The 57671-nt window shown below is 57.4% G+C and carries 53 protein-coding genes (2 of these 53 only partly in view); 29 read left to right on the top strand and 24 right to left on the bottom strand.

Going from position 1 to position 57671, the window contains the following annotated elements; all coding sequences use genetic code 11:
* The 7 genes from dksA to panD form a co-directional block, all read left to right on the top strand.
* Window positions 1-48, top strand: the 3' portion of a protein-coding gene (gene dksA, locus ACCW71_RS11860; protein ID WP_031375735.1) for an RNA polymerase-binding protein DksA. Its footprint begins 408 nt before the window's first position; 48 of the gene's 456 nt are visible here — the last part of the coding sequence; the start codon falls outside the window, past its left edge; it ends in the stop codon at window positions 46-48.
* 73 nt (window positions 49-121) lie between these two features.
* Window positions 122-1000, top strand: a complete 879-nt coding sequence (gluQRS, locus tag ACCW71_RS11855; RefSeq protein ID WP_436371552.1) for a tRNA glutamyl-Q(34) synthetase GluQRS — start codon at window positions 122-124, stop codon at window positions 998-1000.
* Between the two features lie 86 nt (window positions 1001-1086).
* Entirely contained in the window at window positions 1087-2505 is a 1419-nt protein-coding gene (gene pcnB, locus ACCW71_RS11850) for a polynucleotide adenylyltransferase PcnB (protein ID WP_436371657.1), read from the top strand.
* Window positions 2502-2987: a 2-amino-4-hydroxy-6-hydroxymethyldihydropteridine diphosphokinase gene (gene folK / locus ACCW71_RS11845; protein ID WP_436371550.1), complete on the top strand. Its 486-nt coding sequence runs from the start codon at window positions 2502-2504 to the stop codon at window positions 2985-2987. Before pcnB ends, folK begins: the two co-directional genes overlap by 4 nt.
* Before the next feature lie 82 nt (window positions 2988-3069).
* Window positions 3070-3864, top strand: a complete 795-nt coding sequence (gene panB / locus ACCW71_RS11840; protein WP_436371548.1) for a 3-methyl-2-oxobutanoate hydroxymethyltransferase — start codon at window positions 3070-3072, stop codon at window positions 3862-3864.
* A 15-nt stretch (window positions 3865-3879) separates the two neighbouring features.
* Window positions 3880-4734: a pantoate--beta-alanine ligase gene (gene panC / locus ACCW71_RS11835; RefSeq protein WP_436371546.1), complete on the top strand. Its 855-nt coding sequence runs from the start codon at window positions 3880-3882 to the stop codon at window positions 4732-4734.
* 47 nt (window positions 4735-4781) lie between these two features.
* Window positions 4782-5162 carry an aspartate 1-decarboxylase gene (gene panD, locus ACCW71_RS11830; RefSeq protein WP_090964354.1) on the top strand — a complete coding sequence of 127 codons (381 nt, stop codon included), beginning with the start codon at window positions 4782-4784 and terminating at the stop codon, window positions 5160-5162.
* A gap of 69 nt (window positions 5163-5231) precedes the next feature.
* Here panD and ACCW71_RS11825 read toward each other — a convergent pair whose 3' ends face one another.
* The 3 genes from ACCW71_RS11825 to ACCW71_RS11815 all read right to left on the bottom strand — a co-directional run bounded on the left by ACCW71_RS11825 (window position 5232) and on the right by ACCW71_RS11815 (window position 8378).
* A complete protein-coding gene (locus ACCW71_RS11825; protein ID WP_436371544.1) occupies window positions 5232-6245 on the bottom strand; it encodes an acyltransferase family protein in 1014 nt (337 codons plus the stop codon).
* A 436-nt stretch (window positions 6246-6681) separates the two neighbouring features.
* A complete protein-coding gene (locus ACCW71_RS11820) occupies window positions 6682-7452 on the bottom strand; it encodes an ABC transporter permease (RefSeq protein ID WP_436371542.1) in 771 nt (256 codons plus the stop codon).
* Window positions 7449-8378 (bottom strand): ABC transporter ATP-binding protein, encoded by a 930-nt coding sequence (locus ACCW71_RS11815; protein WP_436371540.1) that lies wholly within the window; start codon window positions 8376-8378, stop codon window positions 7449-7451. Before ACCW71_RS11815 ends, ACCW71_RS11820 begins: the two co-directional genes overlap by 4 nt.
* A 108-nt stretch (window positions 8379-8486) precedes the next feature.
* On the opposite strand from ACCW71_RS11815, the gene can reads away from it, so the two are divergent.
* Complete coding sequence (gene can, locus ACCW71_RS11810; RefSeq protein WP_436371538.1) at window positions 8487-9149, top strand: carbonate dehydratase; 663 nt, start codon at window positions 8487-8489, stop codon at window positions 9147-9149.
* A gap of 74 nt (window positions 9150-9223) precedes the next feature.
* Here can and hpt read toward each other — a convergent pair whose 3' ends face one another.
* Entirely contained in the window at window positions 9224-9760 is a 537-nt protein-coding gene (hpt, locus tag ACCW71_RS11805) for a hypoxanthine phosphoribosyltransferase (protein WP_436371536.1), read from the bottom strand.
* 237 nt (window positions 9761-9997) lie between these two features.
* Between hpt and ACCW71_RS11800 the strand changes: the two genes are divergently transcribed.
* On the top strand, window positions 9998-11281 hold the full coding sequence (locus tag ACCW71_RS11800) for a cystathionine gamma-synthase family protein (protein ID WP_436371534.1): 1284 nt from the start codon (window positions 9998-10000) through the stop codon (window positions 11279-11281).
* Here the strand turns inward: ACCW71_RS11800 and cueO are convergent, their stop codons facing one another.
* The gene (gene cueO / locus ACCW71_RS11795; protein ID WP_436371532.1) at window positions 11282-12892 is read right to left on the bottom strand and encodes a multicopper oxidase CueO; all 1611 of its coding nucleotides are present in this window, start codon (window positions 12890-12892) and stop codon (window positions 11282-11284) included.
* A gap of 181 nt (window positions 12893-13073) precedes the next feature.
* Between cueO and ACCW71_RS11790 the strand changes: the two genes are divergently transcribed.
* The 4 genes from ACCW71_RS11790 to ACCW71_RS11775 all read left to right on the top strand — a co-directional run bounded on the left by ACCW71_RS11790 (window position 13074) and on the right by ACCW71_RS11775 (window position 16682).
* The gene (locus ACCW71_RS11790) at window positions 13074-13421 is read left to right on the top strand and encodes a YacC family pilotin-like protein (protein ID WP_009092068.1); all 348 of its coding nucleotides are present in this window, start codon (window positions 13074-13076) and stop codon (window positions 13419-13421) included.
* A gap of 106 nt (window positions 13422-13527) precedes the next feature.
* Complete coding sequence (gene speE / locus ACCW71_RS11785; RefSeq protein WP_436371530.1) at window positions 13528-14394, top strand: polyamine aminopropyltransferase; 867 nt, start codon at window positions 13528-13530, stop codon at window positions 14392-14394.
* 25 nt (window positions 14395-14419) lie between these two features.
* A complete protein-coding gene (gene speD, locus ACCW71_RS11780) occupies window positions 14420-15229 on the top strand; it encodes an adenosylmethionine decarboxylase (RefSeq protein ID WP_436371528.1) in 810 nt (269 codons plus the stop codon).
* A gap of 160 nt (window positions 15230-15389) precedes the next feature.
* Entirely contained in the window at window positions 15390-16682 is a 1293-nt protein-coding gene (locus tag ACCW71_RS11775) for a glycoside hydrolase family 28 protein (protein ID WP_436371526.1), read from the top strand.
* Between the two features lie 43 nt (window positions 16683-16725).
* Here ACCW71_RS11775 and ACCW71_RS11770 read toward each other — a convergent pair whose 3' ends face one another.
* The 3 genes from ACCW71_RS11770 to dtnK are packed head-to-tail and all read right to left on the bottom strand — an operon-like array spanning window position 16726 to window position 19729.
* Window positions 16726-17490 (bottom strand): DeoR/GlpR family DNA-binding transcription regulator, encoded by a 765-nt coding sequence (locus ACCW71_RS11770; RefSeq protein WP_436371524.1) that lies wholly within the window; start codon window positions 17488-17490, stop codon window positions 16726-16728.
* A 6-nt stretch (window positions 17491-17496) separates the two neighbouring features.
* Complete coding sequence (locus ACCW71_RS11765) at window positions 17497-18477, bottom strand: D-threonate 4-phosphate dehydrogenase (RefSeq protein ID WP_436371523.1); 981 nt, start codon at window positions 18475-18477, stop codon at window positions 17497-17499.
* Window positions 18470-19729, bottom strand: a complete 1260-nt coding sequence (gene dtnK / locus ACCW71_RS11760; protein WP_436371521.1) for a D-threonate kinase — start codon at window positions 19727-19729, stop codon at window positions 18470-18472. The genes ACCW71_RS11765 and dtnK overlap by 8 nt, the downstream gene beginning before the upstream one ends.
* Window positions 19730-19916: 187 nt before the next feature.
* Here dtnK and ACCW71_RS11755 point away from each other — a divergent pair, with 187 nt between their 5' ends.
* The 5 genes from ACCW71_RS11755 (at window position 19917) to ACCW71_RS11735 (ending at window position 25328) form a co-directional block, all read left to right on the top strand.
* A complete protein-coding gene (locus ACCW71_RS11755; protein WP_436371519.1) occupies window positions 19917-21080 on the top strand; it encodes an iron-containing alcohol dehydrogenase in 1164 nt (387 codons plus the stop codon).
* Complete coding sequence (locus ACCW71_RS11750; protein ID WP_436371517.1) at window positions 21073-21957, top strand: dihydrodipicolinate synthase family protein; 885 nt, start codon at window positions 21073-21075, stop codon at window positions 21955-21957. Before ACCW71_RS11755 ends, ACCW71_RS11750 begins: the two co-directional genes overlap by 8 nt.
* A 79-nt stretch (window positions 21958-22036) precedes the next feature.
* Window positions 22037-23452 carry a sodium:solute symporter family protein gene (locus ACCW71_RS11745; RefSeq protein ID WP_436371515.1) on the top strand — a complete coding sequence of 472 codons (1416 nt, stop codon included), beginning with the start codon at window positions 22037-22039 and terminating at the stop codon, window positions 23450-23452.
* Between the two features lie 2 nt (window positions 23453-23454).
* The gene (locus ACCW71_RS11740; protein ID WP_436371513.1) at window positions 23455-24648 is read left to right on the top strand and encodes a sialidase family protein; all 1194 of its coding nucleotides are present in this window, start codon (window positions 23455-23457) and stop codon (window positions 24646-24648) included.
* Complete coding sequence (locus tag ACCW71_RS11735) at window positions 24645-25328, top strand: SDR family NAD(P)-dependent oxidoreductase (protein ID WP_436371511.1); 684 nt, start codon at window positions 24645-24647, stop codon at window positions 25326-25328. Before ACCW71_RS11740 ends, ACCW71_RS11735 begins: the two co-directional genes overlap by 4 nt.
* 32 nt (window positions 25329-25360) lie before the next feature.
* Here the strand turns inward: ACCW71_RS11735 and yacL are convergent, their stop codons facing one another.
* The 4 genes from yacL to ACCW71_RS11715 all read right to left on the bottom strand — a co-directional run bounded on the left by yacL (window position 25361) and on the right by ACCW71_RS11715 (window position 30384).
* Window positions 25361-25741: a protein YacL gene (yacL, locus tag ACCW71_RS11730; protein ID WP_436371509.1), complete on the bottom strand. Its 381-nt coding sequence runs from the start codon at window positions 25739-25741 to the stop codon at window positions 25361-25363.
* 187 nt (window positions 25742-25928) lie between these two features.
* On the bottom strand, window positions 25929-28526 hold the full coding sequence (gene acnB / locus ACCW71_RS11725) for a bifunctional aconitate hydratase 2/2-methylisocitrate dehydratase (RefSeq protein ID WP_436371507.1): 2598 nt from the start codon (window positions 28524-28526) through the stop codon (window positions 25929-25931).
* A 407-nt stretch (window positions 28527-28933) separates the two neighbouring features.
* On the bottom strand, window positions 28934-29791 hold the full coding sequence (locus ACCW71_RS11720) for an MBL fold metallo-hydrolase (RefSeq protein ID WP_436371505.1): 858 nt from the start codon (window positions 29789-29791) through the stop codon (window positions 28934-28936).
* An 83-nt stretch (window positions 29792-29874) separates the two neighbouring features.
* Complete coding sequence (locus ACCW71_RS11715) at window positions 29875-30384, bottom strand: phenolic acid decarboxylase (protein ID WP_436371503.1); 510 nt, start codon at window positions 30382-30384, stop codon at window positions 29875-29877.
* A 105-nt stretch (window positions 30385-30489) separates the two neighbouring features.
* On the opposite strand from ACCW71_RS11715, the gene ACCW71_RS11710 reads away from it, so the two are divergent.
* Window positions 30490-31383, top strand: coding sequence for a LysR family transcriptional regulator (locus tag ACCW71_RS11710; RefSeq protein WP_436371501.1), 894 nt, complete (start codon window positions 30490-30492; stop codon window positions 31381-31383).
* Between the two features lie 315 nt (window positions 31384-31698).
* Here the strand turns inward: ACCW71_RS11710 and lpdA are convergent, their stop codons facing one another.
* The 4 genes from lpdA to pdhR form a co-directional block, all read right to left on the bottom strand.
* Window positions 31699-33123: a dihydrolipoyl dehydrogenase gene (gene lpdA, locus ACCW71_RS11705; protein ID WP_436371499.1), complete on the bottom strand. Its 1425-nt coding sequence runs from the start codon at window positions 33121-33123 to the stop codon at window positions 31699-31701.
* Between the two features lie 161 nt (window positions 33124-33284).
* Window positions 33285-35189: a pyruvate dehydrogenase complex dihydrolipoyllysine-residue acetyltransferase gene (aceF, locus tag ACCW71_RS11700; RefSeq protein WP_436371497.1), complete on the bottom strand. Its 1905-nt coding sequence runs from the start codon at window positions 35187-35189 to the stop codon at window positions 33285-33287.
* A 14-nt stretch (window positions 35190-35203) separates the two neighbouring features.
* Entirely contained in the window at window positions 35204-37870 is a 2667-nt protein-coding gene (gene aceE, locus ACCW71_RS11695; RefSeq protein ID WP_436371495.1) for a pyruvate dehydrogenase (acetyl-transferring), homodimeric type, read from the bottom strand.
* Window positions 37871-37971: 101 nt separating this feature from the next.
* Window positions 37972-38736 (bottom strand): pyruvate dehydrogenase complex transcriptional repressor PdhR, encoded by a 765-nt coding sequence (gene pdhR, locus ACCW71_RS11690; RefSeq protein WP_436371493.1) that lies wholly within the window; start codon window positions 38734-38736, stop codon window positions 37972-37974.
* 515 nt (window positions 38737-39251) lie between these two features.
* On the opposite strand from pdhR, the gene aroP reads away from it, so the two are divergent.
* The 3 genes from aroP (at window position 39252) to ACCW71_RS11675 (ending at window position 43164) form a co-directional block, all read left to right on the top strand.
* A complete protein-coding gene (gene aroP, locus ACCW71_RS11685; RefSeq protein ID WP_436371491.1) occupies window positions 39252-40607 on the top strand; it encodes an aromatic amino acid transporter AroP in 1356 nt (451 codons plus the stop codon).
* A gap of 188 nt (window positions 40608-40795) precedes the next feature.
* Window positions 40796-42208, top strand: coding sequence for a glycoside-pentoside-hexuronide (GPH):cation symporter (locus tag ACCW71_RS11680; RefSeq protein ID WP_436371489.1), 1413 nt, complete (start codon window positions 40796-40798; stop codon window positions 42206-42208).
* Window positions 42205-43164 (top strand): glycoside hydrolase family 43 protein, encoded by a 960-nt coding sequence (locus ACCW71_RS11675; RefSeq protein ID WP_436371487.1) that lies wholly within the window; start codon window positions 42205-42207, stop codon window positions 43162-43164. The genes ACCW71_RS11680 and ACCW71_RS11675 overlap by 4 nt, the downstream gene beginning before the upstream one ends.
* Here the strand turns inward: ACCW71_RS11675 and ampE are convergent.
* The gene (ampE, locus tag ACCW71_RS11670) at window positions 43146-44000 is read right to left on the bottom strand and encodes a beta-lactamase regulator AmpE (RefSeq protein WP_436371485.1); all 855 of its coding nucleotides are present in this window, start codon (window positions 43998-44000) and stop codon (window positions 43146-43148) included. The two genes, ACCW71_RS11675 and ampE, sit on opposite strands and share 19 nt — an antisense overlap.
* Window positions 44001-44016: 16 nt before the next feature.
* Complete coding sequence (ampD, locus tag ACCW71_RS11665) at window positions 44017-44568, bottom strand: 1,6-anhydro-N-acetylmuramyl-L-alanine amidase AmpD (RefSeq protein WP_436371483.1); 552 nt, start codon at window positions 44566-44568, stop codon at window positions 44017-44019.
* 198 nt (window positions 44569-44766) lie between these two features.
* Here ampD and nadC point away from each other — a divergent pair, with 198 nt between their 5' ends.
* The 4 genes from nadC to hofC all read left to right on the top strand — a co-directional run bounded on the left by nadC (window position 44767) and on the right by hofC (window position 48859).
* Window positions 44767-45663 carry a carboxylating nicotinate-nucleotide diphosphorylase gene (gene nadC, locus ACCW71_RS11660; protein WP_436371481.1) on the top strand — a complete coding sequence of 299 codons (897 nt, stop codon included), beginning with the start codon at window positions 44767-44769 and terminating at the stop codon, window positions 45661-45663.
* Window positions 45664-45839: 176 nt separating this feature from the next.
* A complete protein-coding gene (gene ppdD, locus ACCW71_RS11655; RefSeq protein ID WP_436371479.1) occupies window positions 45840-46295 on the top strand; it encodes a prepilin peptidase-dependent pilin in 456 nt (151 codons plus the stop codon).
* On the top strand, window positions 46282-47667 hold the full coding sequence (gene gspE / locus ACCW71_RS11650; RefSeq protein WP_436371477.1) for a type II secretion system protein GspE: 1386 nt from the start codon (window positions 46282-46284) through the stop codon (window positions 47665-47667). Before ppdD ends, gspE begins: the two co-directional genes overlap by 14 nt.
* The gene (hofC, locus tag ACCW71_RS11645; RefSeq protein WP_436371475.1) at window positions 47660-48859 is read left to right on the top strand and encodes a protein transport protein HofC; all 1200 of its coding nucleotides are present in this window, start codon (window positions 47660-47662) and stop codon (window positions 48857-48859) included. The genes gspE and hofC overlap by 8 nt, the downstream gene beginning before the upstream one ends.
* A 25-nt stretch (window positions 48860-48884) precedes the next feature.
* On the opposite strand, the gene ACCW71_RS11640 is transcribed toward hofC, so the two are convergent.
* Window positions 48885-49925, bottom strand: coding sequence for a GMP reductase (locus tag ACCW71_RS11640; protein WP_436371473.1), 1041 nt, complete (start codon window positions 49923-49925; stop codon window positions 48885-48887).
* 233 nt (window positions 49926-50158) lie between these two features.
* Between ACCW71_RS11640 and coaE the strand changes: the two genes are divergently transcribed.
* Genes coaE through yacG form a run of 3 tightly spaced genes read left to right on the top strand, consistent with a single transcriptional unit; the run spans window position 50159 to window position 51721 of the window.
* Window positions 50159-50767, top strand: a complete 609-nt coding sequence (coaE, locus tag ACCW71_RS11635; protein ID WP_436371471.1) for a dephospho-CoA kinase — start codon at window positions 50159-50161, stop codon at window positions 50765-50767.
* Between the two features lie 4 nt (window positions 50768-50771).
* Window positions 50772-51515, top strand: a complete 744-nt coding sequence (zapD, locus tag ACCW71_RS11630; RefSeq protein ID WP_436371469.1) for a cell division protein ZapD — start codon at window positions 50772-50774, stop codon at window positions 51513-51515.
* An 8-nt stretch (window positions 51516-51523) separates the two neighbouring features.
* Window positions 51524-51721: a DNA gyrase inhibitor YacG gene (gene yacG, locus ACCW71_RS11625; RefSeq protein ID WP_436371467.1), complete on the top strand. Its 198-nt coding sequence runs from the start codon at window positions 51524-51526 to the stop codon at window positions 51719-51721.
* Window positions 51722-51751: 30 nt separating this feature from the next.
* Here the strand turns inward: yacG and mutT are convergent, their stop codons facing one another.
* From mutT to ftsZ, 5 genes are all read right to left on the bottom strand, one after another.
* A complete protein-coding gene (gene mutT, locus ACCW71_RS11620; protein WP_436371465.1) occupies window positions 51752-52147 on the bottom strand; it encodes an 8-oxo-dGTP diphosphatase MutT in 396 nt (131 codons plus the stop codon).
* 160 nt (window positions 52148-52307) lie between these two features.
* Window positions 52308-55013 carry a preprotein translocase subunit SecA gene (secA, locus tag ACCW71_RS11615; protein WP_436371463.1) on the bottom strand — a complete coding sequence of 902 codons (2706 nt, stop codon included), beginning with the start codon at window positions 55011-55013 and terminating at the stop codon, window positions 52308-52310.
* Between the two features lie 74 nt (window positions 55014-55087).
* Window positions 55088-55594 carry a secA translation cis-regulator SecM gene (gene secM / locus ACCW71_RS11610; protein ID WP_436371461.1) on the bottom strand — a complete coding sequence of 169 codons (507 nt, stop codon included), beginning with the start codon at window positions 55592-55594 and terminating at the stop codon, window positions 55088-55090.
* A 299-nt stretch (window positions 55595-55893) separates the two neighbouring features.
* Window positions 55894-56811 carry a UDP-3-O-acyl-N-acetylglucosamine deacetylase gene (lpxC, locus tag ACCW71_RS11605; RefSeq protein ID WP_436371655.1) on the bottom strand — a complete coding sequence of 306 codons (918 nt, stop codon included), beginning with the start codon at window positions 56809-56811 and terminating at the stop codon, window positions 55894-55896.
* A gap of 101 nt (window positions 56812-56912) precedes the next feature.
* Window positions 56913-57671, bottom strand: partial view of a cell division protein FtsZ gene (gene ftsZ / locus ACCW71_RS11600; RefSeq protein ID WP_009092127.1) — the 3' portion only. 396 nt of this gene lie beyond the right edge of the window; the window shows 759 of its 1155 coding nt (coding positions 397-1155); the start codon falls outside the window, past its right edge; it ends in the stop codon at window positions 56913-56915.

Below are 57671 nucleotides of genomic sequence, written 5' to 3'. Positions count from 1 at the left end.
GACTGTAAGACGTTAGCAGAAATTCGTGAGAAACAAATGGCCGGCTGATGCCGCGTCCAGCCTGTTACCACGCAGTGGAACACTCCCTGTTGTGTCCGCTGCGTGGTCACTTCTGAATCCTATGTCATCCTCCTGCATCGGTCGTTTCGCCCCTTCCCCCTCTGGTGAACTCCATTTTGGCTCGCTGATTGCCGCATTAGGCAGCTACCTGAGCGCGCGCGCGCAAAACGGCCTGTGGCGGGTACGGATAGAAGATATTGATCCGCCGCGTGAAGTGCCGGGCGCGGCCAGCCGCATCCTGCGTCAGCTGGAGCATTACGGATTAGAGTGGGATGGCGAGGTGCTGTGGCAGTCACAGCGTCATGAAGCCTACCGCGAGGCGCTCGCCTGGTTACAGCAGCATCGTCAGAGCTATTTCTGCACCTGCCCGCGGCGGCGCATTCAGCAGATTGGCGGCTTCTATGATGGTTACTGCCGCGATCGGCAACGCGGACCGGAAAATGCCGCGCTGCGGTTACGACAGCACGCGCCGGTGCTTGCGTTTGACGACCGTTTACGCGGTCGCGTGGAAGCGGACAGGCGACTGGCGCAGGAAGATTTTATTATTCACCGCCGGGATGGGCTGTTCGCCTATAACCTGGCGGTGGTGGTCGATGACCATTTTCAGGGCATTACCGAAGTGGTGCGCGGCGCCGACCTGATTGAGCCGACGGTGCGGCAGATTGCGCTCTATCAGCAATTTGGCTGGCCGGTGCCCGCCTGGCTGCATCTGCCGCTGGCGCTGAATCACGACGGCAATAAGCTGTCGAAGCAGAATCATGCGCCCGCCCTGCCGGAAGGCGATGCCAGACCGCTGTTAGTGGCGGCGTTACGCTTCCTCGGACAGCCGGTTTCCAGCGGCTGGCAGGAGTTAACGCAGGAGAAACTGCTGTCTGATGCGGTGTCGCAGTGGAATATCGCTTTGATGCCGCAACAGAACGCCCTGAAACCGGATGCATAGACAACAGCATTCTCAAACGGTTCTCAACAGGCTATGATTAGCCGCTGATTTTACCTACACCCTAATTGCCACTGTCGAGGTGTCCCATTTTTACCCGAGTAGCTAATTTTTGCCGGAAAGTCCTGAAGCGTGATGAAGAGGAAGCCCCAGCAGAGGTTGAACCAGAGCGTCTTATGACCATCATCCCTCGTGAAAGCCACACCATCTCACGCAAAGACATCAGCGAAAATGCCCTCAAAGTGCTCTATCGCCTGAATAAAGCCGGTTATGAAGCCTATCTGGTAGGCGGTGGCGTTCGCGATTTGCTACTGGGGCAAAAACCGAAAGATTTCGACGTGACCACCAACGCCACCCCTGAGCAGATGCGTAAGCTGTTTCGCAACTGCCGGCTGGTTGGCCGCCGTTTCCGGCTGGCGCATGTGATGTTCGGTCCTGAAGTGATCGAAGTCGCCACCTTCCGTGGCCACCATCAGGCGGAAGAGCCGGAAGAGGATCGCAACAGTTCTCAGCGCGCCCAGAGCGGCATGCTGCTGCGTGACAATATCTTTGGCTCTATCGAAGATGACGCGCAGCGCCGCGATCTCACTATCAACAGCCTCTACTACAGCGTCGCCGATTTCAGCGTCCGTGATTACGTGGGTGGCATCAGCGATCTGGAACAGGGCATTATTCGTCTGATTGGCGACCCGGAAACCCGCTACCGCGAAGATCCGGTCCGTATGCTGCGCGTCGCGCGCTTTGCCGCCAAACTGAATATGCGCATTGCCCCGGAAACCGCCGAGCCGATTCCGCGTCTCGCCTCGCTGCTGCGTGATATTCCGCCTGCCCGCCTGTTTGAAGAGTCGCTGAAGCTGTTACAGGCTGGCTACGGCTACAGTACCTATCTCAAGCTGTGTGAATATCAGCTGTTCCAGCCGCTGTTCCCGACCCTGGCACGTAACTTCACGGAAAACAGTGACAGCCACATGGAGCGGATGGTGGCGCAGGTGTTGAAGAACACCGACAACCGCATTCACAATGAGATGCGCGTCAATCCGGCGTTTCTGTTTGCCGCCATGTTCTGGTATCCGCAGCTGGAAACCGCAGAACGTATCGCGCAGGAGAGTGGCCTGACCTACTTCGAAGCCTTTGCGATGGCGATGAACGATACGCTGGATGAAGCCTGCCGCGCGCTGGCGATCCCGAAACGTATCACCTCGCTGATCCGGGACATCTGGCTGTTGCAGCTGCGCATGTCGCGTCGCCACGGGAAACGCGCCTGGAAACTGATGGAGCACCCGAAATTCCGCGCCGCTTACGACTTGCTGGCGCTGCGGGCTGAAGTGGAAAATAACCCGGAACTGCTGCGTCTGAGCCAGTGGTGGGGAGAATTCCAGGTGGCTGCGCCGCCGCAGCAGAAAAACATGCTGAATAACCTGGGCGACGATCCGGTGCCACGCAATCGCTCGCGCCGTCCGCGCCGTCGTTCTTCCGCGCCGCGTCGTGACAACCAGAACGCTTCATGACCCGGGTTTACCTCGCGTTAGGCAGTAACCTTGCCGATCCGCTGCATCAGGTTGATGCAGCGCTGACCGCACTCGACGCGCTGCCGCAGACGCAGCGCATCGCCACCTCCCCCTTCTACCGCACGCCGCCCTATGGCCCGCCCGATCAGCCCGATTTCCTCAACGCCGCCGTGGCGCTGGAGACCGAACTCAGTGCCGAAGCGCTGCTCGATCACACCCAGCGCATTGAGCTGGAGCATGGCCGGGTGCGTAAGGCAGAACGCTGGGGTCCGCGCACGCTGGATATTGATCTGATGCTGTTTGGCGACGCGGTGATCCGCACCGAACGGCTGATTGTGCCGCACTACGACCTGCTGAATCGCGCCTTTATGCTGCTGCCGCTGCTGGCGATTGCCCCGCAAGCGCGCCTGCCGGATGGCCGTGCGCTCAGCGCGATTCTGGCTACCCTCGACAGCAGCAGTATCACGCTGTGGCAGCGCTGACCGACAAACCTCACTCTCTGATTCCGCTCTTTCACGCTATCCAGTAAACTGCGCCCATCAGAATTCCTGAGTTGAGAGCGCCATGAAACCCACCACGATTTCACATCTGCGTCAGGCGAAAGCCAGCGGTAAAAAATTCGCGACGCTGACCGCCTACGATTTCAGTTTTGCCCGCCTGTTTGCCGATGAAGGTATTCAGGTGATGCTGGTTGGTGACTCCCTGGGTATGACCATACAGGGCCATGATTCGACGCTGCCGGTGACGGTCAGCGACATCGCCTATCACACCGCCGCCGTTCGCCGTGGCGCGCCTCAGGCGCTGCTGCTCGCCGACCTGCCGTTTATGAGTTATGGCACGCCACAGCAGACCTTTGACAGTGCCGCGCAGCTGATGCGCGCCGGGGCCAATATGGTCAAGCTGGAGGGCGGCAGCTGGCTGGCGGAGACGGTGCGGATGCTGACCGAACGGGCGGTGCCGGTGTGCGGTCATCTCGGCCTGACGCCGCAATCGGTCAATATCTTTGGCGGTTATAAAGTGCAGGGTCGCGACGAAGCCGGGGCCGAGCAGCTGCTGGCCGACGCGCTGGCGCTGGAAGCCGCGGGCGCGCAGCTGATGGTGCTGGAGTGCGTGCCGGTTGCGCTGGCGCAGCGGGTCACCGCCGCGCTCGCTATCCCGGTGATCGGCATCGGAGCCGGTAATGTCACCGACGGGCAGATTCTGGTGATGCACGATGCGCTGGGCGTAACCGGCGGCCATATTCCCAAATTTGCTAAAAACTTTCTGGCGGAGAGCGGCGATATTCGCGCGGCGATTCGCCACTATATCGCCGAAGTCGAAGCCGGAACTTACCCGGCGGCAGAGCACAGTTTCCAGTAATCCAGGAGAGTCACCGTGTTGATCATTGAAACGCTGTTGATGCTGCGCCAGGAAGTGCGTCGCTGGCGTCAGCAGGGAAAACGCATTGCGCTGGTGCCCACCATGGGCAATCTGCATGAAGGGCATCTGACGCTGGTGGATGAGGCGCGGGCGCGTGGCGACATTGTCATCGTCTCGATCTTTGTCAATCCGATGCAGTTCGATCGCGCCGACGATCTGGCGCGCTATCCGCGCACCCTCCAGGAAGATTGCGAAAAGCTGAACCGCCACCAGGTTGATGTGGTGTTTGCCCCCTCCCCGGCCGAGGTCTATCCGCAGGGCGCGCAGAATCAGACCTTTGTTGAGGTGCCGGTGCTCTCCTCTCTGCTGGAAGGCGCTACCCGTCCGGGCCATTTTCGCGGCGTAGCCACCATCGTCAGCAAGCTGTTTAATCTGGTGCAGCCCGACATTGCCTGTTTCGGTGAAAAGGATTTTCAGCAGCTGGCTATCATTCGTAAGATGGTGGCCGATATGGGATTCGATATTGAGATTGTTGGCGTGCCAACCGTGCGGGCCAAAGATGGGCTGGCGCTGAGTTCACGTAACGGCTATCTCACCGCTGAAGAGCGTAAGCTGGCGCCGGTGCTGAGCCAGGTGATGCAGCAGATGGCGACGCGGCTGGCGAATGGTGAGCGTCACATTGATGAGATCGTCGAGGCCGCCAGTCAGGCCCTGCTGGAGCAGGGATTACGCCCCGATGGTCTGGCGATCTGTGATGCGGAAACGCTACAGCCGCTGACGGTGGAGAGCCAGCGTGCCGTGGTGCTGATGGCCGCCTGGCTGGGTAACGCCCGCCTGATCGATAATCAAACCGTGGATCTGACGCAGTAATTGCGAGCGCAGGTCATTTTATTACTCGTCTGACAAGGTTTCTGGCTATGATTCGCACTGTTTTACAAGGCAAATTGCACCGCGTGAAAGTGACGCAGGCGGACCTCAACTATGAAGGTTCCTGCGCTATCGATCAGGACTTCCTCGATGCCTCCGGCATTCTGCAATATGAAGCGATCGATATTTATAACGTCACCAACGGTCAGCGTTTTTCCACCTACGCGATCGCCGCGGAGCGTGGCTCGAAAATCATCTCGGTGAACGGTGCCGCCGCCCGCTGCGCCTGCGAAGGGGATATTTTAATTATCTGCTCCTACGTGCAGGTCGAAGATGCGGAAGCGCGCCAGTGGCAGCCGAAGGTCGCCTATTTCGAAGGCGACAATCAGATGAAGCGTCTGGCGAAAGCGCTGCCGGTGCAGATCGCCTGATTAACTGTTCATCTGACAAAAAAAGGGCCACCGCTAAAACGGTGGCCCTTTTCAGTTCCGCTGCCGCCATTAAACCGCTTTGGTTGTCATGGGCTTCGATGACTTTTTCATGGTGAAGAGGAAATTAAACCAGCCGCGTTTTCTCATCAGACATAATGTCCACGGCAACGCCAGCGCCACCAGAAACGCCGAAATAAACTTCAGATCGTTAACCCAGGCTGACGGGCTTTCAAACTTCACAATCTTACTGAAGAACTGAATCGCCAGATAATGGGAGAGATAAAAGACGATGGAGTTCACGCCAATATAGTAGACCAGTTCAGACTTCAGCTTCAGCGCAATCCAGACAAAGAATGGCACCGACAACAGTGCCAGCGGGGATAATAACGCCTGAGAATGACGCTCCAGCACAAAGATATTCAGGCAGGAGAGCAGTACAAAACTGACCAGCGAAATCAGCAGCGTCGGACCATGCTGCACTTTCTCCGCAATATCGACCTGCTTTCTCACCACATAGTCGCCCAGATAGAAGAAGACAAACAGATAGAGCGATTTGTTGATATGGGTATTGTCGAAGCTGGCAAACACGCCGTCGGCCTCAATCGCCGGCAGCGCCCAGCTGAGCGTCATACAGACGGCAAACACCACCAGAAACGGCAACTGACGGGCAAAGATAATCACAATAAAGAAGATAAACAGCGAATGCAGGAACCAGGTCATATCACCCCCACCGGTCAGGTGAGAGAGAATAATATTCATCGGGGATTGCGGGGTATTGGCCATCGAGCTGAACAGAATTTTTAACCCGCCGTAAACCGCGACCCAGACCACAAACGGATAGAGGATACTGCGCACTTTGTTATTAAAAAAAGGCCCCAGACCTTTTCTTAAACCGGCATCGACAAATAAGCCGGAAACAAAGAACATCAACCCCAGTCTCACCGGTGCCAGCATCTCATTTAACAGGCTGCTGAAGGCGGTGAAGTGACCGGCGTTATTATGTACAGCGATGGTACTATGCAAAAAAATGATTGCGAGAATACTTAACCCCCGCAGATTATCGATCCACGTAATACGATTCATCTTTTCCTGCCTTTGATTAAAAACTGGCCCTGTTTCGATGCCATTTTTCTTATTAAAAAACGCCCCATTCCCGCATTTTCATCCATGATCAGAGGAATAACCTTAATCTGGCGATATTTTGATAACTCAGCCGGAAATAAACAACAGCCAGCGTTTAAGGCTATTCTTAAAAAAGATTTAACAGTTGAGAATCATTAAGATAGAAATAATCGCCCGATTATTATCAGATAATACTTAGGGTATTTTTTTGCCACATATAAACAGAGTGAGGCATGCAGCGGCGGACTGGGGACAAAAACGGCGGGCAGACAGGCATGGTGGTTATTAAAAAGTTAAATGGTTAGTGACTCCCTTTTCAGGCGTAACGAACTTTTCGCCGGGCAAAAAAAAAGCCACGCCTTTATCGCGGCGTGGCTTTTAATCATCCGGCTTTCCGTCAGGTGCGTAATCCGCGCCCGCGCTGAATCAGCGAATAGACCAGCGCATAAAACACCAGAATAAAGGCCAGCAGTACCGAGAGTGTAAACACCAGCGGCACGTCATTAATGCCGAGGAAGCCATAGCGGAAACCGCTGATCATATAGACGATAGGGTTCAGCTTAGAGACCGCCTGCCAGACCGGCGGCAGCAGGCTCAGCGAATAGAATACGCCGCCGAGGTAGGTTAAGGGCGTCAGCACAAAGGTCGGGATCAGGCTGATGTCGTCAAAGGTGCGGGCAAACACCGCGTTCAGCAAACCGGCCAGCGAAAAGAGGATCGCCGTCAGCAGCAGCGTGATAGCGACCATCGACCAGGAGTGGACGTGAAACGGCACAAAGAACAGCGAAATCGCCGTCACCAGAATGCCGACGCAGATGCCGCGCGCCACGCCGCCGCCGACATAGCCAGCAATAATAATGTGGGTGGGCACCGGAGCGACCAGCAGCTCTTCGATATTGCGCTGGAACTTGGCGCTAAAGAACGACGACGCCACGTTGGCGTAGGCATTGGTGATCACCGCCATCATGATCAATCCCGGCACGATGAACTGCATATAGCTGAAGCCGTGCATCTCCCCGATACGTGACCCGATAAGATTCCCGAAGATGATGAAGTAGAGGGTCATGGTGATCACCGGCGGCACCAGGGTCTGGATCCAGATACGGGCAAACCGGTTAATCTCTTTGGCCCAGATACTCTTCAGCGCCACCCAGTACAAATGTGTCATGCTTTTGCTCCTGTTTTTCCCTGCGTCGTCAGGCCGACAAACAGCTCTTCCAGACGGTTGGCTTTATTACGCATGCTCAGCACCTGCACGCCCTGCGCACTCAGCTGACTGAAGACGCTGTTCAGCCCCTGCTCGCGCAGCACTTCAACTTCCAGCGTGGCGGTATCGGTCAGCCGGTACTGGAACCCTTCCAGCGTCGGCAGCGGACTGCGCGGCGCCAGGTCGAGGATAAAGGTCTCCGACTTGAGCTTAGAGAGCAGCCCTTTCATCGAGGTGTTCTCGACCAGCTCCCCGCTCTGAATAATGCCGATATTGCGGCACAGCATCTCCGCCTCTTCCAGATAGTGGGTGGTGAGAATAATGGTGGTGCCTTTGGCGTTGAGATCTTTCAGGAACACCCACATGGAGCGACGCAGTTCAATGTCGACCCCGGCGGTTGGCTCATCGAGGATCAGCAGCTTCGGCTCATGCATCAGCGCCCGGGCGATCATCAGACGGCGCTTCATGCCGCCGGAGAGCATCCGCGCGCGTTCACTGCGCTTGCCCCAGAGATCGAGCTGTTTCAGATATTTTTCCGCCCGCGCGACCGCGTCGCGGCGCTCGACGCCGTAGTAACCCGCCTGGTTAACCACGATCTGCATCACCGTTTCAAACGGGTTGAAGTTGAACTCCTGCGGTACCAGGCCGAGCTGGCGTTTGGCATTAACCACATCTTTTTCCAGATCGTAGCCAAACACCCGTACGCTGCCCTCGGATTTGTTAACCAGCGAGCTGATAATGCCGATGGTGGTCGATTTACCGGCCCCGTTAGGCCCCAGCAGCGCATAAAAATCACCCGCTTCAACGTTAAGATCAATGCCCTTCAGCGCCTGTACGCCGCCGGGATAGGTCTTGGTCAGCCGGGAAAGTTCCAGTGCATAAGTCATTCCGAATCCATACCCTGTTTTGATGGCATTGCAATGCCGTTTAAATTTATCAAGCCTTCGCCTATAGTACAGCCGCGCACTTTGCGCAGTAACCGGTCGCCCCCGCCCATGACAGACATCGACACCCTGATCAGTAATAACCGCGAATGGTCCAGACACCTGATTGAAGAAGATCCCGGCTTTTTTGAGCGGCTCGCCCAGACGCAAAAACCGCGTTTCCTGTGGATTGGCTGCTCTGACAGTCGTGTCCCCGCCGAACGTCTGACCGGACTGGAACCGGGCGAACTCTTTGTCCACCGCAACGTCGCCAACCTGGTGATTCACACCGATCTGAACTGTCTCTCCGTGGTGCAGTACGCCATCGAAGTGCTGGAAGTTGAACACGTTATCGTATGCGGCCACTACGGCTGCGGCGGCGTGCAGGCGGCGATGGATAACCCGGAGTTAGGGTTGATCGACAACTGGCTGCTGCACATCCGCGACCTCTGGTACAAGCATAGCGTGTTGCTGGGGGAACTCCCGCCGGATAAGCGCCTGGACAAACTGTGCGAAATCAACGTGATTGAACAGGTCTATAACCTGGGGCACTCCACCGTGCTGCAATCGGCCTGGAAACGCGGGCAGGATGTCTCACTGCACGGCTGGGTATACGGCATTCAGGATGGCTGCCTGCGTAACCTGGATGTGACGGCCAACAGCCGGGAGATCCTCGAACAGCGTTACCGTCACGGCATCGCCAATCTGTTGATGAATCGCGAAAACCTGAGTTGATCATAGCCTAAGGCGCGACACAGCCTACACGAAGCAGAGGGTGCCGGCCTTGGAAGAATGTGCGGTGCTGGGGATCAGGCTTCCAGCGGCACCACTTTGCCGATATAGGGCAGGTGACGATAGTGCTGAGCATAGTCGATACCAAAGCCCACCACGAACTCATCCGGGATCGCAAAACCGACATACTCGACGTTCACTTCCACTTCACGGCGCTCCGGCTTATCCAGCAGGGTGCAGATCGCCAGGGATTTCGGCTGACGCAGTTGCAGGATTTCGCGCACTTTGCTCAGGGTGTTGCCGGAGTCGATAATATCCTCGACGATCAGCACATCTTTGCCACGAATATCTTCATCCAGATCTTTCAGGATTTTCACATCGCGGCTGCTGGACATGCCGCTGCCGTAGCTGGAGGCGGTCATAAAGTCGACTTCATGCGGGACCTCAATGGCGCGACAGAGGTCAGCCATAAACATAAAGGAGCCGCGCAGCAATCCCACCAGCACCATATCGCTGCCGCTGTCGCGGTAGTGGTCGTTAATCTCTTTGCCCAGTTCAGCGATGCGCGTGGCGATTGCCTGTTCAGGGATCATCACTTCAACAGTGTGTTTCATTGCGTTCAGCCCGGTTACGTCAGAAAAGCTCCGAAGTCTACCACAGACGCAGCCACGGCGGCGGGGCCGCACGCCAGGCAAACGATTACGTGGCGAAAATTCTTCCCGGCCTGCGGCGGGTCGCTGTGATCTGCATGACCTTAGAACATTCTGGCATTTACCGGCGGGATCCGCTGCGTGATAGCCTTTATTAAACCCTGGCGTTCCCCTGCCCGCCCCCGCTGACCGGAGATTTCAATGACCTCATCATCAGGCAAAAAAACGCATGTCGGCGATCGTCCGCTGCACCCCGAAACCCAGATGCTGAACTATGGCTACGATCCGCGCCTCTCTGAAGGCGCGGTCAAACCGCCGGTGTTTCTGACCTCAACCTTTGTGTTTAACAGCGCCGAGGAGGGTCGCGATTTCTTTGACTACGTCTCGGGCCGCCGCGAGCCGCCGGAAGGGAAATCGGGCGGCCTGGTCTATTCCCGTTTTAACCATCCCAACAGCGAGATTGTTGAAGATCGGCTGGCGGTTTATGAGCAGGCGGAGAGCTGTTCGCTCTTCTCATCCGGCATGGCGGCCATCGCCACCACCCTGCTGGCGTTCGCCCGGCCCGGTGAGGTGATCCTGCACTCCCAGCCGCTGTATGGCGGCACCGAAACGCTGCTCAGCAGAACGCTGCACGACCTGAAGATCAAGGCGACGGGCTTCAGCGATGGCAATGATGAGGCCAGAGTGCGGGAGGCGGCGCAGCAGGCGATGGCGCTGGGCCGGGTGGCGGTGATCCTGATTGAAACGCCCGCCAACCCGACCAACAGCCTGGTCAATATTCGCCTGATGGCGCGCATCGCTGATGAGATTGAACAGCGGCAGGGCTCACGGCCGGTGATCGCCTGTGACAATACCCTGCTCGGCCCGCTGTTTCAGCAGCCGCTGACGCTGGGCGCTGACCTGTCACTCTACTCGCTGACCAAGTATGTCGGCGGCCACTCTGACCTGATTGCGGGCGCGGCGATGGGCAGCAAAGCGCTGATGGCGAAAGTGCGCGCCCTGCGCAGCGCAATCGGTACGCAGCTGGACCCGCACTCCAGCTGGATGCTGAGTCGCTCGCTGGAGACGCTGTCACTGCGGATGGAGAAAGCCTGGCACAACGCGGAAGCGGTGGCGGCGTTTCTGCGCGATCACCCGAAAGTGGCGAAGCTGCACTGGCTGCCCTATCTGGACGCGGAGAGTGCGGAGGGGAAAACCTACCGTGAGCAGTGCAGCGGAGCCGGTTCGACCTTTTCGTTCGATATTGTCGGCGGCCAGCCCGCCGCCTTCCGCTTTCTGAATGCGCTGTCGCTGTTTAAGCAGGCGGTGAGCCTCGGCGGCACCGAGTCGCTCGCCAGCCATCCCGGCACCACCACTCACTCCGGCGTGCCGCAGGCGGTGCGTCAGCGGATTGGGATCACTGACGCCACGGTGCGGCTGTCGATCGGCATCGAGAACGCGGGCGACCTGACTGAAGATATAAAGCTGGCGCTGGATCAGGCGTGATCAGCTGACGGTGAAGCCCAGCATCATGCCGGTATCTTCATGCTCCAGCAGATGACAGTGCGCCATGTAAGCCTGTTCGGCGGCGGCGACATAGTTGAAGCGCACCAGCACTTCACTGCGCCAGCCGTCGACATTCACCATATCTTTCCAGCCCTGGCGGTGCGGGGCGGGCGGTTTGCCATTCTCCGACAGAATACGGAACTGGGTGCCGTGAATATGGAACGGATGAAGCATGGCGTCACCTTCGCCGGAGATGGTCCACTTCTCATCGTCGCCCAGCTTCACCGCAAATGCGGGCTTGGTCATATCAAAGGCCTGACCGTTGATCTTGTTGCCGTTATGGAAATCGTAGCCCGCCGGTTGCGCCATGCCGTGCATACTGTGATCCATTGAGCCTGCCATATCGTGCATCCCGTGATCCATCGGCTGCGCTGTCGCTTTCGGCTGCGGCTTTGACATCGCGTGATGACCGCCCTTGCCCATCGCTTTGCTGCCATAGCGCTGCATCAGCGCCTGCATCCCCAGCTGGTCGAGCTGCGGGTCCATCATCAGTTGCAGCCAGCGGCTGTTCAGCCCGTCCGTAGCCGGCAGCGCAGGCAGGGTCGCCAGCCGATCGGGCAGCGTGGCGCTGGCCATGATCCGCAGCGGCAGGATCTGCACCAGCGGCAGCGGCTGATCGAACGGAGCCAGCGTCATACCCATCTGCTCTGTCGGCAGCGTCAGCAGATCAAAGGCCTTGCCGTCAGAGGTATCGACCATCACCTCAAAACGCTCACCCGGCAGGATCGGCAGCGCGTCGAGTTTCACCGGCTCCGCCAGCAGGCCGCCGTCGCTGCCAATCACATAGAGCGGGCGGCCATCGCTGGCGGCGAGATGCAGGGAGCGGGCGTTGCAGCCGTTCAGCAGACGTAAACGCAGCCAGCCGCGCGGCACCGCATGCTGCGGATAGGGCACGCCGTTGGTCAGCATCATGTCGCCAAACCAGCCGACAGCCGCACGCATTACGTCGAGCTGGTAGTCGATGCGGCTGCCATCTTTGGTCAGCTGCTTATCCTGAAAAATCAGCGGCACATCATCCACGCCCCACTGGGTCGGCAGCCGCAGTGTGCCGCTCTCTTTATCTTCCAGCACGATCAGCCCCGCCAGCCCCTGCGCCACCTGATGGCCGGTTTTGCCATGCAGATGCGGGTGATACCAGCAGGTCGCCGCGGGTTGATCCGGGGTAAAGGAGACCTGACGCGAGCCGCCGGGCGCAATCGTCGCCTGCGGGCCGCCATCCACCGCGCCAGGGATTTCCAGCCCGTGCCAGTGCAGGGTCGTCGCCTCGCTGAGCCGGTTATGGATGTTCACCGTCACCGGTTTACCGCTCTGTAACTTCAGCACCGGCCCCAGCAGGCTGCCGTTGTAGCCCCAGGTCGGCACCGCTTTGCCGTTCCACTGGGTGGTGCCCTGCATCGCGGTGAGGCTGTAGCTGCCGCGGGCATCGGGGGTTAATAAAGAGGGAATGGGTAACAGTGGGCGGCTGGCCGCCATCAGTGAACGGCTCCAGAGCGGCAGGGCTCCGGCTGCACTCAGTGCGGCGGTGAGTTTCAGAAAATGGCGACGTTGCATGGTGTTCATCCTTGTAGCATCAGAGCGAACAGCCTAAACCCTGACCTTATGGGAAGGTCAAGCGTTACCCGCCAGAATCTGACGAAAAAAAGCGGTCGTGCGGCCCGCATCGGCAAATTAATCGAAAAGCAGAGAATAACTGTGCTAACGTCATCCCCAATATCCATTGAAGAGAACGATTATGAAGCAAAGCATTAAGATCCTGCTGTTGACGGGACTCCTTGGCTTCTCCTCCACCAGTTTTGCCCTGAGCGAATCGGAAGCGGAAGATCTGGCCGATCTCACGGCGGTTTTTGTCTACCTGAAAAACGATTGCGGCTATCAGGATCTGCCGGATGCGCAGATTCGCAAAGCACTGGTCTTTTTTGCCCAGCAGAACCGCTGGGATTTAAGCAACTACAGCAATTACAACATGAAGGCGCTGGGCGAAGAGAGCTATCGCGATCTCAGCGGCATCGCCATCACCAACGACAAAAAATGTAAGTCACTGGCGCGTGATTCCCTGAGCCTGCTGGCCTACGTCCGGTAACGCCATCGCTCTCTGCTGCTGGAGATTTGACCGTGCAACCCCGGTCAGAGTTAGCTATGATGTGCCGCCCATTTTCATGGCGATGTCATCAGAGGAGAGCCCCACCATGGCCCAAAATGAAATGTGGTATGAAACGCTTCATGCCGGTTTTGGCCAGTATTTCACGGTTGATAAAGAGCTGTACCGTGAGAAGACTGCGCATCAGGATTTAATCATTTTCGAAAATGCCGCGATGGGTCGCGTTATGGCGCTGGACGGCGTGGTGCAGACCACCGAGCGCGACGAATTTATCTATCATGAAATGATGACCCACGTTCCGCTGCTGGCGCACGGCGCGGCGCGCAGCGTCCTGATCATTGGCGGCGGCGACGGCGCGATGCTGCGCGAAGTGTCACGGCATCCAGAGATTGAGAAGATCACGATGGTGGAGATCGATGCGGGTGTGGTGACGTTCTGCCGCCAGTATCTGCCGAACCACAGCGCCGGTGCCTATGACGATCCACGCTTTACGCTGGTGATTGATGACGGGGTTAACTTCGTTAATCAGACCCAGGAAAAATTTGACGTCATCATCTCTGACTGCACCGATCCGATTGGGCCAGGCGAGAGTCTCTTTACCTCAGAATTCTATGCCGGCTGCAAAGCGGCGCTTAATAAAAATGGCATCTTTGTGGCGCAGAATGGCGTCTGCTTCCTGCAACAGGATGAGGCGGTCAACAGCCATCGCAAGCTGGGTCACTATTTTGCCGATGTCAGCTTCTATCAGGCGGCGATCCCGACCTATTATGGCGGCATCATGACCTTTGCCTGGGCGAGTGACAACCCGGCGCTGCGTCAGATCGACAGTGCGACTTTACAGGCGCGCTTCGAAGCCGCGGGCCTGACCTGCCGCTACTACACACCGGCGATTCATACTGGCAGCTTTGCCCTGCCGCAATATCTGTTGAATGCGTTATCCGCCGCGCGCGGATAGCCCATCTCTAAGGGGGTGAACGAAATTGCAAAAGCTAAAACTACATGGCTTCAACAACCTGACAAAAAGCCTGAGTTTTTGTATTTACGATATTTGCTATGCGAATACTGAAGCTGAACGCGATGGCTACATCGCCTACATTGATGAACAATACAACGCCAACCGCCTGACCGAAATTCTGACCGAGACCTGCTCGATCATTGGTGCCAACGTGCTGAACATTGCGCGCCAGGATTATGAGCCGCAGGGTGCCAGCGTCACCATTCTGGTCAGCGAAGAGCCGATCGATCCGAAAGATATTGATACCTCAGAACACCCAGGCCCGCTGCCCAACTCGGTAGTGGCCCATCTCGATAAAAGTCACATCTGCGTGCACACCTACCCGGAGAGCCATCCCGAAGGCGGGCTTTGCACCTTCCGCGCCGACATTGAAGTCTCCACCTGTGGCGTTATCTCGCCGCTGAAAGCGCTGAACTATCTGATCCACCAGCTGGAGTCAGACATTGTGACCGTCGACTACCGGGTGCGCGGCTTTACCCGTGACGTGAAAGGGATGAAGCACTTTATCGACCATGAGATCAACTCGATTCAGAACTTCATGTCGGAAGATATGAAAGCGATGTATGACATGGTGGATGTGAACGTCTATCAGGAAAATATCTTTCATACCAAGATGTTGCTGAAAGAGTTCGACCTGAAGCACTACCTGTTCAATACCCGCCCGGAAGATCTCAGCCCACAGGAGCACAAGCGGATTACCGACCTGCTGTGGAAAGAGATGCGTGAAATCTATTACGGCAGAAATATCCCCTCCGTGGGGCTGAAAACGCTGTAATTATCCGACGCGCAGCCATGACAGACCCTGCGCTGCGCGTCTTTTCTGCCTGCTCCTCCCTGCATAACCTCTCTGCCATAGCCTGATCGCAAACAACACGCCGCCATTCCCGGAGTGCTATTTTCAGCGCTCAATGTTCATCCCTCAACAGGCAAAAACAATGGCAAAGATTAATATTCTTGATTTCAATGCCGTCCCGGACGCCACTACCCTCTCCACCCAGGCTATTCAGCGTGCGATCGACAGCGCCGCCGCGGGCGACACCGTGCTGATCCCGGCGGGCCGATTTCTGACCGGCGCGCTGTTTTTAAAAAGCGAGATGACGCTGGAGCTGGCAAAAGATGCCGTGCTGCTCGGCAGTGAGCGGCTGGAGGATTATCCCCTCATCGACAGCCGCGTGGCCGGGATCGATATGGTCTGGCCTGCGGCGCTGCTTAACCTCAATCAGTGTTGCAACGTCAGGGTCTGCGGCAGCGGTACCCTCGACGGGCAGGGCGCTGTCTGGTGGCATAAATTCTGGGGTGCAGATGAAAACGGCGGGATGCTGGCGGACTACAGCCGGCGCGGTCTGCGCTGGGTGGTCGATTACGATTGCCAGCGCCCGCGCAACCTGGTGGTTTATCAGAGTGAAAACATCAGGCTGGAGGGGTTTACCTCACGGGATTCCGGCTTCTGGAACCTGCACATCTGTTATTCGAATCAGGTCAGCGTGCAGGGACTTCAGGTGATCAATGGCGCTGGCCCCAGCACCGACGGCATCGATATTGATTCCAGCCAGCGGGTTCGCGTCGAGGGCTGTACCGTTTCCTGCAATGACGACAATATCTGCGTGAAGTCGGGCCGTGGCGCTGAGGCGCAACAGCTGGCCCGAACCGCGCGGGATATTATCATCCACGACTGTACCCTGCTGAACGGCTCCGGCATTACGCTGGGCAGCGAGACCTCCGGCGGCATTGAAAACGTCATCATTGAGCATAACCGCTTCTCAGGCACCGGCGTCGGCTTCCGCATCAAGTCAGCCCGCAACCGCGGCGGCTGGATCAAAAATATTATCGTCCGCCACCTGACGCTGGAGGATGTCAGCTACCCCTTTATGCTCCAGCTTAACTGGTTCCCGCAGTACAGCTACAGCGAACAGCCTGCCGACACAGAGCAGCCAGCGCACTGGCGCAAGCTGGCGTCAGGCGTGGAGGGTGCGGCGGGGTTGACCCATGTGGAGAATATCCACATCAGCCATATTTGCAGCCGCCTGACTCAGCCTGCGGCGTTTTCGCGCGCGTTCTTTATTGAAGGCGCGGCGGAACATCCGATTGCGCAGCTCCATTTCAGCGATGTCCGGCTTCAGGCGCAGGAGTTTGGCAAAATAGCCGGGGTCAGGGATCTCAGGTTTGAGCGGGTCACGGTTGACGCCCCTGCCGCCACACAGAGTGAAAATGATGAGTATGCGCGCTAGCGGCGCGTGAGGATAATGCCCGCTGAGCAATAGCGGGCGGGCGTTACGCGGGAGTGAGCGTCAGCGCAATGGTGCGCTCACGCAGCGTGCGGCAGACCGCTTCATCCAGCCGGCTGTCAGTGACCACATCGGTCAGCTGATCCAGCGGCGCGGCGCAGAACAGTGACCAGGAGCCATATTTGCTGCTGTCCGCCAGCAGCACCCGGCGCGTCGCATTGGCCAGCAGATCCTGTTTCAGCCCCGCTTTCTCTTCGGTTGGCGTGGTAATGCCGCGCTCCAGGCTCCAGGAGTTACAGCTGACAAAGGCAATATCGGGATTGATGCTGCGCAGCAGCCGACGCCCATGTTCACCAATACAGGACTGGCTGGAGTCGTCGATACGACCGCCAATAATGGTCACTTCGATCTGCCTGAACTCAGAGAGAAACAGCGCAATGTGCAGATCGGCGGTGATCACCCGCAACGGCAGATGGGTCAGCTGTCGCGCCAGCTCCAGCATGGTGGTGCCCGCGTCCAGCACTATCGCGTCACCCGCCCGGACGAAGCTGGCGGCGCATCCCGCGATCGCCTGCTTCTCGGCCAGGTTGCGCTGCATCTTCTCCAGCGTGGTCGGCTGGGCAGGAATGAAGCGGTTCAGGGTGACGCCGCCATGACTGCGACTGATCACCCCCTCTTTATCCAGCTTGATCAGATCGCGACGGATGGTGGCGGGTGAAGCGGAGATAGCGCTTACCAGTTGCTCAACAGTCACCAGATTATGGCTTTTCAGGTAGTCCATAATCTGGTCAAGACGGCTCTGTCCCTTCATATTTCCCTATGCGAGCTGCATTGCGAGTTTGATTGAGATCGCCATGCTCTCAGACTTCGCTTTACCTGTCCAGGCGATATCAAACGCGGTGCCGTGGTCGGCCGAGGTGCGGATAAAGGGCAGGCCGGCGGTGATGTTTACCCCATCATAGAAGCCCAGCAGTTTCAGCGGAATATGCCCCTGATCGTGGTACATCGCCACCACCATGTCATACAGCCCCTCCTGGCATTGCAGGAACACGGTGTCGGGTGGACAGGGGCCGGAGACATCGATCCCCTGCGCTTTCATCGCCTGAATTGCGGGCGTCACGGTGGTGATCTCCTCATCGCCAAACAGCCCGTTTTCACCGGCGTGCGGGTTGACGCCCGCCACCGCGATACGGGGTGCGTGATAGCCGACGCGACGCAGGAAGGTGTCCGCCATGCCAATCACCGTTTTGATGCGCGTCTGATTCAGCGTGTCGAGGAATTTGCGCAGCGCGATATGGGTGGTGACATGGATTACTTTAAGCTTATCGGTGTAGAGCACCATGGCGTAATCTTTGGTGCCGGTCAGGTGCGCCAGCAGTTCGGTATGACCCGGATAGAGATGGCCTGCCGCATGCATCGCCTCTTTGTTCAGCGGCGCGGTCGCGATGGCGTGCACCTCGCCCGCCAGCGCCAGTTCGGTGGCGCGCTTAACGCAGCGCCACGCCAGATCGCCCGCCTCTTTCTGCACCACGCCCGGCTTCAGCGCCTCGGGATCGGCTAAAGGCTCATCGATCACATTGATGATGCCAGGAGCGAACCGGGCCTGCGCGACCCGATCAAGTACCCGTAATTCCGCCTGCGGCGTGATGTTCATCGCCATAATGCGGCGCAGCGTGCTGGCACAGCCAATCACCACGGCAGGTACGCCGTTCAGCTCACCCGCGGAGAGCGATTTGATGATGATTTCCGGGCTGATGCCCGCCGGATCGCCCATGGTGATCGCAATAATTTTACTCACTCGACTTCTCCTCAATAAAATCAATGGCTGCTACCAGGGTGTTTTTGTCGCCAAAGCCACCCGCTTTGGTCATCACCGGCAGGGTAAATTCACTGTTAAGCAGAACCCCGTGCGGCACACAGCCCGCCACCAGGCCCTGAATGCTGAAGCCGCTGGCGCCCAACGCCTGCGCGACGGCAATCGCCACATCGCCACCGGAGAGATAGAGCGCATGGGGCAGCCGCGCACGGCAGAGACTCTGCGTTATCTCGCCCAGCAACCGGCAGATCCCCTCGCCCAGTTGCTGGCGTGTCAGGCCGGACTGCTGGCAGAGACGATCGATCTCATGCCGCTGGGCAGCGTGCTGGCAGGTGCGGATCAGCGTATGGCGACCGGCGCGCAGCGCGGCGGCGCACTGCTCGATCCACTGCTCCCGATCAGGCCAGGCGGGCTGCTGAAACAGCTGCGTAATGTCAATATCCACGAGGGTGACTGCCCGCTGGTGCATCAGCGTGTCGATCTGCTGCTGTGCGCTGCCGCTCATCGATCCCACCACCGCCAGCACCGGCCGGCGCGGCCGGACCGAGAGAAAGGCTCCCAGCGCATCACTTAATCCGGCCGCCCCTACCAGCAGCGGTTTCTCAGGCAGCCGCGCCGCCGCTGCCACCAGCCGAGCCAGGTCAGCATCATTCTCCGCGTCCACCACTACCACACCGCGTGCCGCCGCTAACACTGCGTCAAGCGCATCGCTGCGCAGCGTCGTGAGATCGATTTCGCTGCCGTCGAGCTGCATCTGCTGCAACACGCTGGCGCTGCGGATCGGGGTTTTGGGATCGCTGGCGAATTCGGTGTCAGTGAGTAAGCGCTGATCGATCCACACCTTACCGTCGCGGGTGGTGCGGCTCAGTCGTGGAACCGCCGGAGCAACCAGCGCCAGCGTTTTGCCACTGGCACGCAGTGCCGCCTCAGTTTCTGCACCGACGTTGCCGCGCAGAGTGGAGTCGATCTTTTTAAACAGCCAGCCCTGATGCATCTGCTCCGCATAGTGTTGCACTACGCCGGTGACGCGCCCGGCGGCCTGTTCCGCGCTGATGGCGCGGCTGTCGGTGCTGATAACCAGCACATCCGCCGCCTCACCCTGCCATTGCCGCTGTGCGCCAAACAGTACATGCACTCCGGCACCCGCCTGTGCCAGTCCGCTACCGGCATCATTGGCGCCGGTAAAATCATCGGCAATGACCAGCACCGGGGTTTTCCACAATGATGAGCCCATCCTCTCTCCTGTCTGGCTGTTGCCTCTGCAATTGATTATATTCAATCATGATTGATTATATGTGAGCAAGATCAAATTAATCGAAATCGATATGTCCTATAAAATTAGCCACAGAGAGTGATTAACCCTGCCTTCAATTGAGCAAAATTAATCATTCGCTCAGCAATGACAGCAATAAGGGCAACAGATGAATATCAATAGCACGGTGATCAGCGGCTATCAGGCGCTAAACGACATGCGCTATCTGCTGAATGGAATATCGACAGCGTTAGTGGTAACGGATAAGAACATTGAAGCCATTCCGGCGGTGCAGGCGCTGATAAAGCAGCTTCACACGCTGATCCCGCAGCTCAGCGTGGTAAACAGCGTGCCGCCCGAGCCACGGCAGCATGATGTGGCGGCGATTGTCACGGCGCTGCCACAGCGTCAGGTCGATATGGTGATTGGCATCGGCGGCGGCAGCGTGCTGGATGTAGCCAAACTGCTCTCGGTGCTGTGCGCTGACACCGCGCCGTCGCTGGAAGCGCTGCTGGCGGGCGAGAAGCCGCGGCACCGCACCCGCTCAATACTGATCCCCACCACCGCCGGCACCGGATCCGAAGCAACGCCTAACGCGATTCTGGCGATCCCGGAGAAAGAGACCAAAGTCGGCATCATCTCACCGGTGATGCTGCCCGACGTGGTGGCGCTGGTGCCGGAACTGACCACCAGCATGCCGGCTCATATCGCCTCTTCAACCGGTATTGACGCGCTCTGCCACCTGATTGAATGCTTCACCGCCAGCGTCGCCAATCCGGTCAGCGACAACTATGCGCTGACCGGCATGAAGAAGCTGTTCGCTCACCTCGAAACAACGCTGCGTGAACCGGATAACCTGCTGGCGCGGCTGGAGATGCTGTGGGCCTCCTATTACGGCGGCGCGTCGATTGCCCATGCCGGTACGCATCTGGTGCACGCCATGTCCTACCCGCTCGGCGGCAGATATCATCTGCCGCACGGCGTCGCCAACGCCATCCTGCTCGCCCCCTGTATGCGCTTCGTCCGTCCGGCGGCGGTGAGCAAATTCGCCCAGGCGTACGATCTGCTGCCGAAAGCCGACGCCCGCTTAAGCGACGAGCAGAAATCCCACGCGCTGGTCGATTACTTCACCGCGCTGGTGGCGCGTCTGCAACTGCCAGCCAGTCTGGAAGCACTGGGCATCAGCCCGGATCACCTGCCCTGGTTAGTGGAAGCGGCGCTCGACGTTCAGCGGCTGATGAAAAACGTGCCGATGGCCGTCACCGCCGACGATGTTCGCGCGATCTATCTGACGCTGTTTCCCTCCTGCCAGGCGGAGAAAAGTTATGCATAACAAGATAAGCGGCGTACTGACCGCCATCGTCACCACCTTTGATCAGGAAGGTGCCTTTAATCCGGTGGCGCAGCGTGAGCAGGTGAGACGGCAGATCGACGCCGGTAACGGCATTTTTTGCGGTGGCACCAACGGAGAGTTTTTCGTGCTGAACGAGCAGGAGAAGATCGCGGTAACAGCCACCTGCGTCGAGGAGGTCAACGGCAGAGCGCCGGTAGTGGCGCACATTGGCGAGATCTCGACCCGCGAAACCCTGCGGCTCGGCCAGCAGATCGCCCGCCTCGGCGTCGATGCCGTCTCCGCCATTACGCCCTGGTTTGTGCCACTGAAGCAGCAGGAGCTGATCGACCACTATCAGCGCGTGGCCGATGCCCTTAGCGTGCCGCTGTTCCTCTATAACATCCCGGCGCGCACCGGCAATACGCTCCAGCCGGAAACCGTGCGCACGCTGGCGGCGCACCCGAACATCATTGGCATCAAAGATTCAGCGGGCAGCTATGAAAGCCTGAGTGGATTCCTGCAAGCCACCGCCGACTGCGACGGCTTTGATGTGCTGAACGGTCCCGACTCGCTGATCCATCAGGGATTTGTCGATGGCTGCTCCGCCGCCATTTCCGGGCTGGCCAACGTGGCGCCCGAGGCGATCAACGCGATCTGGGCCCGCTTTAACGCCGGAGATATTGCCGGTTCACGCGAGGCGCAGGAGAGCGTGACCGGGCTGCGCAGCGCGCTCTACAGCATCGGCTTCTCGCCTGCCGCCGTGAAAACAGCGGTCAGGCTCCAGGGCTTTGCGGTCGGCGAAAGCCGCTACGCGGTGCGGTTCAGCGCCGACGAGCAGCAGCAGATCCGCCAAATCCTGAACCGCTGTTTATCTTAACGTCCATTGCCTTTGTCCCCTATTGGTCAGATGAGAAAGAACCTGACGGTCGCCATCTGCCAGCACAATCGAGGTCATGATGAAATCATTTTCAACTGAGAGCACCTTACTGATCGTCGGCATGGTGGTCGCCTATATCCTGTTCACCACCTGGCTGACCTGGCGGCTGCGCAGTAAAACCAGCGGCGACTTTATGGAAGGCTCGCGCGCCATGCCTGCTTTTATCGTCGGCATTATGCTGATGTCTGAATATATCGGCGCGAAATCGACCATCGGCACCGCCCAGGCGGCGTTTGAGGATGGCTTTGCCGCGTCCTGGTCGGTGATCGGCGCGGCGATTGGCTTCCCGCTGTTTGGCCTGATCCTGGTCAAACGCATCTATAACACCGGGAAAATCACCATTTCTGGCGCGATCGCTGAGAAATATGGCAACTCGACCAAAAACATTATCTCGCTGATCATGATCTATGCGCTGCTGCTGGTGAACGTCGGTAACTACATCAGCGGCGCGGCAGCCATCTCCACCGTGCTGAAAATCGACCTGACCCAGGCGGCGTTTATCACCGCGGTGGTCAGTACCTTCTACTTTGCGTTTGGCGGTATGAAAGGCGTGGCCTGGGTCACGCTGCTGCACAGCGCACTGAAGTATGCCGGAATCCTCATCATCCTCTTTGTGGCGCTGAAGATGACCGGTGGCGTGGCGCCGATGATGGAGAAAATGCCTGCCTTCTACTGGACCTGGGATGGTCATATCGGGGCCAGCACCATTGTCGCCTGGCTGATTGGGACCATCGGTTCGATCTTCTGTACCCAGTTTGTTATCCAGGCGATCTCCTCCACCAAAGATGTGAAATCAGCGAAGCGCGCCACCTGGGTCGCTTTCTTCTTCTGCCTGCCTATCGGCCTGGCGATGGCGCTGATTGGCGTGGCGGCGAAGTTTGCCCATCCCGACATCAAGAGCCTCTATGCACTGCCGGTGTTTTTGCAGGATATGTCCCCCTGGCTGGCGGGCATAGTCACCACCTCGCTGGTCGCCTCGATCTTTGTCAGCGTCGGGACGGTGGCCCTGGCGATCGCCTCGCTGGTGGTGAAAGATTTTTACGTGCCCTATCGCAACCCGACGCCGGAGCGTGAATTCAGGATGACGCGATGGATCTCGATTGCCATCGGCTTTTTCCCGCTGCTGTTCGTGCTCTTCTTCCCGGAAGTGCTGAAGCTCTCCTTCTTCACCCGTGCGATTCGCCTGTCGATTACCGTGGTGGCGATCATGGCGTTCTATCTGCCGTGGTTTAAGAGCACGCGCGGCGCTAACGCCGGGCTGATTGGGGCCTGCCTGGTCACTTCGGTCTGGTTCCTGATGGGTAACCCGTTTGGTATCGATAATATGTATGTGGCCCTGGCGACCCCGGCGATCATTATGGTGATTGACCGCTGTATCCCGTCACGTCAGTCTCAGTCCAACCCGCAACGCAATGTACAAAAGAGTGGAGCCTAAACATGTCTCAGGAAAGTGCCACCGCAGAACGCACCGGCCAGCTTGCGCCACACCCGCAGGACAGCGCGCAGCAGGTCGCAATGCTGCCCTCCTCCTGCCCGCAGAACCATGCGGCTAATCTGCTGCCGCTGCCGAATGGCGACCTGCTGTGCGTCTGGTTTGGCGGAACCCAGGAAGGGATTGCGGATATTTCCGTCTGGTGTTCCCGACTGGTCAGCGGCGGCGATCGCTGGAGTGACGCGCAACAGCTCTCAGAAGATCCGGGCCGATCCGAACAGAACCCGGTGCTGTTCCTCGATCCCGATCAGAAACTGTGGCTGCTCTGGACCGCGCAGAAGTCGGGCAACCAGGATACCGCCATTGTGCGTTATCGCCAGTCGGACGATCTGGGCCACAGCTGGGGCGAAATTAAAACCCTGCTGGATAAACCCGGCACCTTTATCCGCCAGCCGATTGTGGTGCTGCCCAACGGCAACTGGCTGCTGCCGGTCTTTTACTGCCTGACCCGGCCCGGCGAGAAGTGGGTCGGCAGCTATGACATCAGCGCGGTGAAAATCTCTGAAGATAAAGGGCAGAGCTGGCGCGACGTCAGCGTGCCTGACAGCACCGGCTGCGTCCATATGAACGTTACCCTGCTGGAGGATGGTTCACTGCTGGCGCTCTACCGCAGCCGCTGGGCCGACCATATTTACCAGAGCCGTTCGTTTGATCAGGGTGAAAGCTGGAGCGCGCCACAGCCGCTGTCGCTGCCGAACAATAATTCTTCGATTCAGGTCACCACCCTGCGCAATGGCCATCTGGCGCTGGTGTTCAATAACATGAGCGCCGAAGGAGCCAGCGAACGTCGCCTGTCGCTCTATGACGAAATTGAAGATGATGAGGAGGGAGAGGTTGCCGTAGCTGCTGAACCCCTGGTGCAGAGCGGTCGCACCGCCTTCTGGGGCGCGCCGCGTGCCCCTATGACGCTGGCCATCTCAATGGATGGTGGCAAAAGCTGGCCGCTCCAGCGCAATCTGGATGAGGGCGATGGCTACTGTATGACCAACAACTCACAGCAGAAACTGAACCGTGAGTTCTCCTATCCCAGCATCAAACAGGGCATTCATGGCGAGCTGCATATTGCCTACACCTGGTATCGCCAGGCGATCAAATATGTCCGGGTGGAGGAGTCCTGGGTCGCAGGAGGTGACGCATGATGGATCGGATGGCGCTGGTAACCGGCGCCAGCTCCGGCATCGGCCAGGCGATTGCTGATCGCTTACTGGGCGCAGGCTGGCAGGTCATTGGCCTGAGCCGCTCGGCGATAGCTCGGACTGAGCCAGGCTGGCAGAGCCATCAGATCGACATCAGCGACAGCGCCGCATTGCAGGCTTTACTTGTGACGCTGCCGGTGCCGCAGGCGGTGGTCCATGCAGCCGGTATGATGCAGGCCGCTCCGCTGGGGGAACTGGATCTGCACGCCAGCGCACGCCTGTGGCAGCTGCATATTGCCGCCGCTGAGCAGCTGGCGAATCATTTTGCGCCCCGGATGGGGGCGGGTGGCAGAATTGTGCTGCTGGGAAGCCGTACTTCAGGCGGTGCGGCGGGTCGCAGCCAGTATGTGGCGACCAAATCGGCGATGATCGGTATGGTGCGCAGCTGGGCGGCGGAACTGGCACCGCGCGGCATTACCGCCAATATTGTGGCACCCGGTGCCACCGAAACGCCGATGCTGCAACAGCCAGGTCGGGCCAGCTCACCGCCACGACTGCCGCCGATAGGCCGCTATATTCAGCCGCAGGAAGTGGCCGGGCTGGTCGATTTCCTGCTGTCGCCTGCGGCAGCGGCGATCACGGGTCAGCAACTGGTGATGTGTGGAGGCGCGTCGCTGAGTTAATCACCTGACCGGGCGACACGGGTCGCCCGGTTTTACTCTCTGACGGGCTTGCCGTACTGGTTCACAAACTGGCGATAAGCGGCGATCACCAGCAGAAAATCTTCAATGCCGCAGAACGAGAGGCTCTCTTCGTCGTAGTAGTTCATCCCCTCTTCCATGCCGTCATCTTCCAGCGCCAGCAGGTTAGCGCGGATCATCACCTCTTCCTCATCCAGCAGGATGGTGTATTCACTGCCGACGCGCTGCCATTGCCGCACGCTGCCTTTCACATCTTCGATGGCGGCTTCCACTTCATCCAGCAAGCCCGGATCGTTGCTGACCTCTTCATTAAACCAGTGGCCGACCGCTTCATGATCCATCGACATACGAACCCTGATCTGTCCGGTCACATCGCGTAAAAATTCATATTCCATCGCCCGCTCCTCTCAACATCGTCGCGTCACCTTGTGAGTGTCAGTGCTGCTCTCACGGTAAAGTGTGACAAGCCGCGCATTATTACAGGCTGCGCCGGGAAATCCAGCGTTTGATCGTTCCGGTACTCAAGGCTGAGGCGTAAAAAAGGGGCGAATCATCGCCCCTTCTGTCGCTACCGGGTAAAAATCAGACCGCGGTCTGGAAAATCACGCCGTCAGCTTTCTCGGTGTACTGCGTCAGCTGGTCGAAGTTGAGATAGCGATAGGTGTCGCTGGCGGTTTTATCAACCTGCGCCATAAATTGCTGATACTCATCCGGGGTAGGCAGACGGCCCAACAGCGAGGCCACCGCGGCCAGCTCGGCGGACGCCAGGTAGACGTTCGCACCGGTTCCCAGACGGTTCGGGAAGTTACGGGTCGAGGTAGACACCACCGTCGAACCGTCCGCCACGCGCGCCTGGTTACCCATGCAGAGTGAACAGCCTGGGATTTCGATACGCGCACCGCTCTTACCGAACACGCTGTAGTAGCCCTCTTCGGTCAGCTGTGCCGCATCCATCTTGGTTGGCGGCGCCACCCACAGACGGGTCGGCAGCTGGCCTTTGTGGCTGTCCAGCAGTTTACCGGCGGCACGGAAGTGACCAATGTTGGTCATGCACGAACCGATGAACACCTCATCGATCTTCTCGCCCTGCACGTCAGAGAGCAGACGCGCGTCGTCCGGGTCGTTTGGCGCACAGAGGATCGGCTCTTTGATGTCAGCCAGATCGATCTCGATCACCGCGGCATATTCCGCATCGGCGTCCGCTTCCAGCAGCTGAGGATCGGCCAGCCACTTCTCCATACCTTCAATGCGACGCTCCAGCGTACGACGATCGCCGTAACCTTCGGAGATCATCCACTTCAGCAGCACGATGTTGGAGTTGAGGTATTCAATGATCGGCGCTTTATCCAGCTTGATGGTACAGCCCGCCGCGGAACGTTCAGCTGACGCATCGGACAGCTCAAACGCCTGCTCGACTTTCAGATCCGGCAGACCTTCAATCTCCAGGATGCGGCCAGAGAAGATGTTTTTCTTACCTTTCTTCTCAACGGTCAGCAGACCCTGTTTGATGGCATAGAGCGGAATGGCGTGAACCAGATCGCGCAGGGTAATGCCCGGTTCCATCTTACCTTTGAAGCGCACCAGCACCGATTCCGGCATGTCGAGCGGCATGACGCCGGTCGCGGCGGCAAACGCCACCAGGCCTGAACCCGCCGGGAAAGAGATGCCGATCGGGAAACGGGTGTGCGAGTCACCGCCGGTGCCCACGGTATCCGGCAGCAGCATACGGTTCAGCCAGCTGTGGATAATGCCGTCACCCGGACGCAGCGAGACGCCGCCACGGTTCATGATGAAGTCTGGCAGCGTATGGTGCGTGTTCACATCCACCGGCTTAGGATAGGCCGCGGTGTGGCAGAAGGACTGCATCACCAGATCGGTTGAGAAGCCCAGGCAAGCCAGATCTTTCAGCTCATCACGGGTCATCGGGCCGGTGGTATCCTGCGAGCCAACCGAGGTCATCTTCGGTTCACAATAGGCACCCGGACGCACGCCGGTTACGCCGCAGGCGCGACCAACCATTTTCTGCGCCAGCGAGAAGCCACGGCTGCTCTCGGCCACATCTTTCGCCTGACGGAAGACGGTGCTGTGCGGCAGACCCAGCGACTCGCGCGCTTTGGTGGTCAGACCGCGACCGATGATCAGCGGAATACGGCCACCGGCGCGTACTTCGTCAATCAGCACATCGGTTTTAAGTGCGAAGCTGGCCAGCAGCTCATTGGTTTCGTGGTTACGCACTTCGCCTTTAAATGGATAGATGTCGATGACATCGCCCATGTTCAGGTTGTTGACGTCCACTTCAATCGGCAGTGCGCCCGCATCTTCCATGGTGTTGAAGAAGATTGGCGCAATTTTGCTGCCCAGCACCACGCCGCCGCCTTTTTTATTCGGCACGTTCGGGATGTCGTCGCCCATAAACCACAGCACCGAGTTGGTGGCGGATTTACGTGAAGAACCGGTTCCGACCACGTCACCGACGTAAGCCAGCGGGAAGCCTTTGGTCTTCAGCGCTTCAATTTGTTTGATCGGGCCGATATTGCCGGCTTCGTCTGGCTCAATACCTTCACGGGCATTTTTCAGCATCGCCAGGGCGTGCAGTGGGATGTCAGGACGTGACCAGGCATCCGGGGCCGGAGAGAGGTCGTCGGTGTTGGTTTCGCCAGTGACTTTGAACACGGTGACGGTGATCTTCTCAGCCAGTTCAGGACGTGACAGATACCACTCCGCATCCGCCCAGGATTGCATCACCTGCTTCGCGTACTCATTGCCCGCTTTCGCTTTCTCTTCGACATCATAGAAGTTGTCGAACATCAGCAAGGTGTGAGAGAGCGCTTTCGCCGCGATGGGGGCCAGTTTGCTGTCGTCCAGCGCCTCAATCAGCGGATGAATATTGTAACCGCCCTGCATGGTGCCAAGCAGTTCAACCGCTTTTTCAGGAGAGATCAGAGGAGAGGTTGCTTCGCCTTTGGCGACTGCCGCCAGGAAACCGGCTTTGACATACGCCGCTTCATCGACGCCAGGTGGGACTCGGTTGACCAACAGATCGGTCAGAAATTCTTCTTCACCCGCAGGTGGATTTTTTAGCAGTTCAACCAGCGCGGCCATCTGGGAAGCCTCTAAAGGCTTAGGTACAATTCCCTGGGCAGCACGCTCGGCAACGTGCTTACGGTATTCTTCTAGCACGACGTTATCCTCGCTCTCATTATGTAGGGCTTTCCGACCACCTTGCTCACTTATGGAGAACAACCTTCCCTTTCTTGTCCAGGTTGAGGTGCCCGGTTTCGCGGAGGGCAGAATAGCAGGATTTCGTGCGTTTGTTAATCTGTTTACAAAAATACAACATTATCGACATCGCCTCTTCTGCCGTCTGATCTCAGCGTGTAAGCCCGGTGGGTTAACTGAAAGGGTCCGTACTCAGAGTACCGCAAGTCGCAGAAAAACACGCGCGATTACCTCAGATTACAGCGTTTATCGCAAAGTGATTCAGCAGGATAGATAACTGGCAGGAATGGAAAGTGAATGACGGGCTGAGGCACTGTTATTCCCATCAGGCCAGTGGCCGGCCTGATGGGTCGCCGCTTACTGCAACATTACAGGGTGGTTTTCATCGCCCGCAGCGATTCAGGCCAGTCACCGGGCCAGACATAATGATCTTTTAAGATCCGGGCGCTGTAGTCGAGGCAGATCTTCACGGGCAGATTGGGATAGATTCGCTCCATCTCCTCCACCAGTTCGGCGCTGTTATTCACCTTGTGCAGCGTTTTGATGAAATCCTGAATGTAGGTTCGGGTGAAGCCAATCGCCGAAGGGCTCAGCGTTGGGGTGGTGTTTGAGTGACCGGGAACCAGCACTTTCGGTTCCAGCGCTTCGAGTCTGTCCAGGCTCTCCATCCACTTTGCCATGCGTTCCGGCGTGCGCATATCGGCGATCCAGACGTGGGCGTCGGCAAACACTATATCGGAAGCGATCAGCGTTTTTGTTGAGGGGATCCAGAGCGGAGTCACGCGGATACAGTCACCGCTGAGCATCCCCAGAATTTTGATCGGCTGCCCTTCAAGGTAGATCGTATCCTCTTCCAGTTCGGTAATCGGAAAGGTAGTGCGCGCGCCGTTCTCTTTTAATACCTGCTTGCCCCAGTAATCCACTTTGAAGTCAAAGGCATCATTCACATCTTCGGCGACCTGCTTGTAAGAAAGGATTTCCGCCTCGGGAAAGACCGATTTAATCACTTCCAGGCCGAGAAAATGATCGGGATGCAGATGGGTAATAAAAATGCGCTTCAGGTCGAGGCCGGTTTCAATAATGTCAGCCACTAAGCGATGCGCGTTGGCCAGCGTAAACTGGGCGTCCACCAACAACGCCTCTTTCTCACCCATTATAAGCGTGGAGCTGACCCCGAAGCCGTCATGTAAATCACTGCTGATAAAAACTTTTGTCGATAAGTCCATTTTTCGTCCTCACACCTGAAGGCAGAGCAATGCGTCAGAGGGAATGATACAGAAGAGGTCGTCATGACCTCTTCTGATCCACTTTAGTTTTTCAGATTGGCAGGAAAGTTGGCTGGCAGTTCACTGGCCGGGCAATCGATCACGCTGTCGTTATTCTGACCCGCGTCGCGGATAAAGGTCAGGGTTGCGAACTCATCAATGATTTCAGTGGGATAAGCCGGACCCGCTTCGCGATAGCTTTCCATCTCCGCCAGATGATCGTTCTGGAAGCAGACGGTTTTTTCGGGATTATTCATTACCCAGCGCGGGAAGAAGATGGTGCCGTGGAAGATTTTATCGGCCATGTTCACCGCCAGGCTGACATCCGTGCCGGTAGGCTCGGTCCAGGAGACTTTGTAGACATCCTCTGCCAGCCGGACAATGTAAGCATGCTGGTTTTTAACCCAGCGATTACCAACCATACCGCTGTGAATACGGTAATCAACGGTGTCACTGTTTTTGATGTAAAGCTCGTAGTTCCAGCCGTTGTCATAGGTGTAAACCAGATGTTTGCCGACCAGACCAGAAAGATTGTGTTTGTCGAAAGTGCTCATCGTTATTTCCTCATTCGTTTTTGTTGAAGCCATTATTGCGCGTTACAAAAGCGATGAATAACGCTAATTTTAGCGATGAATGATTCAATTTTTAGATGAGTGGTTATGTATAAGACAACATTGGAGCAGTGGTTTTTACTCGACTCAGTGGTGAATGAGGGGAGCTTTGCGCTGGCGGCGGAGAAGAACAATCGCAGCCAGTCTTCACTCAGCTATCAGCTTGGCCTGCTGCAACAGCGGCTGGGCGTGACGCTGTTGCAGCAGGAGGGACGTCGTGCCGTGCTGAGCGCGGAGGGACATCAACTGCTGGCTCAGGCTCGTCCGCTGCTGGAAGGTTTTAGCGCGCTTGAAGCGCAGGCTAACGCGCTGCGGCGCGGCGAACGCTCCCGCATCGATCTGATGGTGGATGCGACCCTGCCTAAACCGCTGCTGTTTGATGTGCTGCACACTTTTCAGCAGCGCTATCCACATGTTCGGATCTGGTTCAGTGAAATTGTCCGCAGCGAAACGCCGCACAGGCTGGCGGAACAGCAGGCCGATCTCTGGCTGGTGGCCCAGTACGGGGATGACACCCTGGCGGGCGAAAGCCTGATGAGCGTCGATTTCGTGGCTGTCGCCCATCGCGATCATCCGCTACACCGTGAACCCGCCCCGCTCAGCGCGGCGACGCTGGCGCGCTGGCCCTGCATTACCATTCTTGATCGCCAGCAACAGCAGCAGTCTGAGGTTAATGGCGATCAGGCGGAAAACTGGTCATTCACGACGCTGTCAGCGGCGATTGAGGCGGTTCAGCATCAGTTAGGTTATGGCTGGCTGCCCGAAACCAATATCCAGCCGCTCTTAGAGAGCGGTGAACTGCGTCCGCTGCCGCTGCTCCAGGGACGGCGACGCAGCAGCACGCTGGTGCTGTGTATTAATGAGGAGAGATTACCCGGCAACAGCGCGATTGCCGCGCTGGCGCAGCTGTTTATTGAGCGGGTGGCGCAGGGGATGCGGTAAGGTGCTAGGGGGTTGGTTCGGGAGAGACATATCAATCAGGCTGTCGTCAGCTATGACGCCCGCGGTTTATCCCCGCTCGCGCGGGGAACACCAATGTACCCAAGAGATACATAATGAACCCGACGGTTTATCCCCGCTCGCGCGGGGAACACTCTAAATCCATCCACCTGATTCCTCTGAACTTTTTCACCGCAGAAAATTCCACCAGATTTTACACCCTGACTTAACCCAGATGAACACTTAATATCCCGTACAGAATTCAGGCGAAAAAAAAGCCCCCGTAACGGGAGCTTTCTCTTTCACAGCAACAGAAACTTATTTCTTCTTCGCTTTGGCGTTAGGCAGATCGGTGATGCTGCCTTCGAAGATTTCTGCCGCCAGACCCACTGACTCATGCAGCGTCGGGTGAGCATGGATGGTCAGCGCAATATCTTCCGCGTCACAACCCATCTCGATCGCCAGACCGATTTCGCCCAGCAGCTCGCCGCCGTTGGTGCCGACAATCGCGCCACCGATCACCCGGTGCGTCTCTTTGTCGAAAATCAGCTTGGTCATGCCGTCTGCACAGTCAGAAGCGATAGCACGGCCTGAGGCTGCCCACGGGAAGGTGGAGGTCTCGTAGCTGATGCCTTTCTCTTTCGCTTCTTTCTCGGTCAGGCCGACCCAGGCAACTTCTGGCTCGGTATAGGCGATAGATGGGATCACTTTTGGATCGAAGTAGTGCTTCAGACCCGAGATCACCTCTGCCGCTACGTGGCCTTCATGCACGCCTTTGTGCGCCAGCATTGGCTGACCCACGATGTCGCCGATCGCATAGATGTGCGGCACGTTGGTACGCATCTGCTTGTCGACGCGGATGAAACCGCGATCGTCCACTTCCACGCCCGCTTTGCCGGCATCCAGACCTTTACCGTTTGGTACACGGCCGATGGCCACCAGCACCGCGTCGTAACGCTGCGCTTCGCCAGGCGCTTTTTTACCTTCCATGGAAACGTAAACGCCATCGTCTTTCGCTTCAACGGCGGTCACTTTGGTTTCCAGCATCAGGTTGAATTTCTTGCTGATCTTCTTGGTGAAGACTTTCACCACATCTTTATCAGCTGCCGGGATCACCTGGTCGAACATCTCGACCACATCGATCTCTGAACCCAGCGCATGATAAACGGTCGCCATTTCCAGACCGATGATGCCGCCGCCCATAACCAGCATGCGCTTCGGTACTTCTTTCAGTTCCAGCGCATCGGTTGAATCCCAGACGCGAGGATCTTCATGAGGAATAAATGGCAGTTCGATAGGACGTGAACCCGCAGCGATGATGGCGTTGTCGAAGTTGATGGTGGTCGCGCCGCCCTCTCCTTCAACCACCAGCGTATTGGCACCGGTGAATTTGCCGAGGCCGTTAACCACTTTGACTTTACGACCTTTTGCCATTCCTGACAGGCCGCCGGTCAACTGGTTAATCACTTTCTCTTTCCAGCTACGGATCTTGTTAATATCGGTAGAGGGCTGACCGAACACAATGCCGTGCTCTTCAAGGGCTTTCGCCTCTTCAATCACTTTGGCAACGTGCAGCAGCGCTTTAGAGGGGATACAACCGACGTTCAGACAGACACCGCCGAGGGTGCTGTAACGCTCTACCAGTACGGTTTCCAGACCTAAATCCGCACAACGGAAGGCTGCAGAGTAACCTGCAGGACCTGCCCCAAGTACCACGACCTGGGTTTTAATCTCTGTACTCATCATGACCTCTTATTTGATATCCGGCGGGTCAGACGTTCTGATAATGCCCTTGTTCCACCGGGACTTTCACCGCAAGAGTTTACAGAATTGTTAACAAACTGCCAACCACGGCGCGACGAATCGTGACAGGAAGGCCGGCATTCGCCGGCCTTTCTTCACATTTACATAACTAAACGACGTATGTCGGACAGCATATTGCCAATGATGGTGATGAATCGCGCACCATCAGCACCGTCGATCACGCGGTGGTCGAAGGAGAGAGAAATCGGCATCATCAGACGCGGAGTAAACTCTTTACCGTTCCACACCGGCTCCATCGCCGACTTAGAAACACCCAGGATAGCCACTTCCGGCGCGTTAACGATCGGCGCGAAGTGAGTGGTTCCCAGGCCGCCCAGGCTGGAGATGGTGAAACAGCCGCCCTGCATGTCGCCCGCGGTCAGTTTACCGTCACGCGCTTTCTTCGAAATCGCCATCAGTTCACGCGACAGCTCGGTGATGCCCTTCTTGTTCACGTCTTTAAAGACCGGAACCACCAGGCCATTTGGCGTATCAACCGCCACACCGATGTTGATATATTTCTTCAGCGTCAGCTTCTGCGCATCTTCAGAGAGCGAGCTGTTGAAGCGTGGCATCTGCTCAAGCGCCGCGGCGACCGCTTTCATGATGAACACCACCGGGGTGTACTTCACATCCAGCTTACGCTTCTCAGCTTCCGCATTCTGCTGCTTACGGAACGCTTCCAGATCGGTAATATCGGTTTTGTCGAAATGGGTAACGTGCGGGATCATCACCCAGTTACGGCTCAGGTTCGCGCCAGAAATTTTCTGGATGCGACCCAGTTCGACTTCTTCGATTTCGCCAAACTTGCTGAAATCTACTTTCGGCCACGGCAGCATGCCAGGCAGACCACCACCGCTTGCCGCAGCCGGTGCCGCTTCAGCGCGTTTCACCGCCTCTTTGACGTAAGTCTGCACGTCTTCTTTCAGAATGCGACCTTTACGGCCGGTGCCTTTGACTTTCGCCAGGTTCACACCGAACTCGCGCGCCAGGCGACGGATCACCGGGGTAGCGTGAACGTAAGCATCGTTCTCGGCGAACTCACCTTTGCTCTCTGCTTTCGCTGCCGCCGGAGCCGCTGCCGGTTTAGCGTCAGACTTCGCCGCTGGCGCCGGTGTCGCTTCCTGTTTTGCCGCCGCAGGCGCGGCCGGAGCGGCACCTTCGACTTCAAACACCATGATCAGTGAGCCGGTGCTGACTTTATCGCCGGTCGCGACTTTCAGCTCTTTGACGGTGCCCGCAAATGGCGCAGGCACTTCCATTGAGGCTTTGTCACCTTCGACCACGATCAGGGACTGTTCAGCGTCAACTTTGTCGCCCACCTTCACCAGAATCTCGGTAACTTCAACTTCATCACCGCCGATGTCCGGGACGTTAACCTCTTTTGCGCCCGCTGCCGCAGCCGGAGCCGTGGCCGCTTCTTCTTTCACTTCTGGCTTCGCATCAGAGGCCGGTGCGGCACCTTCCGCTTCAAACACCATGATGGCTGAACCGGTGCTGACTTTGTCGCCGGTGGCGATGGTGATCTCTTTGACCACACCTGCGAACGGTGCCGGTACTTCCATTGAAGCTTTATCGCCTTCCACCACGATCAGTGACTGTTCGGCTTCCACTTTGTCGCCGACTTTCACCAGAATCTCAGTGACTTCCACTTCGTCACCGCCAATATCCGGTACAGCCACTTCTTTGCTGGCGGTGGCCGCAGCGGCGGCTGGCGCAGGGGCCGCGTCCGCTTTTTTCTCTTCGGCTGGCGCTGGTGCCGTTTCGGCGGCACCTTCTGCGTCAAACACCATGATCAGCGAACCGGTCTCAACTTTGTCACCGGTGGCGATTTTGATCTCTTTGACCACGCCTGCCTGCGGTGAAGGCACTTCCATTGAGGCTTTGTCGCCTTCCACGGTGATCAGCGACTGCTCGGCTTCCACCTTGTCGCCAACTTTCACCAGAATCTCGGTGACTTCAACTTCGTCAGACCCGATATCCGGTACCTTAATTTCGATAGCCATTACTCTCTTACCTCTTAAGCCAGACGCGGGTTAACTTTATCGGCGTCGATGCTGAATTTGGTGATCGCGTCAGCCACCACTTTCTTCTCAATCTCGCCACGTTTAGCCAGCTCACCCAGTGCGGCAACCACCACATAAGATGCGTCCACTTCGAAGTGATGACGCAGATTTTCGCGGCTGTCAGAGCGACCAAAGCCATCGGTACCCAGCACGCGATAGTCGCTGGCTGGCACGTAGCTACGAACCTGCTCAGCGAACAGCTTCATGTAGTCGGTCGAGGCGACAGCCGGCGCGTCGTTCATCACCTGAGCGATGTAAGGCACGCGCGGTTCTTCGGTCGGATGCAGCATGTTCCAGCGCTCACAATCCTGGCCATCGCGCGCCAGTTCGGTGAACGAGGTAACGCTGTAGACATCAGAGCCGATACCGTAATCTTTCGCCAGGATCTGTGCCGCTTCACGTACGTGACGCAGGATAGAGCCTGAACCCAGCAGCTGAACTTTGCCTTTGCTGCCGTCCACGGTTTCCAGCTTGTAGATACCCTTACGGATACCCTCTTCCGCACCCTGCGGCATCGCTGGCATGTGGTAGTTTTCGTTCAGCGTGGTGATGTAGTAGTAAACGTTCTCCTGCGCTTCGCCATACATACGCACCAGACCGTCATGCATGATGACTGCCACTTCATAGGCGTAAGAAGGATCGTAAGAGATACAGTTCGGGATAGTCAGCGACTGAATGTGGCTGTGACCATCTTCATGCTGCAAACCTTCGCCGTTCAGCGTGGTACGACCCGAGGTACCGCCGACCAGGAAGCCGCGCGCCTGCTGGTCGCCCGCCAGCCACATCAGATCGCCGATACGCTGGAAGCCGAACATCGAGTAATAGATGTAGAACGGGATCATCGGCAGGTTGTTGGTGCTGTAAGAGGTCGCCGCCGCCAGCCAGGAAGAACCTGCGCCCAGCTCGTTGATCCCTTCCTGCAGAATCTGACCTTTCTCATCTTCTTTGTAGTAAGCAACCTGCTCGCGGTCCTGCGGGGTGTACTGCTGACCGTTCGGGCTGTAGATACCGATCTGACGGAACAGACCTTCCATACCAAAGGTACGCGCTTCATCGGCGAGGATTGGAACCAGACGATCTTTGATCGACTTGTTCTTCAGCATCACGTTCAGGGCACGCACAAAGGCGATGGTGGTGGAGATCTCTTTGTTCTGCTCTTCCAGCAGCGCACCGAACTCTTCCAGCGCGGGCATTTCCAGCTTCTCGGTAAACTTCGGCTGGCGGGTCGGCAGGTAGCCGCCCAGCTTCTCACGCTGGCCATGCAGATAGTTGTACTCTTCAGAGCCTTTTTCGAAGGTCACGTACGGCAGTGATTCGATTTTGTCATCGGCGACCGGCACGTTGAAGCGATCACGGATATAGCGCACGCCATCCATGTTCATCTTCTTCACCTGGTGGGCAATGTTTTTGCCTTCCGCGGTGTCGCCCATACCATAACCTTTAATGGTATGCGCCAGGATCAGCACCGGCTTGCCTTTGGTATCCTGCGCTTTTTTCAGCGCCGCGTAGATTTTCTTCGGATCGTGGCCGCCACGGTTCAATGCCCAGATTTCATCATCGGACATATCTTTAACCAGCGCGGCGGTTTCCGGGTATTTACCAAAGAAGTGCTCGCGCACATAGGCACCATCGCGCGATTTGAAGGTCTGGTAATCGCCGTCTACCGTTTCGTTCATCAGCTGGATCAGCTTGCCGCTGGTATCTTTACGCAGCAGCTCATCCCAGCGACCGCCCCAGATGACCTTGATCACTTCCCAGCCAGCACCGGCAAAGATGCCTTCCAGCTCGTTGATGATCTTGCCGTTACCGGTGACCGGGCCATCCAGACGTTGCAGGTTACAGTTGATGATGAAGACCAGGTTATCCAGTTTTTCACGGGTCGCGATGGTGATCGCGCCTTTGGATTCCGGCTCATCCATCTCGCCATCACCGAGGAAGGCGTAAACGGTCTGCGCGGAGGTATCTTTCAGGCCACGGTGTTCCAGATATTTCAGGAACTTCGCCTGGTAGATCGCTGACAATGGACCCAGACCCATAGAGACGGTCGGGAACTGCCAGAATTCGGGCATCAGTTTCGGGTGCGGATAAGAAGAGAGGCCTTTGCCGTCCACTTCCTGACGGAAGTTGTTCATCTGCTCTTCGGTCAGGCGACCTTCAAGGAACGCACGGGCATAGATGCCGGGTGAAATATGACCCTGGAAATAGACCAGATCGCCGCCATCTTTCTCACTGCGCGCCCGGAAGAAGTGGTTAAAGCACACTTCATAAATGGTGGCAGAGGACTGGAAGGAAGACATGTGGCCGCCAAGCTCCAGATCTTTCTTCGATGCACGCAGCACCGACATGATGGCGTTCCAGCGGATCGCGGAGCGAATACGACGTTCAAGTGAGGTATTGCCCGGATAGTCCGGTTCATCTTCAACGGCAATAGAGTTGATGTAGTTACTGATTGCAGACGATCCTGCAGCCACGTTTACGCCGCCTTTGCGGGCTGCACTCAGCACCTGATCAATCAGATACTGCGCACGTTCAACACCTTCTTCACGGATGACCGATTCGATCGCCTGTAGCCAGTCACGAGTTTCAATCGGATCCACGTCATTGTGTAAACGTTCTGACATGGGTGTATTCCTTATCTGTGTCTAATACGTTGAATAATCGGGAGCCTGTTGATGCACAAGCAGGCAGGCTCGTCTGATGTCAGTACGATCTTTGTCGCACATCATTCCTTACGTTGCTGTAAACGACGCAGGGAGCGTTCTCGACGGCTCTGCTCCCGACTTCTGTCCAGCAAGATTTCCTCAATGAACGCCAGGTGACGGTGTGAAGCCTCGCGCGCTTTTTCCGGCTCACGAGCCACAATCGCCTCAAAGATTCTGGCGCGGTGACCGCTCACTTTTGCCAGCATTTCCCGGCGCAAGTAGAGCAATTCAAAATTCTGTCGAACGTTTCGTTCCAGCATAGGGCCCATTGAGCGTAGCAAATGCAAAAGCACCACATTATGGGCCGCTTCTGTGACCGCGATCTGATACTGCATCACGGCATCGGCTTCGGCGTCTAAATCGCCGCTGTCCTGCGCCTGCTGGATGTGCAGATGGCAGTCACGAATGCGCTGCAAATCTTCTTCTGTGCCGCGCAGTGCCGCGTAGTAGGCAGCGATGCCCTCTAAGGCATGGCGTGTTTCCAGCAGATCAAACTGTGATTCAGGATGGTCGGCGAGAAGTTCAACGAGCGGATCGCTGAGGCTTTGCCAGAGATGCTCCTGCACGAAGGTTCCGCCACCCTGACGGCGTAGCAATAATCCTTTGGCTTCCAGCCGCTGGATCGCTTCGCGGAGAGATGGACGTGAGACATCGAATTGTTTGGCGAGTTCGCGCTCAGGCAGCAGCTTCTCTCCCGGCCGTAGTGTCCCTTCCATAATCAGCGATTCGAGTTGTTGCTCGATAGCGTCGGAGAGCTTGGGTTGGCGAATCTTACTGTAAGCCATCGTCCCTTCTTATTAAGCCAGTCGTCCGAAGTAAATTGGTAATACCAATTGCAAAGAGGTGCCGGTAAAGTAACAAAGTATTCACCTTGTGTCTATATGGCGGCGGTGACATTCACATGTCACTAAAGCCAGTACCAGCGCTAACTTACGGTCATAAAAATGAAAAAAACCTGTTACCTGAAACGCGGTTTCAGCTGACTTTTACCAAACCTTACACCCGGTTAGCGCGTAAGCGCGGCGGCAAACATAAGTGAAAGCTATTCGTCATTGGCCCGATTTCATGGCAGAAATTTCTCTGGCCTGACGTGACCGGTACGGCGTTTTTTCAGTCATTCCTTAGCACTAAAAGCGAAACCAGGTGCAAAGCGATTCGCTTATCACTATTCTTGTCGCCAGGGTAGCTTATGTCCGCACACAGCAGGCCAGATACCGTAAAGTAATCAATACGTTATTGTAATCACTTCCTGACAGCGAACTGCGCTGCGAACGAAGAATAAAAACATCACGAGGTTTGTATGGAACAACAGCAAGGCGACGCGCTGAAACGTGGTCTGAAGAACCGCCATATTCAGCTCATCGCGCTGGGTGGAGCAGTGGGAACCGGCCTGTTTCTGGGCAGCGCATCGGTTATCGAATCCGCCGGACCGGCCGTTATTCTGGGTTATGCCATCGCCGGTTTTATTGCCTTTTTAATTATGCGCCAGCTGGGTGAGATGGTGGTGGAAGAGCCGGTAGCCGGCAGCTTCAGTCACTTCGCCTATAAATACTGGGGCAACTTTGCTGGCTTCGCTTCGGGCTGGAACTACTGGGTGCTCTATGTGCTGGTGGCGATGGCAGAGCTGACCGCGGTCGGTAAATATGTGCAGTTCTGGTGGCCGGACTTCCCCACCTGGGCTTCCGCCGCCATCTTCTTCGTGATGATCAACGCCATCAACCTGACCAACGTGAAAGTGTTTGGTGAGATGGAGTTCTGGTTCGCCATCATCAAAGTGATTGCGGTCATTGGCATGATCCTGTTCGGTGGCTGGCTGCTGTTCAGCGGTCACGGCGGCCCGCAGGCCACCGTGCGCAACCTGTGGGAACAGGGCGGCTTTTTCCCGCACGGCCTTGGCGGGCTGGTGATGGTCATGGCGATTATCATGTTCTCGTTTGGCGGTCTGGAGCTGGTGGGTATCACCGCCGCCGAAGCGGATAACCCGGAAATCAGCATTCCTAAAGCAACCAATCAGGTGCTGTGGCGCATCCTGATCTTCTACATCGGTTCGCTGGCGGTGCTGCTCTCCCTGATGCCGTGGACCCGCGTCACCTCAGACGTCAGCCCGTTTGTCTTTATCTTCCACGAGCTGGGCGATGCGATGGTGGCGAATGCGCTGAACGTGGTGATCCTGACGGCGGCTCTGTCGGTCTATAACAGCTGCGTTTACTGCAACAGCCGCATGCTGTTTGGTCTGGCACAGCAGGGCAACGCGCCGAAATCGCTGCTGAAAGTCGATCGTCGCGGCGTCCCGGTGTTAACCATTCTGGTCTCAGCTGTCGCCACCGCGCTCTGCGTGCTGATCAACTACCTGATGCCTGGCGAAGCGTTTGGCCTGCTGATGTCACTGGTGGTCTCGGCGCTGGTGATCAACTGGGCGATGATCAGCCTGGCACACCTGAAGTTCCGTCGTAAGAAGGATCAGCAAGGCGTGACCACCCGCTTTAAAGCGCTGTTCTATCCGGTGGGTAACTGGATCTGCCTGATCTTCCTGGCGGCAATCCTGGTGCTGATGGCGACCACACCGGGTATGGCTATCTCAGTCTGGCTGATCCCGGTCTGGCTGGTGATTCTGGCGATCGGTTACTTTATTAAGAACCAGACGCAGAAAGCCTGATCCCTGGTTGCGTGCTGCGCCTGCGCAGCACGCAACCTGCTTCACCTTCTCCCCTCGCGCTGGCCCGATCCAGCTCACACTTCTCCCGGCCCACCTGTTTTGTCCATCTTGATGACGAATTCCTCCCGCGCATCCCGCTGATTTACTGACAATAATTCCTGTTTACCGCGAATGTGCAGGAGAAAACCATGAAAGGAACCCCGCTCTCGTTTCGGGAAAAACTGGGTTATGGCATGGGCGATGCCGGATGCAACATGATTGGCGGTGCCATCATGCTGTTCCTCAATTACTTCTATACCGATGTTTTCGGCCTGGCCCCGGCGCTGGTAGGTACCCTGCTACTCTCGGTCAGGGTACTGGACGCCGTCACCGATCCGATTATGGGGGCGATCGCCGACCGCACGCAGAGCCGCTGGGGCCGTTTTCGCCCCTGGCTGCTGTGGGTTTCCGTGCCCTATGTGCTGTTCAGCATACTGATGTTTACCACGCCAGACTGGAGTTACCACAACAAGGTGATCTGGGCCTTTGTCACCTACTTCCTGATGTCGCTGACCTACACCGCGATAAACATCCCTTACTGTTCACTGGGTGGGGTGATCACCAACGACCCCGGCGAGCGCGTCTCCTGTCAGTCTTATCGCTTTGTGCTGGTCGGCATTGCCACGCTGATCCTCTCACTGTCACTGCTGCCGATGGCCGAGTGGTTTGGTGGCGAAAATAAAGCGCGCGGCTATCAGATGGCGATGACCGTGCTGGCGACCATTGGCCTGGCGATGTTTCTGTTCTGCTTTGCCACGGTGCGTGAACGTATCCGCCCTGCCGTGCCGAGCAATGATGACCTGAAAAAAGATCTGCGCGACGTCTGGAAGAATGATCAGTGGGTGCGCATTCTGCTGCTGACCTTCTGTAACGTCTGTCCCGGCTTCATCCGTATGGCCGCCACCATGTATTACGTCACCTGGGTGATGGGGCAATCGACCCACTTCGCCACCCTGTTTATCAGCCTGGGGGTGATTGGCATGATGGTCGGCAGTACGCTGGCGAAACTGCTGACCGACCGCTGGTGCAAACTAAAGGTCTTTTTCTGGACCAATATTGTCCTGGCGCTCTTCTCCAGCGGCTTCTACTGGATCGATCCGCACGCCACGCTACTGGTGGTGGTCGCCTACTTTATGCTGAATATCCTGCATCAGATCCCCTCGCCGCTGCACTGGTCACTGATGGCCGACGTGGATGACTACGGTGAATGGAAAACCGGCAAGCGCATCACCGGCATCAGCTTCTCTGGCAACCTCTTCTTTCTCAAGGTCGGACTGGCGGTGGCGGGTGCGATGGTCGGCTTTCTGCTGTCGATTTATGGCTACAACGCCGGCGCTAAACAGCAGTCCGCCGAGGCGATCAACGGCATTATGCTGCTGTTTACCGTGATCCCTGGCGTGGGCTATCTGATTACCGCTGGCGTGGTACGTCTGATGAAGGTTGACCGGAAAATGATGCTGACCATTCAGCGGGATCTCGCGCTGCGTCGCGAAAACTTTCATGACTTACAGACTGTTCGCCTGCGCGACCGTGCTGCCACGCAAACCGGAGATGTTAAATGACCGCAACCTGGCCTAACCCTTTTATCGAACAGCGCGCCGACCCCTTTATTCTGCGCCATGAGCAGCACTACTATTTTATCGCCTCAGTGCCGGAGTATGACCGGCTGGAGATCCGCCGCGCCACCACGCTGGTGGGGCTGCGCACGGCTGAACCGGTGGTGGTCTGGCGCAAGCCTGAGAGTGGTCCCTGTAGCGAACTGATCTGGGCACCGGAGCTGCATTACATCGACGGACAGTGGGTGATCTACTTTGCGGCTGCGCCAACCCGCGACATCAAAGAGGGGCTGTTTCAGCACCGGATGTATGCGCTGGTGTGCGATGCGGAAAATCCGCTGACGGATGAGTGGCAGCCGTGCCGCCGGATCTTCAGCCAGTTTGACAGCTTCTCGCTGGATGCCACCCACTTCGTCCATCAGGGCAGGAACTGGTATCTCTGGGCGCAGAAAGATCCGGCGATTCCCGGTAACTCCAATCTCTATCTGGCGGAGCTGCTGAATCCCTGGACGCTGAAAGGCACGCCGGTAATGCTGAGTCGCCCTGAATATGAGTGGGAGTGTGCCGGCTTCAGCGTAAACGAAGGGCCAGCGGCGATCCGCCACGGGGATCGGCTGTTTGTCACCTACTCTGCCAGCGCCACCGATGAAAATTACTGTCTGGGCCTGCTGTCGATTGCGGCGGAAGCCGATCCGCTTGATGTGACCGCCTGGCAGAAATCAGCCCGGCCGGTATTTGCCTCCAGCTGGGACAATCATCAGTTCGGGCCGGGCCACAACAGCTTTACTCAGGATGAGGCGGGACGGGACGTGCTGGTCTACCACGCGCGTCACTACACCGAAATTGAGGGCGATCCGTTATGGGACCCGAATCGCCATACCCGGCTGAAATATTTTCACTGGCGGGAAGATGGCACGCCCGATTTTGGCGTGCCGCCTGCCGATCACACCAGCGTGCCGTAAATCGTCAGCAGCGCTACCACCACCACCAGCACCAGTGAGGTCTTTTTCGCTAACGCCACGGCAATCCGTGGCGTTGCGACTTTATCGGTGTGCGGATCGCGCGACAGCGAAAACTGCGCCAGCATGGTCAGCACCTGATATTGCGAACGGTGGCGGTCGGTCAGCGAGGCAAACCAGGCGGGTAGCGCTTTCTCACCGTGACCCAGCAGAGCGTAGGCCACACCCGCCAGCCGCACCGGGATCCAGTCGAGGATATGCAGCAGGCCATCCACCCCCGACTGCGCCCGCGTCACTGGCGTACCGTGCTTTGCCAGCCAGCCTTGCCAGGCCCGCAGAAAAGCGTAACCCACCAGCAGCACCGGTCCCCATGCGCCGCCCACCACCAGCCAGAACATCGGGGCGAGATAGAAGCGGAAGTTTATCCAGATCAGCGCATTTTGCAGTTCGCGCAGAAACTCGCGCTCAGAACACTCAACCGGCACCCCGTGGATCATTGTCAGCTCCGCCGCCATCGCCTGATGTGCAGCCACATCATCATGGCTGGCCGCTTTCAGGTAGGCATGATAGTGCTGCCGCACTGAGCCGGCCCCGATGCACAGCAGCCCGGCGACAATCCAGAACAGCAGTTGCAGCACGCCAAACAGCAGCCCTTTCAGGCTCCAGACCACCAGTGCGGTCAGCGCCATCGCCAGCAGGGTCATCAACAGGGTACGCGCCAGGGAGAAGTGCCGGCGCTGGCGAAAAATCGGCTCCAGCCGGTGTTCGAGCTGCCAGTGCTCGCCCAGTTTAAACAGGCGTTCCCAGCCTAAAACCAGTAACAAGGTAAACAACGTCATACTGACTCCGCAAAAATCAGGATTGCTGCTGCGTTAACAGCTGTTTGTAGTAATCCCAGTCAAAAGCAGGTCCGGGATCGGTTTTGCGTTGCGGGGCGATGTCGCTGTGCCCCGTAATACGTGAAGGCGTTAACGGATAGTGTTGCAGCAGTAACTGCGTAACCCGTTGCAGGGCGCGATATTGCGCTTCGGTATAAGGATCGCTATCCGTGCCCTCCAGCTCAATGCCAATGGAGAAGTCATTGCAGTTTTCCCGGCCCTCAAACTGCGAGACGCCCGCATGCCAGGCGCGCTGATCAAACGACACATACTGGACGATCTCCCCATCACGACGAATCAGACAGTGTGCCGCCACCCGCAGCGCGGCAATCTCCGCGAAATAGGGATGGGCGTCCGCTGGCAGCGTGCCGGTGAATAACCGGTCGATCCACGGGCCGCCAAACTCACCGGGCGGCAGACTGATATTGTGGATCACCAGCAGCGAAGGCGCTTCATTATCAGGACGCGCATTGCAATGGGATGAGGGTACCTGACGCACATCGGTAAGCCAGCCATCTTGAAGTTTCATGCCAATATTCCTTGTTCAACCTGGCTGAGAATAGCATGAATAGTAACGGATTCTTGCGCCTGCGTGTGTCGTTGTAACAGTTATGCCACAAGCCGTGTTAAGTATACTAAACAAAACAGCTTGGATGGCTGGTGTACGCCTGCACTTCAGGCTATTGTAAACGCCCTACTCATCCCCCTCTTTTGGAGCTGAACAACTATGTCTTCGCGCGGTTATGATCGAGACAGTCGCCGCCAGGCGCTGATCAAACGCATTGAAAGTGACATCCCTGACGCCGTTGCGCTGGCGTTGAAAGAAGATCTCGGCGGTGAGATCGACGCCGATCGCGATATTACCGCGCAGCTGTTACCCGCCGACACCCAGGCCCATGCGCAGGTGATCACCCGTGAAGCCGGTGTTTTCTGCGGTAAACGCTGGGTCGAGGAGGTGTTTATTCAGCTTGGCTCAGGCGCGACGCTGAACTGGCAGGTTGAGGATGGCGACCGAATCGAGCCAAATCAGCCGCTGTTTGAGATCGAAGGGCCGGCACGCCTGCTGCTCACCGCCGAGCGCACCGCCCTTAATTTTGTGCAGACGCTTTCGGGGGTGGCCACCGAGGTCAGCCGCTATGTCGCGCTGCTGGCGGGCAGTCAGACGCAGCTGCTCGACACCCGTAAGACCCTGCCCGGCCTGCGAACCGCGCTGAAATATGCGGTATTGTGCGGCGGCGGCAGTAATCATCGGCTGGGCCTGTCCGATGCCTATCTGATTAAAGAGAACCATATCATCGCCAGCGGATCGATTCGTCAGGCGATTGAAAGAGCGCAGTGGCTCCATCCTGAGGTGCCGGTGGAAGTTGAGGTGGAGACGCTGGAGGAGCTGAGCCAGGCGCTTGAGGCGGCGGCTGACATCGTGATGCTGGATAACTTCAGCCTGGATCAGATGCGGGCGGCGGTTGAGCTCAACCGGGGACGTGCGCAGCTTGAGGTCTCCGGCAACGTCACCGAAACCACTCTGCCGCAGATCGCGCAGACCGGCGTGGACTTCGTTTCAGTGGGCGCGCTGACCAAGCACGTGCGGGCGCTCGATCTCTCGATGCGTTTTCAGCAAAAGTAACCCGCTTCGCCCTGCTCCGCTACGGCCATTTCTGCGACCCGGCTTCCAGCGCAGTTTCGACTGCGCTGCAATCGTGAAATCTTTTCTCGTCACCCTTTCCGCTTTGCCCATCCTCGCCTGTTTTTCAGCGCCAGCGCTCTCTAACCTGTCGCCTTCTTTAATCAGGAGACGATGACATGGATTATCAACGTGGATTTACGCTGGTTGAGCTGATGATTGTGGTGGGTATCGTGGCCATTCTGAGCGCCATTGGCCTGCCCGCTTATCAAAATTATCTGCAACGGGCGGCGCTCACCGACATGCTGCAAACCATGGTGCCCTACAAGACGGCGGTCGAGCTTTGTGCGCTGGAGCATGGCGGTCCGACGCAGTGTCAGGCCGGACAGGCGGGCATTCCCGCCGCCAGGGGATCGCGCTATGTTTCAGCTCTGAGCGTCACCAATGGAGTGATTACCCTGACCGGTCAGGAGAGTCTGACTGGCCTGAGCGTCGAAATGACGCCGGTCTGGGATAGCGCAGAGGGCAGCCTCAGCTGGCAACGCAGCTGTACCAGCAGCAACAGCAGCCTGCGTGACAATTGCCAGCAGCAGTTCCGCTTTGCGGATAAGGGAGCCAGTGATGAGCAGGCCTGATGATGCGATTGCCGCGTTGTGCCAGCGCTATCGCGCGCTGCTGCTGCATCATGACGCCAGTCAGCTGCGGGTCGCCGTGGCGGAGAGCGTACCGCCCGGACTGACGGAAGCGCTCCACTTTGCCAGTCAGTGTCAGATTGAGGTTGAATGCTGGCCGCAGGCCAGGCTCGATCAGTTGCAGCACGCCAGCCAGCCGCTGGTGGCACGGGAAGAGGCCCCGGCGGAATCCGCCATCGACGCGACCCAGCTGATATTGCGCCAGGCGATGGAGCGCCGCGCCTCAGATGTGCATATCGAACCCTGGCAGGAGGGCCTGCGGGTGCGGTTGCGCATCGACGGCGTCTTGCATCCTTTGTCCTCGCTGCCGGCCACGCAGCCAGCGGCGCTGCTGGCACGGCTGAAGATCCTCGCCGGACTGGATATTGCCGAACGCCGCTTACCGCAGGATGGGCAGTTCAGCATGGAGATCGCCGGGAAACCCGCCTCGTTTCGCCTCGCCACACTGCCAGTCTACGGGGGTGAGAAAGCGGTGGTCCGGCTGCTGCAAAGCGAAAGCGCGGCCCTCTCGCTGGATAAGCTCGGTCTGCCTGCGGCTCAGCTCCGGCTGATTTGCGCCGCCCTGGCACAGCCACAGGGACTGATCCTGGTGACCGGACCGACCGGCAGCGGCAAAACCTTTACCCTCTACAGCGGGCTCAGCGCCCTGAATACGCCGGAAAAAAACCTGTGCAGCGTGGAAGATCCCGTTGAGATCCCGCTGCCCGGCATTAACCAGACGCAGATCCAGACTAAAAATGGCCTCGATTTTCATCGCGTGCTGCGGGCGCTGCTGCGACAGGACCCTGACGTGATTATGGTGGGCGAGATCCGCGATGCCGAAACGGCGGAGATTGCGGTGAAAGCGGCGCAGACCGGGCATCTGGTGCTCTCCACGCTGCACACCAACTCCACCGCCGAAACCCTGACCCGGCTGCGGCAGATGGGCATTCCCGGTTACCTGCTCGGTTCGGCGCTGCGGCTGATTGTCGCCCAGCGCCTGGTGCGGCGGCTCTGTCCCCACTGCCGCCAGCCCGCTCAGGCGGTGGCGCACTATCCCGCCGAACTCTGGCCGGGCACCCTGCAAACCTGGCGTGCGCCTGGCTGCGACCACTGCTTTTCCGGCTATTTTGGCCGTCTGGCGCTGTTTGAACTGCTGCCGATAAACGCCAGACTGCAAAACGCTATCGCCGCGGAAATGCCGCTGGAGAACCTGCTCAGTCTGGCGAAACAGCAGGGGCTACGCCCTCTGCTGGTCTCCGGGCTGGAGGCGGTCAGCCGGGGTGATACCTCTCTGGAAGAGATGCAGCGGATAATCGGACTCGACGATGGCTGATGCGGGCTTGTTTCGCTGGCAGGCGGTAGACGGTCAGGGCCGGTTGCTCAGCGGTGAGATGCTGGCGACCGATTCCGATAACCTGCTGCTGATGCTGGCCCAGCGCGATCTCCTGCCGGTCAGCTGGAAACGCGAAAAGGTCTGGCGTCCGCGTGACTGGAAATGGCAGCACAAAACCGATCTGATCCGCCAGCTCGCCACCCTGCTCAGGGCGGGCCTGCCGCTGGCAGAGAGTCTGGCTTTGCTGGCTGAGGGCCATCCCCATGCGGGCTGGCGGGCGTTGATGATGGCGCTGCACCACCGGGTGCTGAGCGGTCAGCCCTTTTCACAGGCTTTGCGTGAATGGCCGCAAATCTTCCCGGCGCTCTACCCGGCGCTGATGGAGGTGGGAGAGCTGACCGGCCAGCTTGATGTCTGTTGCAGCGAGCTGGCCCAGCAGCAGATCCGGCAGCAGCAGTTGTGGCAGCAGGTGAGAAAAGCTCTGCGCTATCCGCTGTTTATTCTGCTGGTGGCGATGGCCGTCACCAGCGGCATGCTGCTGTTCGTTCTGCCTGAGTTCGTCTCGGTCTACGCCTCCTTTGACGCGCCGCTGCCCGCCTTTACCGCAGCGGTGATGCAGCTCTCCGCTGCGCTCCAGGCCTGGGGTGTCCCGCTGGTCACCGGCCTGGCACTGGCGCTTTTTGCCTGGCACCAACTCCGACGACGATCTGCTGGCTGGCAGCGACGTGAGCAGGCGCTTTTCCTGCGCATCCCGCTGCTTTCCGGGTTATGGCGCGGCACGCAACTGACGCAGATCTACACCATTCTGCATCTGACTCAGCGCGCCGGGTTAACCCTGTTACAGGGACTGGCTGCGGCTGAGGTCACGCTCTCGTCGTTATTATGGCGGGAGGCGGTTGCCGGGCTGCAACAGCATATCGCCGAGGGCAAACCGCTGCATCAGGCCCTGCTCAATCACCCGCTGTTTACGGCGTTATGCGGTCAGCTGATTCGCGTCGGTGAAGAGGCGGGTGCGTTAGAGCGGATGCTGGCGCGCCTGGCGGAGTGGCATGAGAGAGAGACCCGCGAACGCGCAGAGACGCTGGCCGCCTCGCTGGAGCCGATGATGATGGTGGTGATCGGCGGCATTGTGGGGACGCTGGTGATTGCGATGTATCTGCCGGTGTTCGGACTGGGCGAGGCGATGCAGTAAGGGGCGCAGGCTGCGCCCCCAGGCGCTAGCGGTTAAAAACGCGGTTTTCCTGCTCGGAAACCCGGATAAAGGTGGTGCGTTTGGTCAGCTCTTTCAGGCGCTCTGCCCCTACATAGGTGCAGGCGGAACGCAATCCACCCAGAATATCGCGCGCGGTTTCCGCCACCGGCCCGCGCAGTGGCAGCTTCACGGTTTTTCCTTCCGCTGCGCGATATTCCGCGACGCTGCCAACATGACGCTTCATCGCCGATTCAGAACTCATGCCATAAAACAGCATGAAACTTTCGCCATTCTCCTCAACGACCTGGCCTTCACACTCATCATGGGCCGCCAGCATCCCGCCGAGCATCACGAAGTCAGCCCCGCCGCCAAAGGCTTTGGCGATGTCACCCGGCACGGAACAGCCGCCGTCACTGACAATCTGACCGCTTAAGCCGTGCGCCGCATCGGCACATTCAATAACCGCAGAGAGCTGCGGATAGCCGACGCCGGTTTTAACCCGCGTAGTGCACACCGAGCCAGGACCGATACCGACTTTCACAATATCCGCCCCTGAGAGGATCAGCTCCTCCACCATTTCGCCGGTGACCACGTTACCGGCACAGATGGTTTTGTTTGGGAAGGTTTCACGGGCACGTTGCAGGAAGTCGACAAAATGTTGTGAGTAACCATTAGCGACGTCGATGCAGATAAACTGCAAATCCGCTGACAGCGCCATAATCGCCACCAGTTTGCTGAGGTCGGCGTCTGAGGTCCCGGTCGAAACCATCACCTGTTTCAGCACCTCAGTGGGTACGCGCTGAATAAATGCGCGCCAGTCGTCTACGCTGTAGTGTTTATGTACCGCGGTAAGAATATTGAAGCTGGCCAGCGCTTCGGCCATCAGGAAGGTACCCACTGTGTCCATGTTCGCGGCGATAATCGGTACTCCGCTCCAGCTCAGAGCTGAATGTCTGAAGGTAAAGCGGCGTTCCAGCTCAACCTGCGAGCGGCTTTTCAGGGTGGAACGTTTTGGGCGGATTAAAACGTCTTTAAAGCCCAGTTTTAAATCTTCTTCAATACGCATAAATAGTGTCCTGGTAGGTGGCAACGAACCGCAGTTCGCAGAATAAGCACAGCTCCAGTGAGCTAATGATACGCGCCTCAGGCCATGCGACAAGACTGCGAATTTCACTTTATTTACGCTACAATCCGCTTAATTCAGTTGAAAATTACCGGTGTGATCTGGCGCGCACTTTGGCTTTTTTAACCAGATCATTACCCTGAAATCATCTCCGAACGAGAAGTCAGGTGAGAAATATGCCCTTTATCGTCGCGCTTACCGGCGGGATCGGCAGTGGTAAAAGTACGATTGCTCAGCAGTTCGCGGCGTCAGGCGTGGAAATTATTGATGCTGACCTGATCGCCCGTGAGGTGGTCGAGCCGGGCACGCCCGCCTTGCAGGCGATTGAGGCACGCTATGGTGCCTCGATAGTCACGCAACAGGGGACACTCGACCGCGCCCGGCTGCGCGACATTATTTTTCAGCAGCCGGAGGAGAAAAGCTGGCTAAACGCGCTGCTCCATCCGCTGATTAATGCCCGGACAAAACAGCTGATCGCCGAAGCCCACTCACCTTATGTGCTCTGGGTGGTGCCACTGCTGGTGGAAAATCAGTTACAGCGCCAGGCTGATCGGGTACTGGTGGTTGATGTCGATGAGGCGACACAGTTAGCGCGCACTCAGCAGCGCGATCATCTCTCTGTCGGGCAGGCTAAACGTATTCTTGCGGCCCAGGCCACGCGCCAGCAGCGCCTCGCCTGCGCCGATGACATTATTGATAACAGTGGCGAGCCTGACGAAGCCTTGCCACAGGTTGCCGAGCTTCATCAGCGCTACCTCAGGCTGGCGGCAGCGAAACAGGATTAACATCATGAGCACACCCGTTCTGTTTGAACACCCGCTGAATGAAAAAATGCGAACCTGGTTACGGGTAGAGTTTCTGATTAACCAGTTAGATGAAACCACCCCACTGGATAAAAGCGTTAATGCACTGACCTTTTTTCGCCTGATTGGCGAACTGCTCGATATTTTTGAGCGCGGTGATATGCGGACTGAACTGCTGAAAGAGCTGGATCGCCAGCAGCAAAAATTACGTGCCTGGGCGGATGTTCCCGGCGTTGATATGACGCTGGTGGAAGCCCTGCGCGACAGGTTAAAAGCACAGTCAACGCAGCTGATGAATGCGCCACGCATGGGTCAGCAGCTGCGCGAAGATCGTCTGATTGCGCTGGTGCGTCAGCGGCTGAGCATCCCCGGCGGCTGTTGCAGTTTTGATCTGCCAGGTCTGCATATCTGGCTCCATCTGCCGCAGGAAACCCGCGATGCGCAGGTCGACGCCTGGATGCAGACTCTGGAGCCGCTACACCATACCCTGGCGATGATCCTCGATCTGATCCGCCAGTCCGCCGCGTTTCGGGTGCAGACCAGTCTTAATGGTTTTTATCAGGATAACGCTGAGGGAGCCGATCTGCTGCGGCTACAGCTGTCGCTGGAGGATGCGCTCTATCCTCAGGTTTCCGGGCATAAAAGCCGCTATGCTATTCGTTTTATGCCATTTGATAGCGATCGGGGTGAAGTGCCAGCCCGACTTAACTTTCAACTGGCCTGTTGTTAGAGGTGAAAATGCAGCAAGACGTAATGACCGTCGCCTGTCCACAGTGCGGCAAAGATGTTATCTGGGATGAACTGAGTCCGTGGCGTCCCTTTTGCAGCAAGCGCTGTCAGCTGATCGATTTAGGTGAGTGGGCCGCCGAGGAGAAACGCATTCCCAGCAGCGGCGACATGAACGACAGTGACACCTGGAGTGAAGAAGATCGCTGATCACAGGATGGGGCGCTGCGCCCCATCGGGTCAGATCTCGCCGGCAATCAGGCGGGCGATTAATGGGTGGTTCGCGGCCGGGAATTCGTCCGCGACCAGCGCCTGCTGATCCACCCAGCGCTGCGGTTGGCCCTCTTTGCCCCACGGCTCCCCTTTCCAGCCTTCAACCAGAAAGAAATGCAGCGTAACCCGCAGATCTTCATAGCTGTGGTCGGCGTGACCAATCGGCTGCGCCTGCGTCACCTCGATGCCGGTCTCTTCATGCAGTTCGCGTATCAGCCCCTGTTCGGCGCTTTCGCCCGCTTCAATTTTACCGCCGGGAAACTCCCACTTGTTCGCCATGTAAGAGGTAGCCGCGCGCTGGGCAAGGAAAATTTGTTTATTGGCATTGCGGATGATGCCAACCGCAACCTGTAGGTGCTTCATGGAGACTATCCCGGTATTGATCGGTGAGTGAGGTCTGATTCTAGAACATGACGTCGCGGAAGTTAACCATCGGGCCGGTTACGCCGTGGGATAACGCTGACTGCCACCTCTGCGGCAATAAAAAAGGAGCCAGCGGCTCCTTTTTTGTCAGCGTTTAGTCTCAGGCGATACGGCCATGACACTGCTTATATTTTTTGCCGGAACCGCATGGGCAGGGATCGTTGCGTCCGACTTTACGTTCGCCACTCTGCTGCGCCAGCGCCTCTGCGGCCAGCGTCTCTTCTTCAACGTGGCTCAGCTGCTGTTGCTGCGCCAGACGCTCAGCCTCTTCACGACGCTGCAGCTCCATCGCTTCCACCTCTTCCGGCATCCGCACCTGGACCTTACTCAGCGTGCTGATCACTTCATATTTCAGTGACTCAAGCATCGCGGCGAACATGGAGAAGGATTCACGCTTGTACTCCTGCTTCGGATCTTTCTGCGCATAGCCGCGCAGATGGATGCCCTGACGCAGATAGTCCATCGCCGCCAGATGCTCTTTCCACAGTGAATCGAGCGTCTGAAGCATCACCCCTTTTTCGAAGTTGCGCATCATTTCCGCGCCTACGATCTCTTCTTTGGCGGCATAGCTCTCCATCGCATGGGTCATGATGCGCTCACGCAGCACCTCTTCATGCAGGTCAGGCTCTTTATCCAGCCATTCAGCAATCGGCAGATTGAGATCGAAGTCCGCGCGCAGACGCTCTTCCAGGCCCGGCACATCCCACATCTCTTCCAGCGACTGTGGCGGGATGTAGGTGTCAATGGTCGCTTTATAGACGTCGTAGCGGATGCTGTTGATGGTTTCGCTGACATCCGACACATCCAGCAGCTCATTACGCTGGCTGTAGATGGCACGACGCTGGTCGTTAGCCACATCGTCATATTCCAGCAGCTGCTTACGCACATCGAAGTTACGGCTTTCAACTTTACGCTGTGCGTTGGCGATCGCTTTGGTGACCCACGGATGCTCAATCGCTTCGCCTGGCTTCATGCCCAGTTTACGCATCATATTTGAGACGCGATCGGAGGCGAAAATACGCATCAGCGCATCTTCCATCGACAGGTAAAAGCGTGAGGAACCGGCGTCACCCTGACGACCCGCACGACCACGCAGCTGGTTATCGATACGACGTGATTCGTGACGCTCAGTGCCCACAATGTGCAGACCGCCCGACGCCAGCACCGCGTCATGACGAACCTGCCATGCGGCCTTAATCTGCTGGATCTGCTCTTCTGTCGGATCTTCCAGCTCAGCCACTTCGGCGTGCCAGCTGCCGCCCAGCATAATATCCGTACCACGACCGGCCATGTTGGTCGCGATAGTCACCGCGCCAGGCTGACCCGCCTGGGCCACGATTTCCGCTTCGCGGGCGTGGAATTTGGCGTTCAGGACGTTGTGCTTGATACCGGCACGGGTCAGCTCATTAGAGACAACCTCCGATTTCTCAATCGAGATGGTTCCCACCAGCACCGGCTGACCGTTCGCCGTGCGCTCACGAATATCTTCGATGATGGCATCGATCTTCTCTTTCTCGGTCATGTAGACCAGGTCAGGCAGATCTTTACGCACCATCGGGCGGTTGGTCGGCACGACAATCGTATCGAGTTTATAAATGGAGCTGAATTCGAACGCTTCGGTATCCGCCGTACCGGTCATACCGGCCAGTTTTTCGTAAATACGGAAGTAGTTCTGGAAGGTGATCGACGCCAGCGTCTGGTTCTCGTTCTGGATCTCTACCCCTTCTTTCGCTTCAATCGCCTGGTGCAGACCATCAGACCAGCGACGTCCCTGCATGGTACGACCGGTGTGTTCATCAACGATCACCACTTCGCCATCTTTTACGATGTAATCGACATCACGGGTAAATAGCGCATGGGCACGCAGCGCCGCCGTGACGTGGTGCATCAGCATGATGTTGGTGGGTGAGTAGAGTGACTCGCCCGCTTCCATGATGCCCTGGCTGACCAGCAGCTCTTCCACTTTCACCAGGCCGCGCTCTGACATGTGAGCCTGGCGCGCTTTCTCATCCACCCAGAAGTCGCCTTCACCCTGGTGGGTTTCGCTATCTTCTTTATCCTGGCGCACCAGATGAGGGATGATCTTGTTCACTTTGGTGTAGAGATCAGAGCTGTCTTCCGCCGGACCGGAAATAATCAGCGGCGTACGCGCTTCATCGATCAGGATAGAGTCGACCTCATCCACCAGCGCATAGTGCAGTTTACGCTGTACACGCTCTTCCGGGCTGAACGCCATGTTGTCGCGCAGGTAGTCAAAGCCATATTCGTTGTTGGTGCCGTAGGTGATGTCTGCGGCGTAGGCTTCACGCTTCGCCACCGCCGGCAGGCCCGACATGTTGATACCGATGCTCAGGCCGAGAAACTCAAACAGTGGACGGTTATTTTCCGCATCGCGCTGGGCCAGATAGTCGTTGACGGTCACCACGTGCACGCCTTTGCCGGACAGCGCGTTCAGGTAGGCTGGCAGCGTCGCGGTCAGGGTTTTACCTTCACCGGTACGCATCTCAGCGATGCAGCGATCGTTCAGCACCATACCGCCGATCAGCTGCACGTCGAAGTGACGCATGCCGAAGACACGTTTACTCGCTTCACGTACGGTAGCGAACGCTTCCGGGATCAGGCTCTCCAGTGTTTCGCCCTTTTTCAGACGCTCACGGAACTCGTCAGTTTTGGCTTTCAGTTCATCGTCAGAGAGCTTCTCAAAGTCCGGCTCCATCTTGTTGATGACGTCCACCACCTTACGCATACGACGCAGGGTACGATCGTTACTGCTACCAAAAACCTTGGTTAATATTTTGCTTAACATAATCAATATATTCTCAATTCAGCCGGGCCATACCGGACTGCGAAATCTAAACAGAGTGAATAAAACCAGAAAGATTAGCAGAACAATCGGACGGGTCCGGCGCGAATGCCATGCACGCTGGCATGCCATTCTACCCATGAGCGGGCAGCCGCTACGTAAAGCGGAGGTGTGGCGATCTGCTGCGGCGCCGCATGCAGCGCGGTATGAGAGGTCAGTAAGCTGTGCAGAGAATCGATCAGTGCCAGCTTTTGTGCCGCCAGCGGTAGTGCCTGTTTTTCCGCCCGCGCCTGGGGTGCCAGCGTGAAAGAGAGATGACGGATAACCGTGCGGATAGCGTGCTGATGCCAGTAATCCACGCTGAAACTGGGACGCCGGGCCGCTTCCTGGAGGCGGATCAGATGGTCAAAGCGTGTGGCATTGCCGAGAAAAAAGGTGCTGGTCGGCGATTCAGGGGAGGCGTTGAGTTCCGAACTTTGCGCACAGGCTGGCAGGCCAAAGCTGGCCGCTACCATCCCTAACAGGAGATGAGGCCAGAAATAGCGTCTACCTAATTGTCGCCAGCGCAGAAGAATCCCGATCACAACCTTTCCATCGCGCATGCTCTGTTGCGCTCTCGTTTTCGTTCACCCGCCGCGAGCCGCAGCGGTATTCGGCCTGTAAAAGCGCCACAGATAGTAACACTAATGCAGGTCATCCACACCTGGGATTAGAGTGGCAGCGTGAGAAAACAGGCGCGATTGTTCAGCAATTCAGCAGATAAAAAGGGGTGTTGCGAGCGGCGTCGCAATCAGCAGGAGTGATCTCAGGAGCAAAAAAAACGGCTGGCGCCGCTGACCGGAGAGGGTGTCAGCATAACCAGCCGTTTCACGTTCTGTGACAGTTAAGCCAGAACCAGATTCGGCGCTTTGAACGCCAGCGGCAGTTCCGCTTCGTCTTCGAAGGTTGCCCATTCCCAGGCTTCCTGCTTCGCCAGAACCGCTTGCAGCAGCTTGTTGTTCAGCGCGTGACCCGATTTGAACGCAGCGAATGCGCCAATAATGTTGTGGCCACACATAAACAAGTCGCCAATCGCGTCCAGCATTTTGTGACGAACAAACTCATCTTCAAAACGCAGGCCTTCTTCGTTCAGTACGCGGAAATCATCCAGACCTATCGCACAATCTAAGCTACCGCCCAGGCACAGGCCTTTAGATTGCAAATATTCGATTTCACGCATAAAGCCAAAGGTACGCGCGCGGCTGATTTGACGAACAAAGGCGTCAGCGGAGAAATTCATCGCATAACGCTGCGAGCTGGAGTCGATAGCCGGGTGTTTAAAGTCGATGGTGAAATCGAGCGAGAAACCGTTAAACGGCTTAATCTCAGCCCACTTGTCACCCTCTTCCACACGCACGGTCTGCTTAACACGCACAAATTTCTTCGCGCTGTTGAGCTGCTCGATACCCGCATCCATCAGCAGATAGATAAACGGCGCTGCGCTACCATCCATGATCGGAATTTCTGGTGCATCGACTTCAACAATAATGTTGTCAATACCCAGCCCCGCCAGAGCGGCATTAAGGTGTTCGACCGTTGAAATACGCACGCCTTCATCATTCACCAGGCAGGTGCTCAGCATGGTGTCGCGCACGTATTTTGCATCAGCCGGAAAATCTACCGGTGGATTCAAGTCGGTGCGACGATAGATGACCCCGGTATTAGCCGACGCAGGGCGTAATGTCAGTGTGACTTTCTTGCCGGTATGCAAACCAACACCAGTCGCCTGAACAATACGTTTTAATGTCCTTTGTTTGATCATCGTATTATCTCGCAGTTTCACCTTTCCGACCGCTAGTATACTTTACCAGCGGGCAGATACTTTAGCACAAAGAGCGGGGAATCCCAATTCCAGGGTTATTCCTAATCAGCCTGCTTACGTAAAAAGGCTGGAATATCAAGATAATCTGGCTCTTTATTCGACTGTGCAGCCTGGTCGTTAACCACTTTAGCGGCCGGTTTCTGCTCCTGCGGCAGCGGTGACATCCCGTGCTGCTGATAACGATGATCCATCACAGGCTGGCTGGCTGGCTTGTTGGTAACCAGGGTGATTTCAGGACGTTTGTCCATGCCGATACCGGTTGCCACCACAGTGACGCGCAGTTCGTCGTTCATCTCTGGATCCAGCGAGGTGCCGATGACCACGGTCGCGTTGTCTGAAGCGAAGGCGCGGATGGTGTTACCCACGGTTTCGAACTCATCCAGACGCAGGTCGAAGCCCGCAGTAATGTTGACCAGCACGCCACGCGCGCCTGACAGATCAATATCTTCCAGCAGCGGGCTGGAGATCGCCATTTCAGCCGCTTCTTCGGCACGGTCTTCACCGCACGCCACGCCTGAGCCCATCATCGCATAGCCCATTTCGGACATCACGGTGCGCACGTCAGCGAAGTCGACGTTCATCAGACCCGGACGGGTAATCAGCTCGGCGATACCCTGCACCGCGCCTTTCAGCACATCATTGGCAGCGCCAAAGGCATCCAGCAGCGAGATACCGCGGCCCAGCACCTTCAGCAGCTTGTCGTTGGGAATGGTAATCAGTGAATCGACATGCTTAGAGAGTTCAGCAATCCCCTGCTCGGCAAACGCCATGCGTTTTTTGCCTTCGAAGTTGAATGGCTT

It is taken from the genome of Pantoea sp. C2G6 (assembly GCF_051336815.1).
Taxonomy (GTDB): Bacteria; Pseudomonadota; Gammaproteobacteria; order Enterobacterales; family Enterobacteriaceae; genus Pantoea.
Note: the sequence above shows the minus strand (reverse complement) of the source record. Positions and strands in the feature narration are given on the sequence as shown.

Coding starts and splice junctions, on each gene's coding strand:
- ACCW71_RS11675 (WP_436371487.1), top strand. CDS start 42,205: ATGACCGCAACCTGGCCTAACCCTTTTATCGAACAGCGCGCCGACCCC.
- pdhR (WP_436371493.1), bottom strand. CDS start 38,736: ATGGCTTACAGTAAGATTCGCCAACCCAAGCTCTCCGACGCTATCGAG.
- mutT (WP_436371465.1), bottom strand. CDS start 52,147: ATGAAGCACCTACAGGTTGCGGTTGGCATCATCCGCAATGCCAATAAA.
- ampE (WP_436371485.1), bottom strand. CDS start 44,000: ATGACGTTGTTTACCTTGTTACTGGTTTTAGGCTGGGAACGCCTGTTT.
- secA (WP_436371463.1), bottom strand. CDS start 55,013: ATGTTAAGCAAAATATTAACCAAGGTTTTTGGTAGCAGTAACGATCGT.
- ACCW71_RS11720 (WP_436371505.1), bottom strand. CDS start 29,791: ATGGACTTATCGACAAAAGTTTTTATCAGCAGTGATTTACATGACGGC.
- panB (WP_436371548.1), top strand. CDS start 3,070: ATGAAACCCACCACGATTTCACATCTGCGTCAGGCGAAAGCCAGCGGT.
- aceF (WP_436371497.1), bottom strand. CDS start 35,189: ATGGCTATCGAAATTAAGGTACCGGATATCGGGTCTGACGAAGTTGAA.
- coaE (WP_436371471.1), top strand. CDS start 50,159: ATGCCCTTTATCGTCGCGCTTACCGGCGGGATCGGCAGTGGTAAAAGT.
- aroP (WP_436371491.1), top strand. CDS start 39,252: ATGGAACAACAGCAAGGCGACGCGCTGAAACGTGGTCTGAAGAACCGC.
- ACCW71_RS11815 (WP_436371540.1), bottom strand. CDS start 8,378: ATGACTTATGCACTGGAACTTTCCCGGCTGACCAAGACCTATCCCGGC.
- nadC (WP_436371481.1), top strand. CDS start 44,767: ATGTCTTCGCGCGGTTATGATCGAGACAGTCGCCGCCAGGCGCTGATC.
- cueO (WP_436371532.1), bottom strand. CDS start 12,892: ATGCAACGTCGCCATTTTCTGAAACTCACCGCCGCACTGAGTGCAGCC.
- yacG (WP_436371467.1), top strand. CDS start 51,524: ATGCAGCAAGACGTAATGACCGTCGCCTGTCCACAGTGCGGCAAAGAT.
- speE (WP_436371530.1), top strand. CDS start 13,528: ATGGCCCAAAATGAAATGTGGTATGAAACGCTTCATGCCGGTTTTGGC.
- gluQRS (WP_436371552.1), top strand. CDS start 122: ATGTCATCCTCCTGCATCGGTCGTTTCGCCCCTTCCCCCTCTGGTGAA.
- hpt (WP_436371536.1), bottom strand. CDS start 9,760: ATGAAACACACTGTTGAAGTGATGATCCCTGAACAGGCAATCGCCACG.
- hofC (WP_436371475.1), top strand. CDS start 47,660: ATGGCTGATGCGGGCTTGTTTCGCTGGCAGGCGGTAGACGGTCAGGGC.
- ACCW71_RS11735 (WP_436371511.1), top strand. CDS start 24,645: ATGATGGATCGGATGGCGCTGGTAACCGGCGCCAGCTCCGGCATCGGC.
- lpxC (WP_436371655.1), bottom strand. CDS start 56,811: ATGATCAAACAAAGGACATTAAAACGTATTGTTCAGGCGACTGGTGTT.
- lpdA (WP_436371499.1), bottom strand. CDS start 33,123: ATGAGTACAGAGATTAAAACCCAGGTCGTGGTACTTGGGGCAGGTCCT.
- yacL (WP_436371509.1), bottom strand. CDS start 25,741: ATGGAATATGAATTTTTACGCGATGTGACCGGACAGATCAGGGTTCGT.
- ACCW71_RS11790 (WP_009092068.1), top strand. CDS start 13,074: ATGAAGCAAAGCATTAAGATCCTGCTGTTGACGGGACTCCTTGGCTTC.
- ACCW71_RS11825 (WP_436371544.1), bottom strand. CDS start 6,245: ATGAATCGTATTACGTGGATCGATAATCTGCGGGGGTTAAGTATTCTC.
- ACCW71_RS11775 (WP_436371526.1), top strand. CDS start 15,390: ATGGCAAAGATTAATATTCTTGATTTCAATGCCGTCCCGGACGCCACT.
- ACCW71_RS11755 (WP_436371519.1), top strand. CDS start 19,917: ATGAATATCAATAGCACGGTGATCAGCGGCTATCAGGCGCTAAACGAC.
- ppdD (WP_436371479.1), top strand. CDS start 45,840: ATGGATTATCAACGTGGATTTACGCTGGTTGAGCTGATGATTGTGGTG.
- ACCW71_RS11640 (WP_436371473.1), bottom strand. CDS start 49,925: ATGCGTATTGAAGAAGATTTAAAACTGGGCTTTAAAGACGTTTTAATC.
- ACCW71_RS11750 (WP_436371517.1), top strand. CDS start 21,073: ATGCATAACAAGATAAGCGGCGTACTGACCGCCATCGTCACCACCTTT.
- ACCW71_RS11680 (WP_436371489.1), top strand. CDS start 40,796: ATGAAAGGAACCCCGCTCTCGTTTCGGGAAAAACTGGGTTATGGCATG.
- ACCW71_RS11715 (WP_436371503.1), bottom strand. CDS start 30,384: ATGAGCACTTTCGACAAACACAATCTTTCTGGTCTGGTCGGCAAACAT.
- ACCW71_RS11710 (WP_436371501.1), top strand. CDS start 30,490: ATGTATAAGACAACATTGGAGCAGTGGTTTTTACTCGACTCAGTGGTG.
- panD (WP_090964354.1), top strand. CDS start 4,782: ATGATTCGCACTGTTTTACAAGGCAAATTGCACCGCGTGAAAGTGACG.
- ACCW71_RS11740 (WP_436371513.1), top strand. CDS start 23,455: ATGTCTCAGGAAAGTGCCACCGCAGAACGCACCGGCCAGCTTGCGCCA.
- ampD (WP_436371483.1), bottom strand. CDS start 44,568: ATGAAACTTCAAGATGGCTGGCTTACCGATGTGCGTCAGGTACCCTCA.
- ACCW71_RS11800 (WP_436371534.1), top strand. CDS start 9,998: ATGACCTCATCATCAGGCAAAAAAACGCATGTCGGCGATCGTCCGCTG.
- ACCW71_RS11770 (WP_436371524.1), bottom strand. CDS start 17,490: ATGAAGGGACAGAGCCGTCTTGACCAGATTATGGACTACCTGAAAAGC.
- folK (WP_436371550.1), top strand. CDS start 2,502: ATGACCCGGGTTTACCTCGCGTTAGGCAGTAACCTTGCCGATCCGCTG.
- ACCW71_RS11820 (WP_436371542.1), bottom strand. CDS start 7,452: ATGACACATTTGTACTGGGTGGCGCTGAAGAGTATCTGGGCCAAAGAG.
- zapD (WP_436371469.1), top strand. CDS start 50,772: ATGAGCACACCCGTTCTGTTTGAACACCCGCTGAATGAAAAAATGCGA.
- can (WP_436371538.1), top strand. CDS start 8,487: ATGACAGACATCGACACCCTGATCAGTAATAACCGCGAATGGTCCAGA.
- ACCW71_RS11745 (WP_436371515.1), top strand. CDS start 22,037: ATGAAATCATTTTCAACTGAGAGCACCTTACTGATCGTCGGCATGGTG.
- aceE (WP_436371495.1), bottom strand. CDS start 37,870: ATGTCAGAACGTTTACACAATGACGTGGATCCGATTGAAACTCGTGAC.
- dtnK (WP_436371521.1), bottom strand. CDS start 19,729: ATGGGCTCATCATTGTGGAAAACCCCGGTGCTGGTCATTGCCGATGAT.
- gspE (WP_436371477.1), top strand. CDS start 46,282: ATGAGCAGGCCTGATGATGCGATTGCCGCGTTGTGCCAGCGCTATCGC.